General features: G+C 40.7%; 46 protein-coding genes. 33 read left to right on the top strand and 13 right to left on the bottom strand.

Annotation, left to right across the window (positions count from 1 at the left end):
• The coding region (locus LV85_RS20265; protein ID WP_111322870.1) for a transposase at window positions 1–330 on the top strand (330 nt) is incomplete at its 5' end.
• 539 nt (window positions 331–869) lie between these two features.
• Here the strand turns inward: LV85_RS20265 and gndA are convergent.
• Window positions 870–2,282 carry an NADP-dependent phosphogluconate dehydrogenase gene (gene gndA / locus LV85_RS20275; RefSeq protein ID WP_111322872.1) on the bottom strand — a complete coding sequence of 471 codons (1,413 nt, stop codon included), beginning with the start codon at window positions 2,280–2,282 and terminating at the stop codon, window positions 870–872.
• Window positions 2,283–2,477: 195 nt separating this feature from the next.
• Here gndA and zwf point away from each other — a divergent pair, with 195 nt between their 5' ends.
• The 12 genes from zwf (at window position 2,478) to LV85_RS20335 (ending at window position 15,334) form a co-directional block, all read left to right on the top strand.
• On the top strand, window positions 2,478–4,004 hold the full coding sequence (gene zwf / locus LV85_RS20280; protein WP_111322874.1) for a glucose-6-phosphate dehydrogenase: 1,527 nt from the start codon (window positions 2,478–2,480) through the stop codon (window positions 4,002–4,004).
• A gap of 244 nt (window positions 4,005–4,248) precedes the next feature.
• A complete protein-coding gene (pgl, locus tag LV85_RS20285) occupies window positions 4,249–4,962 on the top strand; it encodes a 6-phosphogluconolactonase (RefSeq protein WP_111322876.1) in 714 nt (237 codons plus the stop codon).
• A 135-nt stretch (window positions 4,963–5,097) separates the two neighbouring features.
• Entirely contained in the window at window positions 5,098–5,892 is a 795-nt protein-coding gene (locus LV85_RS20290; protein ID WP_111322878.1) for an alpha/beta fold hydrolase, read from the top strand.
• Between the two features lie 99 nt (window positions 5,893–5,991).
• A complete protein-coding gene (locus LV85_RS20295; protein WP_111322880.1) occupies window positions 5,992–7,974 on the top strand; it encodes an Ig-like domain-containing protein in 1,983 nt (660 codons plus the stop codon).
• Window positions 7,975–8,008: 34 nt separating this feature from the next.
• Entirely contained in the window at window positions 8,009–9,118 is a 1,110-nt protein-coding gene (locus LV85_RS20300) for a YncE family protein (RefSeq protein ID WP_245942390.1), read from the top strand.
• Window positions 9,119–9,180: 62 nt separating this feature from the next.
• Window positions 9,181–9,600 (top strand): DoxX family protein, encoded by a 420-nt coding sequence (locus LV85_RS20305; protein ID WP_111322884.1) that lies wholly within the window; start codon window positions 9,181–9,183, stop codon window positions 9,598–9,600.
• A gap of 154 nt (window positions 9,601–9,754) precedes the next feature.
• A complete protein-coding gene (locus tag LV85_RS20310; protein WP_111322886.1) occupies window positions 9,755–10,480 on the top strand; it encodes a TMEM175 family protein in 726 nt (241 codons plus the stop codon).
• A gap of 29 nt (window positions 10,481–10,509) precedes the next feature.
• Window positions 10,510–10,812 carry a DUF1330 domain-containing protein gene (locus LV85_RS20315; protein ID WP_111322888.1) on the top strand — a complete coding sequence of 101 codons (303 nt, stop codon included), beginning with the start codon at window positions 10,510–10,512 and terminating at the stop codon, window positions 10,810–10,812.
• A 131-nt stretch (window positions 10,813–10,943) separates the two neighbouring features.
• Window positions 10,944–12,272, top strand: a complete 1,329-nt coding sequence (locus LV85_RS20320; protein ID WP_111322890.1) for a rhamnogalacturonidase — start codon at window positions 10,944–10,946, stop codon at window positions 12,270–12,272.
• Between the two features lie 257 nt (window positions 12,273–12,529).
• Window positions 12,530–13,615 carry a lipid II:glycine glycyltransferase FemX gene (locus tag LV85_RS20325; protein ID WP_158531217.1) on the top strand — a complete coding sequence of 362 codons (1,086 nt, stop codon included), beginning with the start codon at window positions 12,530–12,532 and terminating at the stop codon, window positions 13,613–13,615.
• 220 nt (window positions 13,616–13,835) lie between these two features.
• Window positions 13,836–14,519, top strand: a complete 684-nt coding sequence (gene aqpZ / locus LV85_RS20330; protein WP_111322894.1) for an aquaporin Z — start codon at window positions 13,836–13,838, stop codon at window positions 14,517–14,519.
• Window positions 14,520–14,875: 356 nt separating this feature from the next.
• Entirely contained in the window at window positions 14,876–15,334 is a 459-nt protein-coding gene (locus LV85_RS20335; protein WP_111322896.1) for a DUF1905 domain-containing protein, read from the top strand.
• Here the strand turns inward: LV85_RS20335 and LV85_RS20340 are convergent.
• The 10 genes from LV85_RS20340 to LV85_RS20385 form a co-directional block, all read right to left on the bottom strand.
• Window positions 15,331–17,730 carry a TonB-dependent receptor gene (locus tag LV85_RS20340; RefSeq protein ID WP_111322898.1) on the bottom strand — a complete coding sequence of 800 codons (2,400 nt, stop codon included), beginning with the start codon at window positions 17,728–17,730 and terminating at the stop codon, window positions 15,331–15,333. The genes LV85_RS20335 and LV85_RS20340 overlap by 4 nt on opposite strands.
• Window positions 17,731–17,779: 49 nt before the next feature.
• Entirely contained in the window at window positions 17,780–18,472 is a 693-nt protein-coding gene (locus LV85_RS20345) for a fatty acid desaturase (RefSeq protein ID WP_111322900.1), read from the bottom strand.
• A gap of 23 nt (window positions 18,473–18,495) precedes the next feature.
• Window positions 18,496–19,341 (bottom strand): 4-hydroxy-3-methylbut-2-enyl diphosphate reductase, encoded by an 846-nt coding sequence (locus LV85_RS20350; RefSeq protein WP_111322902.1) that lies wholly within the window; start codon window positions 19,339–19,341, stop codon window positions 18,496–18,498.
• A 12-nt stretch (window positions 19,342–19,353) separates the two neighbouring features.
• Window positions 19,354–20,055, bottom strand: coding sequence for a lycopene cyclase domain-containing protein (locus tag LV85_RS20355; RefSeq protein WP_111322904.1), 702 nt, complete (start codon window positions 20,053–20,055; stop codon window positions 19,354–19,356).
• 1 nt (window position 20,056) lies between these two features.
• Entirely contained in the window at window positions 20,057–20,899 is an 843-nt protein-coding gene (locus LV85_RS20360; RefSeq protein ID WP_111322906.1) for a phytoene/squalene synthase family protein, read from the bottom strand.
• Between the two features lie 21 nt (window positions 20,900–20,920).
• Entirely contained in the window at window positions 20,921–22,399 is a 1,479-nt protein-coding gene (locus LV85_RS20365; RefSeq protein ID WP_111322908.1) for a phytoene desaturase family protein, read from the bottom strand.
• 4 nt (window positions 22,400–22,403) lie between these two features.
• Window positions 22,404–22,916 carry an RNA polymerase sigma factor gene (locus LV85_RS20370; RefSeq protein WP_111322910.1) on the bottom strand — a complete coding sequence of 171 codons (513 nt, stop codon included), beginning with the start codon at window positions 22,914–22,916 and terminating at the stop codon, window positions 22,404–22,406.
• A gap of 199 nt (window positions 22,917–23,115) precedes the next feature.
• On the bottom strand, window positions 23,116–24,006 hold the full coding sequence (locus LV85_RS20375; protein WP_111322912.1) for a MerR family transcriptional regulator: 891 nt from the start codon (window positions 24,004–24,006) through the stop codon (window positions 23,116–23,118).
• On the bottom strand, window positions 24,003–24,449 hold the full coding sequence (locus LV85_RS20380) for a sterol desaturase family protein (RefSeq protein WP_111322914.1): 447 nt from the start codon (window positions 24,447–24,449) through the stop codon (window positions 24,003–24,005). Before LV85_RS20380 ends, LV85_RS20375 begins: the two co-directional genes overlap by 4 nt.
• 158 nt (window positions 24,450–24,607) lie before the next feature.
• A complete protein-coding gene (locus LV85_RS20385) occupies window positions 24,608–25,276 on the bottom strand; it encodes a carotenoid biosynthesis protein (RefSeq protein WP_111322916.1) in 669 nt (222 codons plus the stop codon).
• 111 nt (window positions 25,277–25,387) lie between these two features.
• Here LV85_RS20385 and LV85_RS20390 point away from each other — a divergent pair, with 111 nt between their 5' ends.
• The 16 genes from LV85_RS20390 (at window position 25,388) to LV85_RS20465 (ending at window position 43,746) form a co-directional block, all read left to right on the top strand.
• Complete coding sequence (locus LV85_RS20390) at window positions 25,388–25,693, top strand: DUF4286 family protein (RefSeq protein ID WP_111322918.1); 306 nt, start codon at window positions 25,388–25,390, stop codon at window positions 25,691–25,693.
• A gap of 755 nt (window positions 25,694–26,448) precedes the next feature.
• Entirely contained in the window at window positions 26,449–27,588 is a 1,140-nt protein-coding gene (locus LV85_RS20395) for a DUF4221 family protein (RefSeq protein WP_111322920.1), read from the top strand.
• Between the two features lie 6 nt (window positions 27,589–27,594).
• Complete coding sequence (locus LV85_RS20400; protein ID WP_111322922.1) at window positions 27,595–28,755, top strand: DUF4221 family protein; 1,161 nt, start codon at window positions 27,595–27,597, stop codon at window positions 28,753–28,755.
• Between the two features lie 6 nt (window positions 28,756–28,761).
• Window positions 28,762–29,880, top strand: a complete 1,119-nt coding sequence (locus tag LV85_RS20405; protein ID WP_111322924.1) for a DUF4221 family protein — start codon at window positions 28,762–28,764, stop codon at window positions 29,878–29,880.
• A gap of 6 nt (window positions 29,881–29,886) precedes the next feature.
• A complete protein-coding gene (locus LV85_RS20410) occupies window positions 29,887–31,029 on the top strand; it encodes a DUF4221 family protein (RefSeq protein WP_111322926.1) in 1,143 nt (380 codons plus the stop codon).
• A gap of 6 nt (window positions 31,030–31,035) precedes the next feature.
• Window positions 31,036–32,163 (top strand): DUF4221 family protein, encoded by a 1,128-nt coding sequence (locus tag LV85_RS20415; protein WP_111322928.1) that lies wholly within the window; start codon window positions 31,036–31,038, stop codon window positions 32,161–32,163.
• Between the two features lie 6 nt (window positions 32,164–32,169).
• Window positions 32,170–33,309: a DUF4221 family protein gene (locus tag LV85_RS20420; RefSeq protein WP_111322930.1), complete on the top strand. Its 1,140-nt coding sequence runs from the start codon at window positions 32,170–32,172 to the stop codon at window positions 33,307–33,309.
• A 6-nt stretch (window positions 33,310–33,315) separates the two neighbouring features.
• Window positions 33,316–34,464, top strand: coding sequence for a DUF4221 family protein (locus LV85_RS20425; protein WP_111322932.1), 1,149 nt, complete (start codon window positions 33,316–33,318; stop codon window positions 34,462–34,464).
• 4 nt (window positions 34,465–34,468) lie between these two features.
• Window positions 34,469–35,563, top strand: a complete 1,095-nt coding sequence (locus tag LV85_RS20430; protein WP_158531218.1) for a DUF4221 family protein — start codon at window positions 34,469–34,471, stop codon at window positions 35,561–35,563.
• Window positions 35,564–35,569: 6 nt separating this feature from the next.
• Window positions 35,570–36,712, top strand: a complete 1,143-nt coding sequence (locus LV85_RS20435; protein WP_111322936.1) for a DUF4221 family protein — start codon at window positions 35,570–35,572, stop codon at window positions 36,710–36,712.
• A gap of 15 nt (window positions 36,713–36,727) precedes the next feature.
• Window positions 36,728–37,888, top strand: a complete 1,161-nt coding sequence (locus tag LV85_RS20440; protein WP_111322938.1) for a DUF4221 family protein — start codon at window positions 36,728–36,730, stop codon at window positions 37,886–37,888.
• Complete coding sequence (locus LV85_RS20445) at window positions 37,881–39,023, top strand: DUF4221 family protein (RefSeq protein ID WP_111322940.1); 1,143 nt, start codon at window positions 37,881–37,883, stop codon at window positions 39,021–39,023. Before LV85_RS20440 ends, LV85_RS20445 begins: the two co-directional genes overlap by 8 nt.
• Window positions 39,016–40,173 carry a DUF4221 family protein gene (locus LV85_RS20450; protein WP_111322942.1) on the top strand — a complete coding sequence of 386 codons (1,158 nt, stop codon included), beginning with the start codon at window positions 39,016–39,018 and terminating at the stop codon, window positions 40,171–40,173. Before LV85_RS20445 ends, LV85_RS20450 begins: the two co-directional genes overlap by 8 nt.
• On the top strand, window positions 40,166–41,305 hold the full coding sequence (locus LV85_RS20455; protein ID WP_111322944.1) for a DUF4221 family protein: 1,140 nt from the start codon (window positions 40,166–40,168) through the stop codon (window positions 41,303–41,305). The genes LV85_RS20450 and LV85_RS20455 overlap by 8 nt, the downstream gene beginning before the upstream one ends.
• On the top strand, window positions 41,298–42,428 hold the full coding sequence (locus LV85_RS20460; RefSeq protein ID WP_111322946.1) for a DUF4221 family protein: 1,131 nt from the start codon (window positions 41,298–41,300) through the stop codon (window positions 42,426–42,428). Before LV85_RS20455 ends, LV85_RS20460 begins: the two co-directional genes overlap by 8 nt.
• A 145-nt stretch (window positions 42,429–42,573) precedes the next feature.
• Window positions 42,574–43,746 (top strand): DUF4221 family protein, encoded by a 1,173-nt coding sequence (locus tag LV85_RS20465; RefSeq protein WP_111322948.1) that lies wholly within the window; start codon window positions 42,574–42,576, stop codon window positions 43,744–43,746.
• Between the two features lie 246 nt (window positions 43,747–43,992).
• Here the strand turns inward: LV85_RS20465 and LV85_RS20470 are convergent, their stop codons facing one another.
• Window positions 43,993–44,463, bottom strand: coding sequence for a Fur family transcriptional regulator (locus LV85_RS20470; RefSeq protein WP_111322950.1), 471 nt, complete (start codon window positions 44,461–44,463; stop codon window positions 43,993–43,995).
• Between the two features lie 269 nt (window positions 44,464–44,732).
• Here LV85_RS20470 and LV85_RS20475 point away from each other — a divergent pair, with 269 nt between their 5' ends.
• From LV85_RS20475 to LV85_RS20490, 4 genes are all read left to right on the top strand, one after another.
• Window positions 44,733–45,929 carry an aspartyl protease family protein gene (locus tag LV85_RS20475; RefSeq protein ID WP_245942391.1) on the top strand — a complete coding sequence of 399 codons (1,197 nt, stop codon included), beginning with the start codon at window positions 44,733–44,735 and terminating at the stop codon, window positions 45,927–45,929.
• Between the two features lie 117 nt (window positions 45,930–46,046).
• The gene (locus LV85_RS20480; RefSeq protein WP_111322954.1) at window positions 46,047–46,637 is read left to right on the top strand and encodes a LemA family protein; all 591 of its coding nucleotides are present in this window, start codon (window positions 46,047–46,049) and stop codon (window positions 46,635–46,637) included.
• Window positions 46,638–46,648: 11 nt separating this feature from the next.
• Complete coding sequence (locus LV85_RS20485) at window positions 46,649–47,086, top strand: TPM domain-containing protein (protein WP_111322956.1); 438 nt, start codon at window positions 46,649–46,651, stop codon at window positions 47,084–47,086.
• Entirely contained in the window at window positions 47,064–47,876 is an 813-nt protein-coding gene (locus tag LV85_RS20490) for a TPM domain-containing protein (protein WP_111322958.1), read from the top strand. Before LV85_RS20485 ends, LV85_RS20490 begins: the two co-directional genes overlap by 23 nt.
• A 203-nt stretch (window positions 47,877–48,079) precedes the next feature.
• Here the strand turns inward: LV85_RS20490 and LV85_RS20495 are convergent.
• On the bottom strand, window positions 48,080–48,410 hold a 331-nt coding region (locus LV85_RS20495; protein ID WP_111322960.1), incomplete at its 5' end, for a transposase.

Raw genomic sequence — 48,410 nt, forward strand, 5'->3', positions numbered from 1 at the left:
TGTGAAAACAGAATCAAAGAACTCAAGGATGATTTTGGCCTGGAAAGTTTTTGCTTACAGGATTTCTGGGCAACAGAAGCCTCGTTCAGATTCATCATGGTAGCTTATAACCTAATGAGTTTATTCCGTCATTTTGCGCTGAATCATCATAATCGGGCCACCTTAAAAACACTGAAATCCTATTGCTTTGCATTAGGAGCATGGAAGGTAAATCATGCCAATAAGCAGGTATTGAAAATCTCATTACCTGCTAAAAAGAGGCCTTGGATGGATGGGATATTTGCCCAAATTCAAAACATAAGCCCTCCATTCAATTATTCTAATGCATAATGCGGGTTTAACCGCAGATAGCACAGAGTCCCGATGGCTATCGGGATCGCAGAGTGCGCAAGAAGTAATTTTGTTGTTGTTGTTGTCCTGCTTCTCCAGAAGCTGGACTATTTCCTATAAGATACCTAAAATTCATTTTTCAATTCTCTCATCCATATATCTGCTGCTTATTGCGCTCGATTGACCTTATTAGTACAGGGTTTTTTAGTATCTGTTCTTCAACTAAATCAACTTTTCGATTTAGCAGTTTCTCCAATTTATTTTTCTCCAGAAGCTGTATTCACGGACTTTGATTACACAAAAGCTCGCCAATTTTCTTAGCGAGATTTTGCCTTATTGATACTAGTAATTTTTGAGACTGCGACTGAAAACTGATCACTAGCTTCTAAAACTACCTACAAATTTTTTCCCCACTTCTGTTGTTGTCCTGCTTCTCCAGAAGCTGGATTCACAGACATTGATAAGACAAAAGCTCGTCGGATTCACCAACGAGCTTTTGCATACTGAGACTGTGACTGAAAACTGACCACTGCCAACTCTTATTTCCCCCATTCCGTATGGAAGATCCCGTCACGATCAGTTCGCTCGTAGGTATGCGAACCGAAGTGATCACGCTGAGCTTGGATCAGGTTTAATGGTAATTTAGTCGAAGTGTAAGCATCGAAGTAACTCAATGCCGAGGAAAGTCCTGGAACAGGAATGCCATTTTTCGCAGCGAAGGCAACTACCTGACGAACTGCAGGCAAAGTGCCTTGAACTTTTGGTACAAAGGAAGGCGAAAGCAGCAAGTTCGGGATGGAATTATCCGCGGTATAAGCTTCCGCGATATCCGCCAACAATCCCGCACGGATAATACAACCTGCTCTCCAGATCTTAGCAATGGTGGACATATCCAGGTCATAGCCGTAATCCTTGGAAGCATACATGAGCTGATGCAAACCTTGAGAGTAAGCGATAATGAAAGAGAAATATAATGCTTGCTCTGCTTGAGCGATCAATTCTTCTTTGGCGATATGTGCTACTTCTGGTCGGGAGTATAGCTCGTCCGCTTGAACTCTCTCGTCTTTCAAAGCAGAAATCTCACGCATACTTACCGCCATATCGATGGTCGGAACAGGAATACCCAAATCCATAGCATTCTGAGAAGTCCATTTGCCTGTGCCTTTTTGCTTGGCTTTGTCCAGAATCATATCCACCAAATCAGCGCTGCTCAACTCATCCTTTTGAGTAAAGATCTCAGCAGTAATTTCTACCAGAAATGATTGCAAACGGCCTTTGTTCCAAGTATCGTAAACTTGGTGAAGTTCTTCATTGGATAGTTCACAGGACTTTTTCAGCAGGTCATAAATCTCAGAAGTCAACTGCATCATGGCGTACTCAATGCCGTTGTGCACCATCTTCACATAATTCCCAGCTGATTTTGGTCCTAGGTAAGCCACGCATGGTTCGCCTTTATATTTAGCAGAAACTGCTTCGAAAATTGGTTTCACATGAGCATAGGCTTCCTTGTCTCCACCAGGCATGATACTCGGTCCTTTTCTCGCTCCCTCTGCTCCACCAGAAACCCCAGAACCAAAAAAGTGAATTCCTTTTTCTTTCAAATATGCCTCTCTTCTATCCGTATCGGTGAAAAATGAATTCCCACCATCTATAATGATATCACCTTTGTCTAATAATGGAAGTAGGCTTTCAATCGCCTGATCTACGATTTTTCCCGCTGGAACTAGAAGCATGATTTTCCTTGGCGAAGTCAATGCCTCCACAAAAGTCTTGATATCAGTTGAAGCACTCACTTTTTCCAGATTTCCTCCTTCTTCTTTCAATGCATCCACTTTCTCCGGATCCAGATCGTAGCCAAAAGCTTTGAAATTATTGTCGGCGACATTCAAAATAAAATTTCGCCCCATCACGCCAAGGCCAACTAATCCAAAATCATAATTTGTGTTCTCCATCTTTTCTATTTGTTATTTTTCAAATTTGCTCCTATGCCTTAGCGCTTGCAAGGTTAGAAATAAATATGGGTTATTTTTGCGTCTCTTGATTCCAAAATTAATGGATTGAAGGTTGGCTTTCTAGTAAGATTGATAAATTTGTGACCGCCTAAAGCTAGGTTTTAATACAAAAAACATAAAAATACGCCCGTACTGATGAAGAAAACACAAAACCAGATGCTTATAATTTTTGGTGCGTCAGGTGATTTGACTGCACGAAAACTGGTTCCGGCAATATATAACCTGTACAAGGGTAAGCATCTTCCCGAAAATTTTGTGGTTTTGGGGGCGAGCAGAAGTGCAATGACTGATGAAGAATTCCGCCAGAAAGTTGTTCAGGAAAGTGAGTTTTTGAAGGATAGAATCAGTAAGGAAGAGAAAGCCTATATCGCTGATTTTGCTGAGAAGATGTTTTATGAAGATTTGGGCGATAATTATGATAGCAAGTATGATGGCTTGGCGAAGAGAATTCAAAAGCTAAATAAGGAAAAAGGTTGTGATGAGAACTATATTTTCTACCTATCCACTCCTCCAAGTTTGTATGAGGTAATTGCTAAGAACCTTTGCGAAGCTGGTTTGACCACCGAAGAAAATGGCTGGAAACGAATCATTGTGGAAAAGCCATTTGGTTACAGTTTGGCTACCGCAAAAGAGCTGAATGCAGGTTTGCACAAGTATTTCAAAGAGCCTCAGGTCTATAGAATTGATCATTATTTGGGGAAAGAAACCGTTCAAAACTTATTGGTAACACGTTTTTCCAATTCTATTTTTGAGCCGACTTGGAATCGCCGATACATTCATCATGTGGAAATCACCAATGCTGAGACTGTAGGCGTGGAAAAGCGTGGTGGATATTATGACAAGTCGGGTGCACTTCGGGATATGTTCCAAAGTCACTTACTTCAGGTTGTTTCGCTGATCGTAATGGAGCCACCGATTAATTCCAGCGCGGAGGAAATTCGTGATGAGAAGGTTAAAGCCTTGAAATCACTTCGTGTAATGACAAGCGATGAAGAACTTGCTACTCATACAATGAAAGGCCAATATGTAGCCTCAACAATAAATGGCAAAAAAGTAAAAGGATATCGGGAGGAAGATGGTGTAGATCCTAACTCTAAGACAGAAACCTTTGCTGCGGTTAAGTTTTTTGTGGACAACTGGCGCTGGAAAGGCGTTCCTTTCTATGTCCGCACTGCCAAATATATGCCTACTAAAGTGACGGAAGTGGTGATCCACTTTAAATCCCCAGCTCATGAGGTGTTCAAAAGTCAGGATGTTTACAAAAAAGATAATAAGATCATCATCCGGATTCAGCCTGATGAAGGAATCTTGATGAAGTTCGGAGTGAAAGTCCCTGGTCTAGGATTCCATGTAGAGCAGGCTAATATGGATTTCTACTACTCCGACTTAGACTCAGCGGAGATTATGGATGCCTACGAAAGATTACTGTTGGATGCGATGCAAGGTGATGCCACGCTTTATGCCAGAGCTGATGAGGTGGAGGCTGCTTGGAGATTTGTAGATCCGATCTTGAAATACTGGGAAAATGAGGATGTCCCAACGTATGGGTATGCAGCAGGAACTTGGGGGCCAAGAAATTCTGATGATATGTTTGAAGGTCACTTCGGCTGGAGAAATCCAGGAAATCGCCTAACTGACGAAACAGGCTTCTGTATTTTATAGATTAAAAATCAGCACAGAGGTCAATGAGTTCCGATAACTACCGTGATCTCAGAGAGTGCAGTTGATAAACATTTAGCTGAAATCCCTAGATAACATAGCCCCGCCTGAAAGGCTGGATAATTTATCTATCTCAAAGCTCTGAAGCCTGCCAGGCAGGTAGGCAGAGAGTGAAATAGAAATTCAAACCATTATAATAAAGTCCCAAATGCTGCATAAGTAGGGATTTCATAAATCTACTAGACTAATGACGATTAAGATATACGATACCAAAGATCAAGTTGCCAAGGAGTTTTCTGAATACTTCAGAGACTTGGCAGCCAGCGATCAGACCCTCCACATCGCACTTTCCGGAGGCAGCACGCCAAAGATTATTTTTGATTATTTGGCAGAGCACTTTGGTACTGAAATCGACTGGTCAAAGATCAACTTCTACTGGGGAGATGAGCGCTGTGTCTCTCCTACTGATTCAGAAAGCAATTACAAAATGACAGTGGATCATTTGCTATCGAAGATCGAGATTCCTGCTACTAATATCCATCGAGTTCTGGGAGAAAATGAGCCAGAAGGAGAAGCTGTTCGCTATAGCAAGGTATTGGATGCTGAGCTTCCAAAGTTGAATGATATACCTCAATTTGATTTGGTCATGCTCGGCATGGGCGATGATGGACATACCGTTTCCATTTTCCCAAATTCCATTTCACTTTGGGATTCTCCAGAGAACTGTGTGGTAGCTACGCACCCCGACTCAGGCCAAAAGCGAGTGACTATCACAGGGAAAATCGTAAATAATGCCAAAGCAGTTGCCTTCTTAGTAACTGGTGCCGGGAAAGCGGAGAAAGTGCAGGAAATCATCAAAAAAGAAAAGGATTTCGCGAGCTATCCAGCAAATTTGGTACAGCCATCGCATGGAGATCTGATCTGGTTTATGGATCAGGATGCTGCCAAAGGGATTCAATAGAATCTTTAAAGAAGTCCGCGTGTCGAACTTCTTACAAATTCAAATAGCGATTGGGATTAGATTCTCAGTCGCTTTTTTATTTCTATTCGCCTTGAAAACCCTTACCTTTTTGATCTAAACGATCTTAATCAAAAGATGAAACTTGAGAAGCCTTTACTTTTTACCCTCCTAGCCATTTTGATCAGCTTGAGCTCTTATGCGCAAGACCCTACTTTCCCTGAATATAAATCCGAGCAGTTTTCCTTTGAAGGACACGATGCCAAGGTAATTTTTCCAAATAAGCCCAATGCTGAGAAGCTGTGGATCTGGAGAGCTAGATTTTGGGGGCATGAACCACAATTAGACAAGGCATTGCTAGATCGAGGATTTCATGTAGTCTATGTAGATGTGGCAAACCTCTATGGAAATGATGAGGCTGTGGAGATTTGGGATAACTTTTACAAGTTCTGCCGAAAGAACTATGGCCTAAACAAAAAAGTGGTGCTAGAAGGAATGAGTCGAGGTGGATTGATTATTTATAATTGGGCGGCTCAAAACACCAAGAAAGTATTTAGCATTTACGCAGATGCCCCCGTTTGCGATATCAAGAGTTGGCCGGGCGGACTGTATGCCGGTAAAGGCAGCCCTGTAGATTGGGAAAGGTGTCTAGCTGCTTATGGATTAGATGCCAATACAGTGTTGGAATTCAAAGGAATTCCTATTTATAATAGTATCAAAGTTGCCAAAGCTGGTATTCCCGTCATCCACGTATATGGCGATTCGGATGAAGTAGTTCCTTATGAAGAAAACACAGCTTTGCTTGCTGAGCAGTTCCGAATGGCTGGCGGAACAATCGTACTAATACCTAAAGAGGGTATTGGACATCATCCACATTCATTGAAAGATCCTACCCCACTCGTTGAGTTTATTATGAAAAGTATTCAGCAATAGCCGGATAGCAAAACAGCTGTACACTTAACATTTTGCCAAACTTTACAAGGTTTGGCATGCAGGATTCGCTAAATTCAAAATCCATCTAAAACCCCAGCCATGAAAAAGTTTTTAATCTTCGCTTTTCTACTATTGCTATCTGTAGGTTTTCTACAAGCACAAGACTTATCTATTGAAGTAAGTTCTAAGGATGTTTCCATGAACATCGGCCAAACTATGCAGCTTGGCGCTGCTGTGGTAGATGCATCTGGAAAGAAAGTAGCTGATAGAGAGTTTATCTTTTATTCTACAAATTCACGTGCCTTAACGGTAGTGGATAGCACCGGCATGGCTACGGCCGTCAAACACGGAGAGTATGATGTAATTGTAATCAGCCCAGGTGATCCTCAATTGAGATCCAATATCAAAGTAACGGTAGCGCCTGCAGCAATCTCCAAAGTAGAAATTGCCCCCCTCCCTGAGCATGTGTATGCCGGAGTTACTGTTCCATTGGAAATCAAAGTGACTGACAAGGCAGGGTTTGAAAGACCGGAAAAAGTAGTCAAATTAACTTCCTCAGATGAGCGTAAAGTGGGCATAGCCCCTTTCGACAAATTGATTGCCAAGGAAAAAGGAAAAGTGATGATCACTGCATCCGTGGATGGAGTGGAGCAAAAGCTAGAGGTAGATGTACTAGAAAACCCTATTGCTGAGATTCATTTAAAATCCGATATGGTAGAAGGTAGGTCAGGTGATGTCTTTACACTGACTGCTGTGGCATTAGACAAACATGGAAATGAGATTGCAGATGCGCCGATCAATTTCTCCTTTACTGGAGAGTCTTTCGATGTATCGGCGGCTCCCTCGGGATTGATTACCCAGGAAGGAAAATTCGTGGCCGATGAGCCAGGACTCTACGTCTTGAATGCAACCTGTGGTCCAGCAGCAGCATCGGTGACAATACAGGCAAACAATCGAAACATCACTCGTCAAATTGATCTCATAGGCCAAGGATCGGTCAACGATAAGCACACTTCTGATCTTTGGGTATGGGAAGGAGTAGATGGTAGAGATTATGCTGTCACTGGAACCTGGGGTTCGGATGGTTCTGCATATTTCTGGGACGTGACTGATCCAGCAGGAATCGAATTGATAGATTCGGTGAAGGTGGATGCGCGGACAGTGAATGATGTAAAAGTATCCGAGGACGGAAAAGTAGCAGTGATTTCAAGAGAAGGAGCCTCTAATAGAAAAAATGGCTTAGTGATCGTCGATGTAAGTAATCCTAGAGATGCCAAAATCATCTCCGAATTCTCTGAAAATCTCACTGGAGGAGTACACAATGTATTTATCTATCAAAATCACGTCTATGCCTTGAGTGCTGGGAGAAAGTATTACTCCATTAATATTGAAGATCCTGCTAACCCAAAAATCGTCGGAGAGTTTGAATTGGATACACCAGGACATGCCATTCACGATGTGTGGGTTGAAGATGGAATCGCTTATTCCTCCAATTGGTCTGACGGAGTACAGCTAGTGGATGTGGGAAATGGCATAGCAGGTGGCACACCAGCCAATCCTGTACAATTTGCTAGTTATGCCTACCCAAGTGGTTCAAACCATGCTGCTTTCCCTTACAGGGATAAAAAGACAGGTAAATTCTATGTGATCCTAGGTGATGAAGAATTCCCTTATGGTCTAGACCCAGATGGACGCAAGCCTGGTAGAGCAGCTGGATTCTTACACGTCATAGATTTCACTGATCTCAAAAACCCAAAAGAAGTTGCCTGGTTTAAGGTGCCTCTTGCAGGCTCACACAATTTCTGGATTGAAGATGATATTCTTTATGCTGCCTTCTACAATGGAGGAGTACGCGTAGTGGATATCAGTGGAGAACTTTTGGGAGATCTCAATCGCCAAGGCCGTGAAATCGCCTGGATTGTACCAGCAGACCCTGATGGCTATGTATCAAATGCTCCATTCACCTGGGGCGCGCAACCGCACAAGGGGCATATTTTCTATTCAGATTGGAACAGTGGACTCTGGTCTGCCAAGTTGCAACCTGTAATACCAGAAAACTCCAAGATAGAAGAAGCTAAGTAGAATCTGTATGTGTCAACTCACTCTAAAAATAAGCATGATTAAGTCACTCCTTCTGATCGCAGCTCTTACGTTTAGTTTTGCGGCAAATGCGCAGAATTACTACGTATATGTCACTGCAGAGTCGGAAGATGAAGTTGCACTTATCAAATTTGATGGGAAAAATGCGACTATAGAAGAAACTATTCAAGTAGGAATATGGCCAGCTGAGATAGAAGGACCACATGGGATAAATATAAGTCCTGATGGCAAATATTGGTACCTCTCTCTTGCCCATGGCAATCCTTATGGAACCCTATACAAGTATTCCACCGAGACAAATGAAGTGGTGAATACGGTGAAATTGGGGCTTTTCCCCGCTTCACTTCAGATTTCGAAGGCAACAGGACTATTATACTGCGTGAACTTTGACCTTCATGGTGACATGCTGCCGAGTACAGTGTCCGTCGTGGACCCAGAAGAAATGATCGAAATAGATCGCATAGAAACAGGAGTAATGCCTCATGGATCCAGAATTTCATCTGATGGCATGTTTCATTATTCAGTGGGTATGATGTCTGGAGAGTTATTTGAAATTTCCACCACCAAATTGAAAGTGACCCGTAAGCTGAGTTTAGATGGAATGGAGGAAGATGGAGCAGCCATGGGGGGAATGGATCATTCTAAAATGGGACATGGCATGATGACAGAAGCTGCTCCAATGTATCATAGCGAAGTAAAACCCACCTGGGCTATGCCGCATCCTACCAATGGAAAAGTCTATGTGGCTGGCAATGGCACTGATGAGGTTTTGGAAGTGGATTTGGAAAAGTGGGAGATCACTAACCGATTTAAAACAGGCAAAGCACCTTACAATTGTGATGTATCTCCAGATGGTCGCTATTTGGTAGTCACCTATAAAGGAAGCGGAGAAACTGGCATTTGGGATCTGGAAAGCAACTCGGAACTCCCAAGAGTGAAAAATACCCGAAAGGTGGCGCATGGAGTTTCGATCTCTTCAGATAGCAAATATGCTTTCATTTCTGTAGAAGGTATAGGTGGTGAACCAGGTACCTTAGATGTAATTGATATCCAAAAGGCAGAAAAAGTGGCCTCTGTAGATATGGGTAAGCAAGCGGGAGGAATCATCTTCTGGAAAATGGAGTAATCAGGAATTTTTTCCTTGAACAATATCAGGAATATTTATAACAGCCTTTTAGCTACTGAACTATGCTCAATCCTAAAACGTCGACAGTTCAAAATGTACTGAGAATTATCCTAGGAGCATTTATGATCTGGGCGGCTATTGGGCATCTAACTTTGCAAAGACAGGAATTCCAATCGCAAGTACCTGAATGGGTTCCTATGAGCAAAGATTTAGTGGTTATACTCTCTGGTCTAGTAGAATTAGTCTTAGGTTTTGGGATGATTTTCTTGTCAACACATAAGGTGAAATTTGGGATAGCACTCGCCATTTTTTATGTGCTTATTTTCCCAGGAAATATTGCGCAATATGTGGATGGAAAAGATGCCTTTGGATTAGATACAGATCAAAAGCGCTTAATAAGATTGTTTTTCCAGCCAGTCTTGGTCCTTTGGGCGCTCTGGTCCACAGGCGCTTTGAAGGCGCTCTACTCAAAAAGCAAATAAATCCGAAAGCCTTTTCAAATCAGGCTGTAAGCTAATTTGATAGTAATTCCACGGCTGGCTGAGCTATATTCTGTTTCCATGCATCTTCAGATCACTTTTCCGAATTTTTCTACCAGTCCAAATCGATTATATTAAGGAATTAAAACAAGTTACTATGCGCAATAAGCTTTTTAAATCTAGCGATAGAGATCCAAACATAACCTATCGAGGAGAAAGCCCTTCAAGATTAGATAACCTGACGGATGCTGTTTTTGGGATTGCAGTGACTCTCTTAATTTTTAATTTGGCCAGCCCAAATTCACTAGAGGACTTAATAGTTTTTACAAAGACACTTCCAGCATTTTTGATCAGTATTGGGTTTCTTATAGTCATTTGGCAGGAGCATGTACGCTTTTCGGAGATCTATACCATGAGAGGATCATGGCTAATTTTTCTCAACTCCCTATTTATAGCCCTGATCATATTTTATGTTTATCCTTTGCGTTTTTTGACGCTCTTTCTCACCAATTTGATTTTTGGAACTGATCTTTCCTTGCAGATCTCGCCTATTGAAATCCCAGATTTGATGATTTATTACGGTTCTATAGCCTTTGCCTTATACTTCGTCCTCTTTTGGTTTTACAATATTGCAATTATCAAAAAGGATAGTTTGGCTCTAAATCCCTATGAGCTGCTACATGCTAGATTTCAGCGAACCAGAATAATTATAATGTTTACCGTTCCCCTTCTTTCGATCGGATTAGTCTGGATGATTCGCCCATATTCCATTGGCTGGGCCTCATTTTTAGGAGGGATGCTTTACGCCTTTTACAGTCCAGCAATAATGATTTGGGCAAAATATTATAAAAAGGCTGCCAATCAGCTACAAAGTATAAAGTGATTTTCAGTCTCTTTACTTCAAAAAATCCAATGCTATTTATCACACAATTAATATATATCATCAAGGGTCAAGAGAGCATCTTTCATGAGTTTGAGGAGATCGCCATCCCCACCATCGCCAAGTACAATGGAAAACTTCTATTGAGACTCCGACCAACTGCTGAGAGTTGCATAGAAAGCTCCATGGAGCGTCCTTATGAAGTTCATTTGGTTGAGTTTGAGACTATGCAGGATTTTGAAGACTTTAAACTTGATGAGAACCGCAAAAAATTCCTACATCTCAAAGAGCAATCTATCAAAGCTTCCATCCTAATTCAGGGAAGTAAATTATAGGAACACCGGACTTTTAGCAGGTTGAGACAGGACAGCAACTGATACCAATCTCCATAGCTTTTTATATCTTGTATGCGATCTTAAGGTAATAGTATTTACGGATGAAGTAGTCCAATAATTCCCAAAAATTGATGAAAAACCTATTGACGGCACTCATAGCTGCTATTATAATCCTCCAGCCAGCTTTTTCTCAAGAAAAATCAGAGGATCTATGGCCTGATGGTACTCCCATTTCACCATGGTTTCATGACTATTCCAAAGTGAAACTGGAAGATCTTGGAAAGCAATATCTGCTTACCGATTTTGGCGTGAAGAACGACAGTAGCCTATTGCAAACCCAGCAAATACAAGCTGTAATTGACCAAGCTGCTAAAACTGGCGGAGTTGTGATCGTCCCAAAAGGCACTTTCCTTAGTGGTGCCTTATTTTTCAAGCCAAATACACATCTTCATGTAGCCGAAGGTGCCGTATTAAAAGGTTCTGATGATATCGCCCATTATCCTTTGATTCCTTCCCGAATGGAGGGTCAAAACCTGGACTACTATGCCGCTTTGGTCAATGCCTATGGAGTAGATGGATTCACGATTTCTGGTACAGGCACTATCAATGGAAATGGTCTGAAGTTCTGGGAGGCATTTTGGCAGCGTAGAAAAGAAGACCCCAACTGTACCAATCTGGAAGTCTCCAGACCTCGATTGCTCTTCGTCTGGAAAAGCAACGATGTACAGGTACAGGATGTGAAATTGATCAATGCTGGCTTCTGGTCTAGTCATTACTATCAGTGCAATAATATCAAACTACTTGATCTCACCATCACTTCCCCCCACGAACCTGTAAAAGCTCCTAGTACAGATGCTATTGACTTGGATGTGGTGTCAAACGTATTGATCAAAGGTTGCTACCTCGCGGTGAATGATGATGCCATAGCGCTCAAAGGCGGCAAAGGACCATGGGCTGACGAAGACCCAAATAACGGTGAGAACACCAATATCATCATTGAGGACAGCGAATTTGGCTTTTGTCATTCAGCATTGACCAATGGCAGCGAATCGATTCACAATAAAAATGTGATCATGCGAAACATCAAAGTTCAAGATGCCGTGCGCTTACTTTGGCTAAAAATGCGACCAGATACTCCGCAGCATTACGAGTATATTACCGTGGAAAATATCAAAGGGCAGGCGCGTAGTTTTCTCTATGTAAAGCCCTGGACTCAGTTTTTCGATCTCAAAGGAAAAGAAGAAGTACCACTCTCCTATTCGGATCATATCACCATGAAAAATATTGATCTGGACTGTGATATTTTTTTCGACGTAGCTATTACTGAGCATGATCGGCTCTCGGATTTCACCTTCGAAAACTTGAACATCCGCGCTACCAAAGCTGATTTTGAACCTTCCTTCGTAAATGGCTTTGAAGTGAAAAATGTAATCGTAAATGGAAAGCTGATTGACAAATAGAGCTCATTTTTGTTAGGGTAATTAGGCTCATAAATAACGTTCAATCTTGTCCAATACTATGGAAATAAAGACATTATAAGATGCATTCTTAATTCCTTTGGAGTAAATGAATAGGACTGCTGAAACATCCTAATTGATGAAAGAAAGGTGAAAGCTTAACCTTACCGATTAAGAGATAACTAAAGGTTTTCTCTCGATCATTTGAATCTTTACGGACTTAGGAGCAACTTTGAACTTAAATCACAAAATTTTTGACAGTGACAAAACTCTACTGGACTCAAGCACAGGAAGACTGGAGACTTTGGGATGAATTTCTCCAAGAAAACCCTAGAGGAATATACCTTCAGACACAGGCTTGGCTAGAAAGTTACCGGGCTTATGGCTTTAGTCCTGAACTGCTTCTTGCCAAAGATTCCGATGGAATTATCCTTGGTGGATTGGGCCTTGTGCTGGCTGGAATGGGCCCATTGAAAATTCTTGTGGCTCCCTATGGACCGATTATTAACGAGGGCCATGATAATCTTGCTGAAGAAATAATTGCTGAATTCAAAACAAAAGCTAAGGCAAAAGGAGCATTTATGGCACAGCTTTCTCTGCCCGCAGCATATTCCAAAGATCAGGCAGAATCCCAGCATTTACTTAGCTACAAGCTTACTGAGGCTCTTTTTTCGAAAGTAAAAAAAGGTTTAATATTCAAATACGTCGCCGGAATCATCGGATTTAGAGCGGTACATCTTTTCCCTGGAGAGGCTGATGCTTACGAAAAGGTAAGAGCAAACTACAAGGCTGCTACTCGGCGGGATGTAAACAAATCCGGTAGAATGGGCAATGAATTATATCTCCCAAGCTCCGAGGCAGAAATCAAGGAAGCCTATGAATTGATCGAGCTAAATGCCGTAAACCAAGGCTATTCGGTCCGTACCTGGAATGATTTTGGACCCACACTCATTTCGTTAATAAATAAAAAACAGTGTTTTATCGCCTGTTGCAAAAATGAAGAGAGCCTTAAAGGAGCACTGATCATTTTTGATGTTGGCAAGAAACTCCATTACATCATGGGAGCGACTTTAAGAGAAAAAAAGGATTTGATGGTAGGACATTACCTTCAAGATCAGGTGATTCAAATGGCTGTGCAGAAAGGCTATGATTTCTATGATATTTCTATCGGCGGAAGTGAAGGAGTGGTTCGCTTCAAAGAAGGTTTTGGAGGTGAACTCATTAAAATTACTGAACCTAGATATTGGGTGTTGAAGCCCTTGCAATTTGCAATTTTCCAGAAACTACTGCCCTGGGCGAAAAAGAATAAATCCAAAGTAGCCAAACTTCTCAGTAAGTTTAAGTAAAAAGCTAGGAGTTCCAAGTCGTTTTAAATTGCTGTTTCCGTAGCAGCATTTTTTATTCTTTTCCTCCCCTTCTAGAAAAAAATAAGCCAAATTGTGGCAATTTCATCTAGAAACCCATTGTTAATCATTCAGACACAAAATCTTCATCATGAATGTTTACATTTTTTGAAATAAAATTTTTACATTCAATTGTAACATATATTACTAACCCATAATTTTTATGAAAAAACTTATAGCAGAATTTATTGGAACCCTCTGGCTAGTGCTTGGAGGTTGCGGAAGTGCGGTACTAGCTGCAGCTTTTCCAGAACTAGGGATTGGATTCGTGGGCGTTGCCTTAGCATTTGGTCTTACTGTTTTGACCATGGCTTATGCAATTGGCCATATCTCTGGATGCCACCTCAATCCAGCCGTGACGATAGGCCTTTGGGTAGGCGGGCGATTTGAAAGCAAGGATGTCATTGGGTACGTTATCGCTCAGGTATTGGGCGGATTGGCTGGTGCAGCTATTTTATATGTGATTGCCACAGGCAAGGCTGGAGTAGATTTGGGTGGATTCGCTTCCAACGGCTATGGTGAGGCTTCTCCTGGAGGGTACAACATGGTTTCGGCACTCGTGACTGAGGTGGTGATGACCTTTATGTTTCTGACCATTATTTTAGGTTCTACCTATCCTAAATCTCCTGCTGGATTTGCTGGGATTGCGATTGGACTTTGTCTAGTGCTCATCCACTTAATTAGTATTCCAGTGACCAATACCTCTGTAAACCCTGCAAGAAGTACATCTCAGGCTATTTTTGCTGGAGGAATTTACCTGCAGCAGCTTTGGTTATTTTGGCTAGCGCCTATTGTAGGAGCGGTATTAGCAGGAGTTGTTTACAAATACCTTTCTCCAAATGAATAATATCTTAAGAAATATATAAGGATTGTATAAGCCTTATTTATAAAGTATGATTATCCGCAATGATGCCAGTCACCTTAGATTCTTTGCTTATCAGGCTGGAAGACCGATGACCGATGACCGAAGTGGCCTCAATTTTTAAGTTTAACATATCTTACATTGCTTTTGCCACCTAACTGGTAGAAAAGCGGATATACATATTATATAAAATATTTGGCTTATACCTTCGATATGTTTTCTAAAGAATAAGAGGCCATTTGGCTAAATTATAATTACTAGCAAAGTAGCATATTATCATTTTAAGCAATACTTTCCTATACACTAATTAATGAGAGCAGGTTTTTATCTGCTCTTCTTTTATGCAACTTTTAGTCGAAGGCAATTATCTTTTAGAGCGTTTCCAAGGGAAAGGAGGATGGACTTTTGTCAAATTCCCCAAGGAAATCATGCCCTCTTCCAAGGCTTTTGGTATGATGAAAGTCTCTGGAACCCTCGATAATCATTCCTTTGAGGGAAAACACCTGATGCCCATGGGAAATGGCTTCATTTTTCTTCCTGTAGCTAAACCAATTCGTACAAAAATCGGCAAAGAGGAAGGGGATGTTGTGCATGTCAATCTGTATCAAGAAGAAATCCCAGATCAAGTCCCTCAGGAGCTTATAGATTGCCTCAAAGATGATCCTGGTAAGTTTGAGCTTTTTGAACAGCTTTCCGAACCGGAAAAAAAGCAGTGGGTAGAATACATCTATAGTTCTGATAAAATCGAAGACAAGTCCGATCGCATTATCAAATTACTTGAGGCACTTGGCAAAAATTAAAACTCTACGATCAAGCCAACAGTAGGTAAAACTGATCCTGCCGGATTGCTAAGGTATTTCAATTGATATCGGGTGGGATCGTTAGGATCCACCAAAATATCTCCTTGACTATCACGCACTGGAACTAAAATAGGTGGCTGTTCAGCTTTATAATTATAGGCATTTTGGATATCTACATACCAATTCAAATTCCATTTTTTGAAGTAATACTTTTTATCCAACCTCAGATCCAATTGGTGAAAACCAGCAAGGCTATTCGCATTAATATTAGTATAATCTAAAATACCTTGATTGCGCAAATCCCAATTGGAAATCAAACTTGACTCCGCATAATCATATGGCGTATATGGAGTGCCTCCTACATATCGCCACCTAGCACCGATCTCCCAATTTTTCCCAAATCTCTTTCCTGCTGTAAGACTGATGATGATGCGATTGTCCCAAGAACTACGCGCATATCCAATAGTATTTGGATTGGTAAATTCACTTCGAACTAGTGTAAAAGAAGCTATTCCATAGAAATTATTGTATAAACGTTGCTGTGCCAATAACTCCAAACCATATGCTCTCCCTTTAGAGTTGGACTCAACCGGTTCATTTCCAATTACACCGAAATCAGCTCCTAGATTTGCTAGAGAGATACCATTTCTGATAGAAGAGGGATAATTGCTGTAATGCTTGTAAAATGCTTCTGCTGTAAACCTCCTGTTTTTCATCGGAGATTGAAGCTCTATTCCTGCTATTACTTGAGAGTTCCGTATATACCTGACATCATTTTCCTGATTTACCAATTCCCCCTTTTCTCTATAGCCAAGAACCGTATATGGAGGTTTTTGGTAATAAATACCAGCATTAGCAGTAAGGAACAAATTTGGCTTCAATTGGTAAGAGGCAGATATTCTAGGGCTAATCTGATTCAATGGATTTTGCGCTTTCTCCCCAAAATCTGCCCCATCTACTCTAATACCACCGGTCAGCAAAAGACGTTCCCCATAGAGGTTTTTACTTCCGGAGATAAATGCCCCATAAGAATTGAAATGAGTGACGGATTTTTCCACGACGATTTCTCCTTCAGCTGCCAGGGTAGATCGATCAAAATTCTCTATAGAATACCGGGAATATTCATAGTTACCTCCATACTTTAAAGTATAGTTTTTGCCGAAAAAACTGTTTTCAGCACGGAATTTATTCTCAGATTCTTGGGACAAATAATCAAAAAGTAAGTTTTCCTTAGAACTTTCATCATTGCCAGCATACTTCACAGAATGATTGTTTAACATATTTCTACTGAGCACAAAAGTCCAAAAGCCATTCTCCCTAAACCGCTTCAATTTCAGTCCTGTCGCATAATTCCATTGATTTTGCACCGGAAGCACATCCAACAAATAGAGTCTATTCTCTTGCTCCTTTTCCGTCTCATTATCGGGCACAGCCTCATTTAGCACAAACTTATCTATCGCTCCAACACCTATAAAGGTCAGCTCAGTTTTGTCATTGAGCTTGGTAGTAGTCTTCAGCTGAAAGTCATTGAATGTAGGAAGGAAAGGTAGGCCAAGCAACTTGAAAAGACCCTGCAAATAGGAGCGCCTAGCCGAAAGCAAATAGGTGGTTTTCTCCCCAATTGGACCCTCATTAGATAAGGTCAGCTCTGATGCCCCAACGGTCAGCTGAGTTGCCATTTTGTCTCGACGTCCTTCCTTAAGTTGAAATTCGAAGAAGGAACTCAGCGCTCCCATACGATTGGCTGGAAATCCCCCTGCGATGAGGTCCACATTTTTAATCAAATTCACATTCAAAATCCCTACTGGCCCACCCGAGGAACCTTGGGTAGAAAAATGATTGATCACTGGAACTTCAATCTCATCGATGAAAAACTTGTTTTCATTGGGTGCCCCACCACGAATCAAAATATCATTTCGAAAGCTTGGGGTACTCGCTACTCCTGGAAATGACTGTATCACGCGCGAGATATCCCGATTACCACCTGGGTAACGCTCGATCTCATTGGCGTTTAGTTTTCGCACGGAAAGTGGCGTCTCCTCCGAACGAGAAAACTCTGAACTAACCACCACTTCAGAAAGCTCCGATGCATCCTCTAGCAATTCAAAATCCAACTGCACAGGACGAGCTAAGGTCACCTGAACTTCGAAGGCAGTTTTATTCTTGAAACCCACAAAACTTACACGCACATTATACAATCCTGGGGGGATGTCTGTGATTTCATACTCCCCATTTTCATCAGAAATTGCTCCCAACTCAGTTTCCAATACCAGCACATTAGCAAATGCAACAGGCTCATTATTGACTGGATTGATGATTTTCCCACGGATTATTCCCTGTGAAAATGCCAAAGTTGAAATAAATAAAAAGTTGAAAAGAAGTGAAATTGACCTCATTGGTAATAGTTGGTGACTGGTATGTAAAGTAATGTTGATGTGATGGATGCTATTCTTTCTCTCTCCAAAGCCTCCACCAAGGAGTGCCAGGTGAGTCATGATGCTCATAGTGATAGCCGAAAAAATAACAGCTGACAAAAGCCCAGAAGTGGTTTTTTGCTTGAGTAGAGGAATGATGCTTGTTATTATTTTCTCCTTTGTGAGGAAGGTAAGTCCCAAAGTAAAAGAGCTGAAATGTGGATAAGACAGCAGGCAACATCCAGAATACAATTAAGTTATCCACAGGGAGAAAGAGCTTTAAAATATTAAATGTCACTGCCATCAGAACTAGCTGCCAGATGCTGATGTATTGTTTGACAAAACTATAATACCAAGCGAAGAAATTATCTGAATCATGGTAATCTGGATCTTGATCTGTGGCTACAAAACGATGGTGCTCGTGGTGCTTGGGGAAGAGTCTGCTGTAAAAATTATAGGAGAAGAGTAGTGCTGTGAACCAGCCAATCGCCTTATTGAGTTTTTTGTTGGTAGAAACTAAGCCATGCATAGCATCGTGAGCAGTAATAAAAAGGCCAGTATAAAGATGCATTTGGATTAAGACTCCTAGGTAAATCAGGGGATCAGTCCAAGAAATCTGATAGTTCAGTAAAGCAATCAAGCTCAAAAACCACAGGCCTATAATAGCCAAGGCGATTAAAATCCCTTTGGGGTCAACAGACGCATGTGTGAACTCAGACTTCATACTAGCAATTTGGGAATGTTTTCTCAAAAAGTCAGGATCCTTTCCTTCACTTGTTCCATCAGCCACATAGGAGTGGAAGTCGCTCCACAGATTCCTACGCGATCATTCTCCCCAAACCAAGAAGTTTCAATTTGAGCTGAATTTGACACAAAATAGGTATTTGGATTGGTCTCCTTACAGACGTTGAACAAGACTTTTCCATTGGAAGACTTGGTGCCACTGACAAAGACAATATGATCGAATTTTCCGGCAAAATCACGTAGTTCTCGATCGCGATTGGACACTTGCCTGCATATCGTATCATTGGTATTTACGGTGATTCCAGCATTTTTTAAGATCTCGTTGATCTCATAGAATTTGTCTGTGCTTTTGGTAGTCTGACTATAGAGTGTGATGTTATTTGGTAGGGTATCCAGATCCAACTCGGAAATGTCCTGAAACACCACCGCTTTGTTATTGGTCTGACCCAGCAAGCCGATCACTTCTGCATGCGCATGCTTCCCATAGATGTAAATCGAATCTCCTTTGTCAAAAGAATTCTTGATTCTATGTTGAAGTTTGAGCACCACAGGACAGCTGGCATCTATTAGTTCTAGATTATTTTCAATCGCCAGTTGGTAAGTAGAAGGCGGCTCTCCATGTGCCCGAATCAAGACTTTTTCATCACGAAGATCTTTCAATACCTCATGATCTATGATTTTCAGTCCTTTTCGTTTTAGTCGATTTACCTCCTCGTCATTATGTACGATATCGCCAAGACAGTATAAAACTCCAGCCTCATCCAAGATATCTTCTGCCATTTCTATGGCATACACCACACCAAAGCAAAAGCCAGAATGCGCATCGATTTGTACTTGAAGATTCTTCATACTTTAATAACCTTAGGTAGATTGAATTGTTTTTCGAGATCTGAAAAATTCAAATAAAGAAACATTCATCAGCAGCAATGTCATGGAGTAAATCGTGTCTTCTATAGGAACAGTCCAGATCCGAATGCCGAGATTTTCTGCATTATTATAGATCACGACTGGCTCAGGAGTAAGACCACCAGTGAGAATACCATTGCAAATAATAAAGGGAATCAGGTGAACTAAGTATGCAAATAGAAACCTGCCAAGGAACTTATCCTTGAAAATCACCCAGTGAAGGCCAAGTGCAAAAGCCCCCACAAAGAAATTCACAGAGGTGTACATTTTGTCAAGATTCAGAAATCCCATAATCAACAAAATCGGTATCATCAGTATTACAAAAGGCTGCCCTAGCGGCTTGAAATAGTCTTTTGGGAAGAAGTAGATGAGTACTTCGTAGATAAAGACGCAGGCAAAAGGCACGGTAATGAAAAAGAGCCATTCCTCAATGGGAAGTTGGAAAATGAATATTCCTAGTAAATATCTTGGGTTGAATTCCCAAATTCCAATAGCTGTAAACCAGTGATCCCAGATCAAAAAGAAGGTAGCCGTGATCAATAGCGCTGGAAATAAGGATGACCATTTGCTGGCGTACCTGATTTTTGGCTCAAAAGATCGAATAAGGGGAAATGAAATGGCAAATAAATTTACGCCTAGATACAGATACTTTTCCATATCAACTGAGGCCGAGTTTACTACCAAAATAAGTCCCAATCAGTAAGGAGAACTTCTGTGAATTTGGGATCCTGATACGCTTGTGCGTGATGGTGTCTGCAGAGAGGCCTTTGATTTTATCAAACAACTTTTGATAATAGAAATAGGCTACTTTCACGCCTAATTTTGCGCCATCTGGTAAATTTGAAATACCAATAAGCGCTTCATCAAAATCCTGTTGAATATCTACTTCAATCTTCCCTTTGGCCACCTTGTCGAATAGCTCGAATGAAACACCAGGAAAATACACTCTTCCCCGCTCCTCAAAATCACTCTTGATATCGCGTAGAAAATTCACTTTTTGAAATGCTGAACCAAGTTTTCTGGCTGGGATTTTCAACGCTTCATACATATTGGAATCTCCTTCTACGAAGACCTTCAGGCACATCAAACCCACTACTTCAGCAGAACCATAGATGTAATCCAAGTATTTGCTGTCGTTGTACGTTTGGAAATCTAGATCCATCGCCATGCTTTGGAAGAATGACTCAATCAGATCTAAATCAATCTCGTATTTATTCACGATCAACTGAAAACCATGCAAAACAGGATTTAAGGAAAGTCCAGAATCTATCGCTCTGTATGTTGACTCTCTGAACTCAGCAAGCAATTTGGCTTTGTCATGCTCATGAAAAGTGTCAACAATCTCATCCGCAAATCGCACAAAACCATAAATAGCATAAACTGGAGCATGGAATTTTTTATCCAAGGTTTGAATACCAAGAGTGAAACTGGTGCTATACCGCTGAGTGATCAGCTTACCGCATTCTAAGCTCGATTGATTGAATAACTCCTTTGCATCCATGATACTAAATATATCTTTTAATTATGAATTTTCCCGAATTGCCTCTTTTGCAACCACATAGCCTGAAATCAGCGATGGTGGAACACCCGGTCCAGGGACGGTAAGCTGACCTGTGTAAAACAGATTACTCACCTTGTTGTTTTTCAGGGAAGGCTTGAGCAAGGCTGTTTGTTTCAAGGTATTCGCCAAGCCATAGGCATTCCCTTTATAGGCATGGTAATCAGCTTTGAAATCTGCATGTGCATAAGAGCGTTTGAAAATCACATGAGATCGAATATCCTGACCCGTGATTTTCTCCAGTCTATCCATAATCATCCCATAATACTTCTCCCTAGTCTCCTCCGAATCTTCCAAATCTGGCGCCAGTGGTACAAGTAAAAACAGATTTTCCATGCCTTCTGGAGCTACCGTTTGGTCAGTGACTGAAGGTGCGCAGGCATAGAATAAGGGGGCTTCAGGCCATCTTGGATTGGTATAGATCGCATCTGCGTGTGGGCCGAGAGGTTCATCGAAGAACAAATTATGATGATGTAGATTTTTTAGCTTCTTATCTACTCCCAGATAAAATAGCAAACTGGAAGGCGCCAATACACGCTTATCCCAATACTCCTCGCTGTAATTGCTATATTTTGGATTGACCAGATGTCTGTCCACATGATGGTAATCTGCTCCTGCGATGACCAGATCCGCTTTGATTCTTTCTCCTGAGATCAGTCTTAGACTTCTAGCTTCACCACGTTCAATTTCGATTTCTTCTACCTCAGCATTGTAGCGGATTTTTACACCTTTTTCTTCTGCCAAAGTCACCATTCCTTTGATAATCTCATGCATTCCACCTTTGGGATACCAGGTTCCCAAAGCTATATCTGCATAGTTCATCAGGCTATACAGAGCAGGAATATTCTCGGCTGTTTCCCCAAGGAAAAGCACCGGAAACTCCATCAAACGAATGATTTTTTCAGATTTGAAAAACTTCCTGACATGCGTCGCCATGGACTGGAAAACATCCATTCGCATTACATCTTTCAGTAAGGTCAAGGAAGTAAATTCCAGTAATGATCGGCTGGGCTTCTTCACTAGATCGTGAATGCCAACCTGATATTTATACTTGGCTTGCGCCAAAAACTTATCCAATTGCTCAGCAGCTCCGGGCTCTATTTGCTCCAACATGGATTTGAATTCATCCAAATTCGCAGGAATATTCAAGATATCATCCTGCCCATAAATCACCGAATAGGAAGGGTCTAAGCGGATTAAATCGTAATAGTCTGCGGGTTTTTTGTCAAAATGAGAGAAGTACTCTTCAAATACATCAGGCATCCAATACCAGCTTGGTCCCATATCGAAGGTGAATCCCTCAGTTTCAAACTTCCTCGATCTTCCGCCAGGAGAATCATTTTTCTCCAAAAGCGTGACCGAAAAATTATTGGCAGCAAGGTGCGTGGCGGCAGAAAGGCCAGCAAATCCAGAACCTATTACCACCGCATGTTTTTGCTTCATCTGATTAATTTACGTGTTTATACACCATCAAATCTTGCTTGAGATGCTTACGAGCAATATGAATTCTATTTTTCACCGTACCAATCGGAATGCTTAGACGCTCAGCGATCTCATGGTATTTGAAACCTCTATAATATAGTAAAAAAGGACTGCTAAATATTTCGTCCAACTTGTCTATCGCTTGGTAGATATCCTCTATGGCAAAATCTCCATATACAGAATTCTCTATTAGGCTACCACTGGAATTGATAAAATGGAGATTGTCTGTGGTATCTACGAAAGTGGCTCTGCGAACCATCTTCTGATAGTTGGTGATGAAGGTGTTCTTCATGATCGTATAGAGCCAGGCTTTTAGATTGGTGCCCTCGGCAAATTTATCCTGATTGGTAAATGCTTTTACCATCGTGTCCTGAAGCAAGTCATTTGCATCGTCAAGGTCTCTGGTCAATTTCAAAGCAAAGGGCTTTAGTACACCTGAGAGCTGATCTAAAGAGTAACTGAATTCGATTGAGGTCATGGCTAAGTGATTTTGTTTAAACAAACTTACAATAGGTTAAACAAAATAACAAGAAACTGTTTAATTATTTATAAAATTGATTAAACAAAATACTGAGATCCATAGGCGAAATATGCAGCAAATATGCTCTACACGCTAAAATTGGGCATAAAAAAAGTATTCACTAGGAATACTTTTGTTTAATCAATAAAAATAATAGCTAAACAGTCTGAGCTTCCATTCTTAGCAAAATCTCCTTTATTTCCTTTGCATAGCTGAGTAAGCGTAGGTTGGATGGGATGGAAAGCGATTGTTCCAATGCCTGCAAGCCAGACACAAAAATCTCGGATTTGGGAAATTCCCTGCCTAGCATGTCCACGTATTCCTGAACTTTATCACCCGCTGGCACGGAGGTAATCACCGTGAGCAGGTAATTAGGTTTTTGCATGTTGTACACAGAGATCAAATCTGCTTGAGGGGTGCTTTGTCCTAGGTAAATGACCTTATGTCCATGCTTTTTGATTAGGTAGGAGCTGAATAGTAGAGAAAGCTCATGAAGTTCACCTTCTGGAAGGAACAGCATAAAAGTTTTGCCTTGGCTATTCCCCATTTGTCCATCAATAGCTACGATCAACTTTTGACGAATCAAATTAGAGATAAAATGCTCCTGAGCTGGATTGATCGCGCCTGTCTGCCAAAGCAGTCCTATTTTAGAAAGAAAGGGGTATATCACTTCCAACACAGTCTCTTCGAAACCCAATTTGAGGATATTGGTAGAGAGCACTTTCTCAAATCTAACTTCATCCAACTCGATCATGCAAATGGTAAGCGCTTGAATCTGATCCTTATGATCAACAGACTGATCGGTAAGCCGGATGATTTCCTGAGAAATATCCACAGAACTCATCGCAGCAATTTTGCTGATTTTTAGTCCATTGGCATTGAGCATGGCCACATTCAGAATCAGCTTCAGATCTGCATCATCGTAATAGCGGATATTTGTCTCCGTCCTTTTGGGATTGAGTAGATTATAGCGCTGCTCCCAGATCCTAAGCGTATGCGCCTTGATGCCCGAAAGTTGCTCCAGATCTTTTATTGAGTAATTGCTCACTTTTCTGTTTGCTTAAAATATTTTTTTGGCACCAAAAACAGTCCAAATGATACCGCTCCCTCCTTTTCTTTGCTCTGATGATGTGCTTGATGTGCTTTGAAAATCCCGTTTAGAAAACCGGTTTTTGGTCGCTCTAGCCACTTCACACGACGATGAATAAGGACATCATGTAGAAAGAAATACAACATTCCATAAGCGCTGATCCCTACTCCCATCCAAAATCTATAGTCCAATTCACCAACACCCAAGAATATCAGTAGCACAGCAATACTCCCAAATAACAGAGAAAACAGGTCATTTAACTCGAAGAAGGCATCTGAATGCTCGTGATGTGTTTTATGAATCGCCCACAAAGGCCCATGCATAAGATACTTGTGAATCGCCCAGCCAGACAACTCCATCAGTACAAATCCCAGTATGCTAAAGGCAATTGCTTCAATCATCTATATAACAACCTCAAAGGGTCTTTTTTGTTTTGTTAATTTATAACCACATAGAACAAGGAGCATACTACTGAGTGTTATCCTGCTTCTCCAGAAGCTGTTCCTAGGTCATTGCTTAGTCCTTGGTCTCTGTCCACCCAGAGCAATTAAAATTGATTTCAAAGTCCAAGCGTAAAATTCAATATAGTAAAGAAGAGAATCATCGCCATTAGCATCCAAATAGCAAGTGGGTTTTCTCTATCGAAATTGGCCTTTCTGTAAATCAGGTGAATCAAAAAGGCTACTCCAAACCAAGAAAAGTAATTCCCTGCAGGGATAATATCAAACTTCCAGTACCAAAAATCCAAGGCCACGGCCACTGGCTCCATGATGTAATCGATCACTGTCATGGCGGTGGCTCCCAGCAAGGCGGCATAATAATCATTGTCCGTCACTTTGTAGAAAACCGTCCCAGTCAGATAGACTAGAAGGAACCAGTTCACCCCGATCACTATCGGCACCTCCCAGAGTTTCGGTCCCAAAGTCGCACCATAGACGTAGTCACCAAATAAATACCCAGTGTGAATTCCCAATACCTCAGCACCAAATCCAATCCAAAATGCCGCTGTGGCGAAGATCGGAAAGGCATCCGACCAGCCTTTGTGAAAACCCAGTAAAATGACCAAGCTAAGCAAAAGCTGAGCAGGCGTAAGTTGCAGAAATAAGTCTCGGTACTCAGGTAAACTCAGGCCTATGACACCCACAACATACAAGGCTACCACCACGATTTTCGAAATCGTCAATCGCTTATTCTGTGCCTCTGGAGGAGCCTGGGCTATTTTATGCATAGTTTGAGGAGCTTTGGTTCGAGTAAATTCTATTATTAGCCTTGGGATTCCTAACTTTGGAATCGCAAATCTGTTTGCAAAAAAACGAAATTCCAGCCAAAATCCCCCGATATGATACTTTACAACATCACTTTCACCGTTTCCAATGAGATCGAAGAGGATTTTGTCCAGTGGATGAAAGGCACTCACATTCCTGATATTTTCGCTACGGGCTTATTTATTGAGCACAAATTCTTTCGATTACTCAATAGCCCAGATGACAACGTGACGAACTACGCGATACAGTTTTATGCGGAAAACACTAAAAAGCTGATCGAGTACGAAAGCAGATTTGCACACCAATTACGTTTTGAGACTCAGGCTCGATATGGCGAAAAAGCAATGCCATTCCGCACGCTTATGGAGTCGGTGGATTAAGGAAAAGTAACTGTTTATTTTTTTGACAGCTCCGAAGGTGTGGTACTAGTTAGTCTTAGTTTCGCCCCATTCGGGGCTTCCATATCACACTATCTCGTACCCCCGGCTCTGCCGAGGGTTCCGCCACAGCGGACAAGTATTAATTGTTGCAATCCTTCGGATCTTTTTTACAGAACTTATGAGGTAAATTATTGGACTATAGGAATGCATTTCCAGAGTAGCAATTTTTTAAAAGAGTCGGTTGCATTCATAAGCCAGCTCCGAAGGATCTTTTCTAGGGAAATTAGGTTTGCAAAGCCAACAATAGGTACACGTAATTACAAGTGCCTTTTAGTGAAAAATCGCTTTAATTTTATTTCTGAGCCAGCTCCGAAGGAGCCTAACTATTCATACTTGTCCGCCTCGGCGGAACCCTGTACGAAGTGCAGGGTTAAAGAACGATATAATTTTAGGAGCCCTGAATGGGGCGAAACCCTTTAAGCTGATTTACCATGGCTCTACCGAGACTCTTGTATCATTTTTTCAGGCGATAGGATCTAGGAAGCACCTTCCCCATTGCTATCAACTATATTTTGTAGGATTACAAATCCAACAACAGGTACTCGGGATTACAAATCCCAAGTAGCGGTGTGGTAGGCTGTAGCATACCTGCAAAAAAATTATTGCATTTGCCCTCCCTATTTTTGGATTTATTAACATTCTGGGATCGCTTTTATAATACAGTTTCTTTAGTTTTATAGCTAACCCTACTGTTTATGAAGAGATTATTTTTTTACACAACACTTTTTGTTTCCCTGTATTCCTGCGATAATAAAACCTCGTCAGACTCATCCATCTCCAGTTCTAATACGCTAGAAAACTTTTCCTTCTCCGTAGACACCCTTGTAGTCGATGTAGGCGAGGAGATTTTTATGCCGGGAGCCTATTCCATTTTTGCATTGAGTGATGATGCAGATCGAGTATTTACCTTTTACGAACCTGAAACGGAAGTTCATGAGATCGATCTCAAGAATTTAAAACTGCTACAGCGTCACAGATTTGAGAAAGACGGTCCCAACATGATACCTCAATTTACCAGCTACATGCAGCAGGTGAATGACGATGAATTGTTCCTGGCAAACTTCTATAAGTCGGGGATTTTCAAAACAAGCGGAGAAAAAACCCAAACTATTCCTCTTCAATCAGAAAAATATACGGGCTTTGATCCTGACTATTCCTTTACGATGGGTAATTCCATCCGCATCAGCGCAGACAAAAAGGCCGTGCTATTTTTCCCTAACGCGGGAATAGGCGCTCCTGATGGCCTAGCAGTGCTCAACACGGAAAAAATGAGCGGTAAATTACTGCCTCTCCCAGCACTCGAAATGTCTAATAAGTACCGTGTATCTCTCAAAGACGGCTCAGTGTCTCTTGGTCAGTTGCAGCAGACGAGTTGGGTCAATGGGCAATTCCTCATCTACAGCGGAGCCACTTCAGATATATATGTATATGAGCATTTGAGCGATTCTTTGCGCTTGGTGACTTTTCCTCATGAGATCGTACCCAAAGCAAAAACCGGTGAATTCCCAACTGAATTTGACTCCTATGAAAAGATGCGGGAAGTGAGCAATGAGATCAATAAACAAATCACATTTTCAGAATTCCTGTGGGATGAAAGTCGCCAGATGTATTTCAGAATGGCACAGCAGAACTGGCAATTGAATGAGGTAGCGATGGCTTACACCGCCGATACCTACCTTTTTGCCTATGACCAAGAGTTTAATCTAATCGGTGAAACGGAGATGGATGGATTAGATTTTATGTTCTCTGGCGGTTTTATGAGAGAGGGAAAACTCTACATGCGATGGGTAGTCGGTGAAAACCCGGCATTTTTCGTTTACACCTTTGATTTTTAATATGCTATGAAAAGATTGATCCAGATTCTAGCATTAACAATTTTAGCTGCATGTGCTGAAAAGCCAAATTCTGAGGATATCACAAAAGGCAAAGAATCTACCAATGTTCTCGAGAAGTTGACTTACTCAGTGGATACTGTAGTGGTAGATACTGGTGATGAAATCATTAACCTGAAGCATTTAAACTCAATTTATGTTTCTCTTTCACCAAGTAAAAACCAGTTTTACTTCTTTGATCGCTCAAGGTTCATCCTTCATGAGATAGACCTGAACACCTTAAAATTGGTCAACAATTATCCATTTGAAGAAGAGGGACCTGATGGAACAGGAAGGTTCATTTATCATTTTAAAAATCTTCCAAATGGAAATTTTTGGGTTCAGGATTTATTAGGTTCTACTTCGGTTTTTTCCAAGACCGGAAAGAGAATTCGGAATATTGAGTTTAATAAAGAGGACCTTCTAAAAGACTTCCCTCTCGGTCTAAATCTATTATATGAGCTTCAAGTGGATTTCGAGCGAAATAAGTTCTATTCATTGCCACTTATGTTTAAAATGGAGAGGAAACATTTTGCTGTGATAGATTCCTCCGGTCATACAGAAAAAATAGTTGAACTCCCAGAGTTTGATGTATTAGAAGAATATAAAGTCGAATATAATAGCGGTAGAGACGGAGGTGATGGAAGGGGTGAGCTAGTAAGTCTTGAACAACCAAACGACCTGGTTTTAATTTCCTCTACCGTAGGAAATGGTATTTATATCTACAATCCAGAGCTCGACAGCTTATGGTTTCAGGAGTTTCCCCATGAATTAACTCCCTTGGAGAAAGACATAACAGTCAAAAATGTAGTGCACAGCCCCAAGGAGCTGGAAGCAGAAAGAGAAAAGTTTCATACCCAAATAGACTATTGGGGTTTCTTCTGGGATGAAAAGACAGAACTTTACTTTCGGTTTGCCAGCATAGGAATTCCTCGCGCCAACGTTGATTCCCCAAAAAAATATGAATACTTCATGATTGTCTATGACAAGGAGCTAACCCTCAAAGGGGAAGCAAAACTAGATAATCTTGAAACTATCCCCAGAGCTGGTTTCTTCAAAGAAGGCAAGCTCTATTCCTATGTCAATGTAGAAGACGAGCTCGGATTCGCAGTATTCACTTTTGATTTTTAAGAACCTATGAAAAAACTACTTCCACTCTTATTGTTTGCAGTTCTTGCTTCTTGCGGTGGAAAAGAAGCGGGAACCATTGAAACAGATAATGTTCTGCAGAATCTCACATTTTCTGTGGATACGATGCTAATTGACTCTGGGGAAGGTCTCTTTAATCTATCGGGAACACTTCACCTGAGCTATCAAAGCCCGAATTTGCTATACCTTTTTGATGAAAAACTAACGAGAATACAAAAGGTAGATCTTGACAAAAGAGCCCTCGTGTCCACCTTTCATTTTGAAAAAGAAGGACCAAATGGCACAGGAACAAACCTTTCCAATCTACAATCCTTAGCTCAGGATCGTTTTCTCATCGTCTCCAATGAAGCTCAAGGAATTTATAAAGCAGATGGGACCAAGGAATTGAATCTGGGACTAGCTAACTTTTCTGATCCAGAGAATGATTCTGAACCAGAGATTCAGTTGCCTTTTGAAATGCAAATTTCTGCCGATGGCAATTTTGCCTATGCTATTGTGGGCGATTTCTTTGAGGGAAATTGGAGTTTCGTACGAATCAATCTGGAAGGCAAATCTTTAAAAACATGGGATATGCCGGAATTTCTAAATTCAAGAAAATTCACCATTATGCTCAATGGAAGTGATTCTTTTGACCTTCATGCTGAAGACATCCACCTCAATAAGCTTAACGAAAAAGTAGCCGTCACAGCAGGCAATACGAGCTCGATCTATCTTTATGATCCATCATCTGACAGTTTGAGTTTAGTGACTTTTCCACACGAAATCACGGCTACAGAAAAGACCGGCACCTACCCGCTGGAAGTGACCTCCACAAAGGAATATGATAATATAATAACGGAGATTAAATCTGAGATAACCTACGGCACATTCATCTGGGATAGCAGTAGAGAAAAATATTTCCGGATTGGATATAAATCTATTAACGACTACAAAAAGTATGAAGTCTTCCTATATGCTTACGACAAGAAGTTAAATCTAATCGGAGAACAAAAAGTAGAGGGCTTGAATAAAATCCCTAGTCATTATTTCTTCAAAGACGGGAAGCTCTACTCCTATGTCAATGTAGAAGACGAGCTCGGTTTCGCAGTATTCACTTTTGATTTTTAAGAACCTATGAAAAAACTAAGCCCACTTCTATTACTTGTTGCTCTTTTCGCTTGTGGAAAAACAGGGAATCCCGAAAAAGCTAAATCAGAAAATATTCTGGAGAATCTGACATACACCATAGACACCGTTATTGTGGATCCTGGAGAGGATATTATCAATTTATCCGCTGGTTTAAGACTTTCATCCATAAATCCAGAGGTTACCAAACTTTACCTCTTTAATCGAAATCCGAGCAAACTTCAGGTGATAGATCTGGAGAATATGCAACTTTCGTCCACTTTAACTTTTGATAGGGAAGGGCCAAATGGGATTGGAACCTATACTTCTGCAATCAAATCAATATCAGAAGATCGATTCATTTTTGTGGGCGTACCCAAGTTGGGTGTTTATTCAGTCACTGGAACTTTAAGCCCATCTCTGGATTTTAGTTTTTCAAAATTGGAAATCGAAGAATTACGTCAACCTTTCCTTGCACGTCAGGGGTTTGCCTTTAATGAAGTACGCAAGATTGGTTATTTCCTCAGCAGTGACATTGAAAACCCCTCCTACAGATTAGCAATTATTGATTTTCAACTCAATAAAGCCAGAATGATTGATTTACCAGAACTTGAGCAGATGGCTAATTACAGGGTGTTATTTGATGATAATGGTATGCGAAGATTTTATTCAGAGCAGGCTCACATCACAGAATTTAATTCCAAAGTATATATTGGTTCAACAGTCACTAGCGGACTTTACGAATACGACCCAAAAGCGGATAGCTTAGTATTCATCACCTTTCCGCATCAGCTTACTCCTGTAGGGAAAACGGTGAAAATACAAACAGAAGTTTTTAATGAAATGGAAAGGGATGAGCAGTTAAAGCTGTCTCGAGCTGATATCAAGTTCAAAGAAATGATTTGGGACAAGACAAACAATCGCTATTATCGCTTTGCTTCGCGTCAACCTCCAGAGGAGTTTACTAAGGAAAACCCTAGACATGAAGTGTACTTTTATGCCTTTGATTCGGATTTTAAATTGATCGGGGAAACTCAACTCAATGAGTTAACTCATGTTCCGGAATATCCCTTCTTCAAAGACGGAAAGCTCTATTCCTACGTCAATGTAGAAGATGAGCTTGGCTTCGCAGTTTTCACATTTAACTTTTAAGCAACGATGAGAAAACTACTTACGATTTCAGCTCTTGCGCTACTTTCAGCTTGTACGGAAAAGCCTAAAGCAGAGGTAGTTTCTAATATCGAGGAGCCCAAGAATATTCTTGAAAATATGACCTATACGGTCGATACAGTGCTGGTGGATAGTGGAAATGAAATTTTAGATTTTTCCTTCGGTTATAATACCTCTTCATCGCCAGACGGCCGCTTTTTCTACTTCTACAAAAACCTAAAAATCCAGAAAATAGATTTGGATCAATTGACCTTAACAAATTCCTTTTCTCTAGAGAAAGATGGCCCAAACAGTCCCGGTCATACCTTTAGTTTTTATGCACTCTCCGATGGTAGCTTCTTTTTCCCAACCCTTCATCGTCCTTCTATTATTTCTGACCAAGGCTTGAAAATCAAATCTTGGAACCTTGATAAAGAAGCATTATCTGAAGGCTTCCCCATTGAGCCTTTCTCACTTGGAAATAGAGTAATTCTGGACCCCAAGCGTCTGAATTTGTATTCTTTACCGATGAACATTGAAGCAAGAGATTTTTATTTTGCTGTAATAGATTCATTAGAAAAGAGGAAAAAGTTGGTAGAGCTTACTGAATTTAAACGGGCCAACAAATACCTGGTTAGAAGCGATTCTGAGCAGAAAGGTGAATTTGTTCACCTTAAACAATTTAAAGATCTCGTAATTATTTCCTGTACTGTAGGGAATGGCACCTACATCTACAATCCTAGTCTAGACAGTCTTTATTATAGGGAATTTCCACATGAGCTTGTTCCCTTAGAAAAAACAGGAGAGGTAAAAAATAAGGTGGGGAGCAGAGCTGAATTTGAGGAAGAATTAAAAAAGCTAAACCACAAAATCAGCTACTGGAGCTTCATCTGGGATGAACAGTCTCAGCGCTATTTCAGGTTTGCAAGTAGAGCTATTCGGTTTGATGAAGAAGGTTGGGCTAAGGAATATGAAATATTCTTAATGGCTTATTCCAAAGACTTGGAGCTAATCGGTGAGAGTCGATTGGAAGGATTATCCAAAACCCCTTTTGGCTTTTTCAAAGATGGAAAGCTCTGGTCCCAAGTAAATGTCGAAGACGAGCTCGGCTTCGCAGAATTCACCTTTAATTTTTAAGCAACTATGAAAAAGCTACTACCTATTTTATTGCTAATTGCTGCTACTTCCTGTGGAGGTAAAGAATCTAAGTCTTCTGAACAGGAAAATATCCTGGAAAATCTGACATACTCTGTTGATACAATAGTAATGGATCCTGGGGAGGATCTATTCAATCTATCCATGGGGATCCGAGATCTTGATTTGACTGAAGATAAAAGGCAACTATTTTACTTCGAGAATATGCCCCCAAAACTTCTCCAAGTAGACCTTGATAATCTTAGTTTACTTAGTAAAACGGAATTTGAGCAAGAAGGACCAGATGCCGTGGGAAGATTTGTAGCTAATATTCAGGTTGGTCCCAATAATCAAATTTATGCTGTAGGACTATCTGAATTAGGTATCTATAATTTATCAGGAGAGAAAATTCAAAACCTGAAAATACAACCTGAAGGGATTGATCCGGAATTGGCAAAAAATTCCAATGCTTTATTTCTTAATTCTATCTATGACTTTGTAAATCAGCAGATTTATACCTGGGTAAATCACGAAACATCAAGTACAAATTCCCTTTTTCAAATAGATGTAGCTTCTGAATCAGCTGTGCTAATCGAAGCTCCTGAAATGGATATCGTCCAGCAGTATTCCCTGTTAGCTGAAGACAATGGCAGCTATATGGCATCTCCACAAAATGTCCATTTACTCAAGCATAAGGGGAAGATCCTTATTCACTGTTCTGCGATGGCAAACTTATATGAATTTGATCCTAAGGATGGATCCATAAAGTACATCGAAATCAATCATCAGCTTGTTCCCAATAGGCTCACAGGAGAAGTAAATAGAGAGTTGAAGTCCGAAGCAGATTTCAGGAAAGAGATGAAAAAAATCAATGAACAAATCAATTATTTAAAAATAGAATGGGACCCTAGCCGACAAATGTACTTGAGACTAGCGATGAAGTCATTTTTAGGAGAAACCCGGTCTGATCCTATTTCCTACGAGTACTACATTTTCGCCTACGATCAAGATTTCAACTTACTTGGTGAATCAAAATTGGACTTAGAAGAGAGGCTAGATTATTCATTTTTCTTCAAAGACGGCAAACTCTACTCCTATGTCAATGTCGATGACGAGCTCGGCTTCGCAGTTTTCACCTTTGATTTTTAACTAACTATGAAAAAGCTACTACCCTTACTATCCCTCGTCCTTCTCGCAGCTTGTGGCGAAAAAAGCAGTACTGAATCCAGTGAAACTGGAAACATCCTCGAAAATCTCACTTACACTGTGGATACCGTAGTGGTGGATCCTGGAAATGAAATCATAGATCTTTCGCATGGTTCAAGGTTTTCTTCCATTTCGTTAGATGAACAGAAATTCTACCATTATGACTATAGTAAAACTGCCATTAACGAGATTGATCTACAAAAATTAGAATTGACAGATAAGTATCAATTCTCAAAAGAAGGCCCAAATTCTATCGGTTTCAATCCTCCCACTATCCAACCTTTGAAGGATAACAGATTTCTATTTGTTTCTTCTGGAATCAATGTCGGAATCTACAACATGAAAGGAGAAAAGGAGAAAAGTCTAAAATTCAATTTTAAAGAAATAGAAGGTCTTGACATTGATGAAGAAAGCCTGATTACATATAAAGCCCATATCTCCCATGATGAAAAGCACCTCTTTGCCTTGACAAATCCTTACAAAACAAGTTCGGATGTAAGACTAATTATTGTAAACCCTGAAACAAAGACCGGGAAATCAATTTCATTACCCAATATGATTTCAACGCTAAAGTTTAGAGTAAGCCTCAACACAGGGAAGCTATTTATGGGAAGGGGTGAAGGTGTTTCTTTGAATATTTTGAACAACAAACTTTTTATTACAAGCAGTGCCAATTCAGACAGCTATGTGTATGATTATCAAACTGACTCTCTTCGATTATTTGAATTTCCTCACCAGCTAGTTGCTCCTAGCAAATCAGCAGAAATAAAACAAGAGGTGTCCGATGAAAATGAGTTCAAGGCTGAAACGGCCAAATTCATTTATCAAACAAGCTTTGATAAATTCTTATGGGATAAGAAGCGACAACAATATTTCCGATTGGGATATAATTTAATACCACAGGAAACGCCTGAATTGGAAAAAGAATCTGACGTTTTCCTCTTCACCTATGACAAAGACTTAAATCTCCTCGGAGAGAAACAACTAGATCAAATTGATTATAGACTTGAATCCCCATTCTTCAAAGACGGCAAGCTCTACTCTTATGTCAACGTCGAGGACGAGCTCGGCTTCGCAGTATTCACTTTTGATTTTTAAACACATGAAAAAATTAACTATCATCATTTTAGCAATAGTCTGTTTATCCTGTAATGGATCTACAGAGGTAGACAATGATAAGAGGGCTGATTTTAGCTTTAAGATAGACACTGTCTTCATTGATGCAGGGGACGAACTTATCTTCCACCAAGTAGGATTGAGCCATTCAGATCTTTCTAAGGATCAAAAACGATTATTCAATTTTACTCCCAAAAGTGAGCTGGAAGTAATTGACTTGGATAGTATGAAATTGCTTGAAAAGATTGCCTTAGATAAAGAAGGACCCCTTGGTACAGGCTGGCCGTACGCCATCCAAGTCGATCAAACTGGAAATTTAGTTTTTTATGGAGTTGAGGAAGTAAGATTTTTTAGTTCTGACCTAAGCTCCATGAAGCGTTATCAACTTACTACTGATGCTTTATCCGGGCTAGAACTTGAAAGGTTATCAATGTTTAACCCAAAGATTACTGATGGAGATTTTCTTTTTTCCATTTACCAGGATTATGAGCAAGTTCCCCACGGTCTGGCGATTGTTTCACTGGAAGATATGAATGTAAAAAAAATTCCGCTAGATCTGGAGGGTAGAATAGCGCCATATACCTATACACTAGGTTCAGACAGAAAAGTATTCGAAATGATCAACTTGGCGCTATTTGATAAGACGCTTATCATCTCCACGGCATATGCCAATGAAGCGTTGATACTGGATTTGGCAACTGACTCAGTCACAGTAAAAACCTTTCACTCTGAATTGACATCTGACAAAAAGAAGGTTCCGAACAAAACAGCAGCTGGGACAATCAATGAACTTGATGACCTCATGAAAGAAGCGAAGAAAGATGTAACATTTGGCCAATTCTATTTCGACAAAACTCACAGAATACTTGCTAGATTTTCCCAGGAGATGGATAGGAAGATTGGGGATTCTTTGGTCTTCAAGAATGTTTTGACAGTCTTTGATGAAAACCTAAATCAGCTAGCAGAAACACTGGTTCCTATCGATCCATTCTCAAAGAAATTCTTCAAAGACGGCAAACTCTACTCCTATGTCAATGTGGAGGACGAGCTCGGCTTCGCAGTATTCACTTTTGATTTTTAACTAACTATGAAAAAGCTACTACCCTTACTATCCCTCGTCCTTCTCGCAGCTTGTGGCAAAAAAAGCAGTACTGAATCCAGCGAATCTGGAAATATCCTCAAAAATCTTACTTACACTGTGGATACCGTAGTGGTGGATCCAGGCGAGGAACTGATCAATCTTTCGATGGGACTCTTTGTTTCAGACGTATCTAAGGATGCTAAAACTTTGTATCAGTTCTCCCAATCTGATCTCTCGCTGACGGTAATCGATTTAGATCAATTGAAATTGGACAGGAAGATATTCTTCGAAAAGGAAGGTCCCCATGGCATTGGGTCTTTCGTCTCTGAGATGAAGGTTCTGCCTGGTGAACAGTTCTTGTTTTCGACTTTCAATTCTGCAGGTATCTTCGATTCCCAATCCAACAAGGTGAAGGATATTGCCCTGAAGGCAAATGAGTATCCGGAAATTGAGGTAGAGAATGCTCAGGATTTGAATTTTCAACTAACACGCTCTGCCGATGAGAAATATCTCTATTCCCTTCCGGGCGGATTTACCGAAGCCAATAGAGACCTAGCCCTAATCGATCGCACTAATCATGCTGCTAAAATGATTGATATCCCTGCCTTAGACAATACAGGGAAATTCAGCATCATGTTTTTCAGTAATGGAATGGGGGAAATCAGCCTGGAGAATTACTACTTGGACGAATACCAAGGCAAATTGTATCTGTCCTCTTCGGTGACAAGTGACCTATATCGCTATGACTTTCAGCAAGATTCTCTGCAACTCTTCTCCTTTCCCATCACCGTAAGTCCAAAAGAAAAGACCGAATTCCCAAAAACAGAGGTCTCATCCAAAGAAGAACAACGGGAAGAATCTCAAAAAGTCCGCTCCCAAATAACCTTTAAGCATCTGATCTGGGACGAATCCAGACAACTTTTTTTTAGGATTGCGAGCATCACTATACCCAATGAAAATCCAGATTCTCCAGCAAAAATTTCTGTGTTCTTGTATGCATTTGACAGCGCTATGAAACTGGTCGGAGAGACTTTAATGGATGACCTTAAAAGCATTCCCTCTTCAGCCTTCTTCAAAGACGGCAAGCTCTACTCCTATGTCAATGTAGAAGATGAGCTCGGCTTCGCAGTATTCACTTTTGATTTTTAAAACCAACAATTTCCTATGAATAGATACTCTTATTTAGTACTCGTATTAGGCTTAGCTGCCTGCTCTTCAGAGAAAGATTCTCAGGAAGGCAATGAAAGAGCCATTGATTTCTCCTATGAGCTAGACACTATCATGGTGGATGCAGGAGATGAGTTTATCCATGTCAACTGGCAACTGACCACCTCGGATCTTTCTGCTGACGAAAAGTATTTCTACAATTTCAAAACCGGAGCTAAAGAACCCGGACTTGAAGTGATAGATCTGGAAAACTTAAAGCTTGACCATGTCATTCCGATGGAACTAGACGGGCCAAATGGACTTCGATCTCCTTATGTGTCCCATGTGTACACACTCCCAGATGGCACTTTTTACTTATCGGACAATTACGAAGTTTACCATTTTGATCAAAAGGGAAACAAGCTGTCAACCCTAGTCTATGCTAAAGAGGAATTTGACGGTGAAAAACTTCCTGCGGAAAAGCGGATTCAATTAAATGAAACCATGTCTGCGGACGGAAAAACTCTCTTGGCTCTATATGGGGGCCAGAAAATGCAGGATTCACCGGAAGGACTAGCGATTTTTGATATGGACGCCCAGCAGGTTACTTACAAGCCACTGAGTTTGTTTGCAGAATTAGAAAAGCACCAAACTGTTTTCTACTACGAAGGAGAGCATCCTATGCAGATGTTTATGGCTCAGATACATCTTCAACTTAAGCAGGACAGCTTACTCTATTCGAACAGCGCCCAAAACAAAATCTTTTTCTACAACCTCAAAACCGACTCCCTTACTTCCAAAACCTATAGCAGCAGCTACACATCACAGGAAGCTGCAGGAAACTATCCCAACAGATCTGACTCAGAATCAGAATTTCAAGAAATAGCAAAGAATAAAGAGAAAGAAGTCAACTACGGTCAGCTGTTTTTTGATAAGCAAAACGACGTCTATTGGCGCTTTGCCAAGGAAATGGATCGCATGAAAGGGGATACAATTATGTACAAAACTGTATTGACTGCTTTTGATCCTGAGTTTAACCAGCTTCATGAGATGTTGCTTCCTTCCGACTTCACGCTACCTTCCAAGTACTTTGCACGAGAAGGGATGATTTATACCTTTTTGAATATTGATGATGAAGTCGCTTTCGTAAGACTTAAACCAACAATTTCCTATGAATAAATACCTAACTCTTCTACTGCTTGCTGCAGTTATGATTTCTTGTAGCAAGCCTTCTGACATTATTGAGCAGCGGACTTTCACCGTTTCCTTGGACACCGTACAGGTTGACTCTAAGGACGAGATTCTATTTTTGAATTACTTTTTAGGGGTTTCTACCCTAGACCCTTCCCAGAAATTTCTCTACAACCTGAATGTGAGAGAGAATATTCTGGAGAAAATAAATCTGGAAACCTTGAGTCTGGATACACTCATCCAACTCGAAAGGGAAGGGCCAAATGGTATCGGTTCCCCATTCAAAATAATCGCATTGGAAAATGGGGGGTTTGTGTTTTCCAATAACTATACGCTAAGGTACATGGATGCCAACCGGCAAGTAACTAAACAAACAACACTTACAAGAGAACCATATATCACAGATTTACTTCCTTCCGGAAAAAGCCTAAGTGTACAATCCAACGGTATTTCGAATGATGGCAGATACTTAGCAGGGCTTTATGAAACCTCAGAAATGTCCGACAAACCTGAAGGAATCGTTTGGTTTGATCTTGAGAATAATACTGGAAAGTTAATCCAAACTCAAGCACTGGATTTCATCAGGGAAAACAACTTAACTTTGGAACTAGAGGGGCAAATAAGAGGCGGTTTTTCCACCGCAGTATTTTTTGAGCCTAGCCAGGATAAAATCCTATTCTCCCCTACTTCCAGAAACATGCTCATGATCTATGATTTGGCGGCTGACTCCCTGATCACCAAAAAATATGATAGCAAATTAACCAGCAATGAGCAAAAACCTGGTGAAGCAAAAACCATAACTGATCTCAACGAATTCGATAAGTTGCGAGAGGACTTACTTAAAGAGGTAACTTTTGGGGAATGGGAACTAGACTCTAAAACCGGCTACCGCTGGAGGTTCTCTAAAGAACTTGATCGCACAATCGGAGAAGATAGCCTGATCTTCAAAACTGTGGTGACGGCAATAGATGAGAACTTTGAACTGTTGGGTGAGGCGCAACTTCCGCAGGATTTTGTATTCCCATATAGCTTCTGGATTCGGGATGGAATGCCCTATGTATTCTTGAATATCGATGATGAACTGGCTTTTGTACGCTTAAAACCAAACTTTGGAAATGACTAGATATCTATTTCTACTGATGGTTACTGTATTGCTAAGCTGCTCTTCAGATAAGCAATCCACCTCTGAAAAAGCTACTGATTTTGACTTTTCCTATACCATCGATACCCTGATGGTGGATGCGGGAGATGAGTTTCTGTTCCTGAATATGGATTTGTTCTTTTCGGATTACTCGGCCAAAGAGGGACTTTTTTACAATATCAATCCCCAATCAGGCCGGGTGGAGGTCATAGATATGAAGAGCAACTCACTGAAAAAATTGGTACAATACGAGATGGAAGGACCAAATGGCATTCTGGAAATGGCCATTACAGGTTTGAAAAAGACCACTAATGGTGATTTGTTTTTTATGAACTATATGATGATGAATCAGCTGGACTCTACCGATACCAAAATAGCTTCCTACAGACTGAGCAATGAGTTTTTGAATGGGGATACTCTGGCGGAAAATGTGGAAATAGATGGTATGGGCAAAATCGCTGATGACGGCTCTTACTTTGCAAGTTTATATGGTAATTATCAAACTGGAGGAACAATCCAGGGAGTCGCGAAACTTACTTTTGCAGACAGTACCCTTCAACTAATTCCCCTGGATTTTTGGGGTGATATGGACAAGTACAGTATCAAAATGGATGTGGGAAATGGCAGAGCATTTTCTTCTCCTGAGTTCAAATTCCTTACCCTTGATGGTCCAAATTTCATTGTATCCACTACTGCAAAAAATGAGCTTTGGCATTATGATGCTGCTATGGATAGTGTTTTTCATAAGGAGTATTCCAGTGTTTTCACCCAAAACGAAAAAGTAGTCAACTACCCACAAACTGCCAATAGCCAAAAATCCTTTGATCAGGCAAACAAGCAAAAGAATGATCAAGTGGTATTTGGGCCCTTGGTGAAGGATGAGAAGTCTGGCCGATTCTATCGCTACAGCCGCGAGCAGGACGACAGTGAAAATAAGTACGCCTATGTGCTCAGCATTTTTGATCAGCAGCTGGATCAGCTCCATGAGGAAAAGTTAAGTGAAGAAATAACTATTCCCGGGTACTATTTTACGTCGCGGACTTTTGTACATGAGGGTATGCTTTACAGCTTTCTCAATATCGAGGATGAAATGGCTTTTGTGAGACTAAAACCAAACTTTGGAAATGACTAGATACCTATTTCTACTAATCGCAATTACTCTTGTAGGCTGTAACTCTGACAAGAAATCAGACGCTATAGAGGCTAAAAACCTCAGCTTTTCCTACGAATTGGATACCGTTCACATTGATTCAAAAGGGACACTCTTTTTCCTGAATAATGGGCTGATGGGAACAGGTTTAAGCCCTGACTCAAATAAACTCTACCTATTCAATCGGCCTTTTTCCAGGCTGGATATCGTTGATCTAGAAAAACTTGAGTACTATGATTCTTTGCCACTAGAGCCAGAGGGCCCAAATGGAATAGGTCAGATGGGAATAGGAGCCATAAATATTACAAATTCTGGTGACTATTATTTCACGGTCTATCGAGAGATAAAGGCATTTGATCCTTCGGGAAATCTCAAAAGAGAAATCAAATGGACTACGGATGAGGAGATCTTAAGTCAATTGGAAAATGGCGTATTGGAATTTAAAGATGATAGAATTTCGCCCGATGGTTCCACTTATTATGGCATTTACACTACCTCGAATATTCCTGAAAAGCCGCAGGAAGATGGTTTGGCCATCATGGATTTGAATACCAAAAAGCTGAAAATGGTGGACTTACCCTCCTTAAAAAAGCTTTCTGAATTTAAGCTTCTCCTTGAACAGAATGGTGGTACTATCATAGCAGGTGATCAAACCTATCTCATAATAAATGGCTCAAAAATCCTGATTTCTAACGGAGCTATGAACGTTATATCAGCCTATGATTTGGAACTGGATTCTTTAAGGGAGTACTCCTATGAAACTGAATTATTGCCGGCAGAAAAGCCAGGGAATTATCCTCGGAAAGTGGGAACTATGGAAGAATTCAGTGCGGCTATGGAAGAAAAAAATAAGGAACCTCTGTATGGGGAGATTCACTTCGATCCTATATCTGGCTACTATTATCGTGTGAGCTTTTTGAAAGAAGCTAAGCCTGATGGAAATTTAGAGAGAAAGGCTGTCCTGACGATTTTTGATCAGGAACTGAATTTGATTCACGAAGAAATGGGAGATTTCGGGATTTCCTTCATCCGAAATGGAAGTATCTACCGATTTATTAACATCGATGACGAAATGGCTTTTGTACGCCTAAAACCAAACTTTGGAAATGACTAGATACCTATTTATACTAATCGCATTTGCTCTTGTAAGCTGCTCTTCAGAGAAAGAATCAGACTCGGAAAAAGCTACTGATTTTGACTTCTCATATACCGTAGATACCCTGATGGTGGATGCGGGAGAGCATTTCTTTTTCCTCAATCGGGATTTGAGTTTATCTGATGTCACCCAAGACCGGAAATACTTGTATAATCTTAATCCTCAATCGCTGCTACTTGAGATTGTAAACTTGGACGATCTCAAATTAGAGAAGACAGTTCAATTAGAAAAAGAAGGTCCTGATGGAATTGGGCTCCCTTATTATGGAAAAATTCAGGTATTGGAAAATGGTAATATCGCTTTGTTTGGTCAGTTTAAAATCCACATTGTCACTGAGCAGGCTAAGCTTGTTAAAACCATAGAACTTGATCAAATCAATATTCAAAAAGAGGAAGAGAAAATTGGTTGGACCAGCGTACTTTCTGATGACGGCAAACTGCTCGCAAGCACTCTGGCCAACATTGATTACAAAACACCTGCAAAAGGAGTGGTTTTGATAGATTTAGAGACTGACGCTGTCAAGTATATTCCCATGAGCCTGTTTGAAAAACTCAAGCAATTTGAAATTATGTTTCAAGAGGGAAATGCACCTGGCATCGTTACTGGTGAGTTTGCTTACTTGAGTTTCATTGATGACAAGCTGATTATCTCCTCTTCGGCTTATAACGAACTGTATCAGTATAATACCAACTTTGACAGCCTTTCTCACTACAGCTTCGAAGCAAGCCTTACGGACAACGAAAAAATTCGAAATTACCCAAACCAAGTACAGTCGAATAAAGAATGGACTGATGCTGAGAAGGCAAAAAAGGAACAGGTTTCTTTTAACGAGTTTTTGAAATTACCTGAGGAAAATATTTTCTGGAGACTGAGTACGGACAAGGACCGTATGATTGCAGATTCTGTTGTTTTCAAGCAGGTAGTCACTTTTTTTGATGCTGATTTTAAGATGCTCAAAGAGCAAGAACTTGAGAACTTTCACAATTACAACAAGCCTTTCTTCAAAGATGGGATGTTATATAGTTTTTTGAATATTAATGACGAACTAGCCTTTGTGAGGCTCAAACCAAGCTTTGATTAGGCGTAAGTTAGTTTAATGCTCTTGCGGCAAGAGACCTAGATAATCAATAAGAATATTCCGCGGAGAATAGGTTTTCTACCTTCTTGCCTAAGTTTATATTTGGTAAAGATTGGCTTTATGGAAATTTGACCTTATTTTTTAGCTAATGAAGCTATTCTATGTCCTAGGTTTTTTTCTCCTGCTTGCCTCCTGTGAGGAAAAACCAGTAGAAGTACAGCTTCCTGTAGCCAATGTGTCACCTGGATTTAACTATGTTTTGGACACAGTTCATATCAATTCCGGAGATGACAACATCTATTTGGAAATGAATTTGAGCATGTCAGATTATTCCACTAAGGAGGGTTTTCTCTATAATTTAAAACCAGAAAATGCACGTGTAGAGATGATCAATATGGAAAGCCTGAGTCTTGATTCTGTGATCAACTATAAAGTGAACGGACCGAATAGTGTCAAACAATACTTCCCTTTTGGGATCAAGAAAACAAACTTTGGGGACACATTCTTTAAAGAATACAGAGTAATCCACAAGCTTAATTCAGGGGGGCAGAAAATTGATTCTTACGAACTTATCAACAGAGAGCTGAAGGGGGATCGATTGCCTTTTGACACAGAAATAGATGGCCTGGGGGAAATTTCTCCTGACGGATCTTATTTGGCTAGCTTCTATGGCAATTTCAAGGTGGGGGGATCCGTATTGGGCATCGCAAAAGTAAATTTGTCGGACAAGTCGCTGAAGCTTATACCCATTGATTTTTGGGACAAATTGAAAAAATACACCATCACGGTAAATTATGATATAGGAAGGAGAAATAGTTCTCCGGAATTGAAATTTCTGCTGCTAAATGGACCTGACATTATTCTAACAACCTCAGCAAGTAATGAACTCTGGTACTATGACGCTGAAAGCGACTCCGTGATCCATAAGACTTTTCATAGCAATATTACTGCCGATCAAAAATCCGGAAAATACCGACAAGACATTACTGATCAAGGCCGCTATATGTACTGGGTCAAACGCAAAAATGATGAGGTGGTATTCGGCCCACTGGTCAAGGATCATCAGGCTCAGCGATTCTATCGATATAGCCGTGAACTGGATAGCAGCGATCCTCAGAAACTCCACTATGTGTATGTCTTAACAGTATTTGACGAAAAACTGGAGCAAATCCATGAGCAGAAGCTAGACAACAGTATTCCTATAATGGGCAAATATTTCGAAGTAAAGACCTTTGTGCATAATGGTTCGATCTATTCCTATCTACAAAAAGAAAATGAGCTGGCTTTTATCCGCTTGAAACCAAATTTTGACAATGAATAGCACCACTTCGCCGATGTTCGTATTCCTTTGCTTTCCGCCTCTGTTCGTATTCCTTTGCTTTCCGCCTCTGTTCGTGTCCTCACGAACAGCAATTATCGCTATCTGTATAATTAACGGAAGCTGAGTCTCAACTCTCCGCCGAAGTTCGTGTCCCACGAACAGCAACCTAAACCACCCTGCCGATGTTCGTGTCATCACGAAAATCAATTATTTCAATAACACCAGAAACAAAGGCGCAAGCCTTCCTTAAATAACCTCTAAATTCTCACAGTTTTCGATCTGGCAATCTCCATACAGCACAAGTGAATGACTTGTGATTCCAGATCTGAATGAATTACCAATTTCTTCCTTGATCTCGTTGATCTTTGGATCGGAAAATTCCCTGATTTTGCGGCATTGATTGCAGACATGATGATCATGGTGCTTGTAGGTAAGCGCTTGTTCGTAGAGCGCTACCTTATCCTTAAACTGATGTTTTACAGCCAAGCCACTTTCCACCAATAAATCCAAGGTATTGTAGATGGTAGCCCGACTGATGGTATAGCCCTTATTTCTCATACTGAGAAATAGCCCCTCCACATCCATATGCTCATCTTCTGGAAGTGAGTAAAGTTCGTCTATAACTGAAAATCTCTCCGGAGTTTTCCTGCTTCCTTGCTTGGAAAGGAAATTTTCGAAGATTTTTTTAGCCTTTTCTATAAGGGCCTTGTCTGCCATGGGTTCAAGAGAATTAAAAATAAAGATGAGTACTTATCCATTTTTTGGCAAACCTAAGTCCATAAACTCAGTAATTTGGTTTCAATCTAATTAAAACTAAAACAATTAAATCCGTAAATATCGTAGGTGAGTAGCTTAGTTTTTGGCTTACATCCTGCAAATTCTCAAAAAAGAAAGTAACTTATTTGTGACACCCGATATTCCACCCGTTAATGTATAAACGCTTAGGCCTTATTTTAACATTTCTCCTTTCGACGCATATACTATGCATGGCTCAGGTCCCTGGGTTTTTTATGAAAGAGGACAAGCGGAAGGTGACTATCCCCTTCTACGCTACCAATAGCCTAATTATTGTTACAGTTTCGATCAATGGAAGTACCCCACTAAATTTCCTCGTTGATACAGGAGTTCGCTCCAATATATTGTTCAGCAAAAGTCTTGGAGATGCTTTGGGCTTAGAGTATACCCGAAGAATAAAACTGGTAGGTGCAGATGGTAGTGACGATCTGATGGCATCTGTATCTCCGATCAATCATTTTGACCTAGGACCAGTTGAGGGGATATTCCAAAGTTTACTAGTGCTAGAACAGGAATTTTTGGAATTGGAATCCGTCATCGGCGTTCCTATTTATGGGATTTTAGGCCATGAATTCTTTAAATACAATCCAGTAAAAATTAATTATGATGATGGGAAAATAATTTTTTACAAGCAAAATGCCCTGAAGTGGGGGCCACTTATGTACAGAAAACTAGATATGACTCTGTATGAAAACAAGCCCTATATCACTGCTACTGTCAAACAAAAAGATGGCTCCATCCTATATCCAAAACTACTTATCGATACTGGAGCCAATCATGGGCTATTATTCAATAGAGAAACTTCCGACGATATTACCATGCCTCCACTATTTATAGAATCAGCCTTGGGGCAAAGTCTTGGAGGAGTTCTGTACGGGTACATTGGGCGAGTAGAATACATGAAATTCGCAAATTTCAAACTGGATGGAGTTCTTACTTCCTTCCCAGATGAAACGGCTTTCAGCTATGTGATCAAAGAATCCGGGCGTATGGGCAGTTTGGGAGCGGAAGTGCTTGGCAGAACAAGGCTTATTTTTGATTATCCCAGAAATCGATTATTCGTACGAAAAGCCGAAAATTTTTACTCACCCTTTGAATTCGATATGAGTGGAATGGCGCTCAAAAAAATCCCTAATGAGGACAATAGAATCTATGTATCTGATATGAGGCCTGGCACCCCAGCGCAGCGAGCAGGAATAATGATTTCAGACGAAATCTTATCTATAAACAAAGTCCCCACCTTCATCTGGGAGCTAGGTGAAATCAACAAATTGCTAAGATCCGAACCTGGCAAAGTAATCGAATTGGAGATTCGCCGCTACAAAGCAGATGATCTAAGTATATGGGAAGATCTCAAATTCACTTTTACCCTCAAAAAGCAGATTTAGCCTTCATTTAGGTTCTATTCAGATAAAAGCGGTAATTTTGAGGGAAGAAAGGGGGGATTCTAAACCTCCTGACTTTAAATCCGTGAGTAATCAAGTTATAAAATCAATAAAAACCATATGAAAAAATTCCTAATCCCTATTGGTATCCTTCTGGTGCTCGGTATTTTCATTTATACCAAAGCAGTTGGGACTTACAATACATTTGTCCAGACAGAAGAAGTGATCAATGGCCAGTGGGCTCAGGTAGAGACACAATACCAACGTCGTTCTGACCTAATTCCTAATTTGGTAAGCACAGTAAAAGGCTATGCAGAATTTGAGCAATCAACCCTGACTCAGGTGATTGAAGCAAGAGCAAAGGCAACTTCTGTAAATGTGGATGCAGGGGACCTAACTCCTGAGAAATTAGCACAATTCCAAGGCGCGCAGGATAACCTTTCTGGTGCATTGGGAAGATTATTGGTAAGTGTAGAACGCTACCCAGATTTGAAAGCGAATCAAAATTTCCTCGAACTTCAAGCTCAGCTGGAAGGCACAGAAAATAGAATCGCTGTAGCCAGACGTGATTTCAATCAGTCCGTTCAGGCATATAATTCCAATCTTAGAACTTTCCCGAACAATATCTTTGCGGGTTGGTACGGATTTGAGCCAAAAGGCTATTTCGAGGCATCCGAAGGATCCGAAAATGCACCTTCAGTTCAGTTTTAATACAATTCATCATGTCTGAGAAATTATTCTCAACAGCAGACCGGGAAGCTATAGTCAATGCTATTCGGTCTGCTGAAGTTTCCACCTCTGGAGAAATTCAAGTTCATATAGAAAGTCGCTGCAAGGGCGAGGTCCTTGATCGTGCTGTGAAGGTATTTGACACCCTCAAAATGTACCAGACCCAGGATCGTAATGGCGTATTATTCTACCTAGCTGTAGTCGATAAGCGTTTTGCTATTCTCGGTGACAAAGGCATCAACGAAGTAGTCCCAGAAGATTTCTGGGAAAACATTAAAGAACATATGACTGGCTTATTCAAGCAAGGTCAATTTACACAAGGTCTGATCGACGGCATTCACATGGCCGGCGAGCAACTTGGAACGCATTTCCCCTATCAGGGGGATTCAGACATAAACGAACTTCCTGATGAGATTTCTTTTGGGTCATAAGATCCACCCCCTTTTACTAATTTTATTTCTTGTCACGTTTGGGGTTCAGGCACAGGACTTCCCTCCTGCTCCCAATCCTCCAAAGTTGGTGAATGATTTCAGCAACACGCTTTCCGCGGCCGAACAGACACAATTGGAAAACAAGCTGGTTGCCTATGATGACAGCACCTCTACTCAGATTGCTATTGTAATGATGCGCTCAGTAGGTCAATACGATATCTCTGATTATGCTTTTCGCCTAGGTAAAGCTTGGGGAATAGGTGGAGGAGAGAATAACAATGGAATCCTGATCCTTGCTGCTATGGATGATCGAAAAGTCTTTATAGCGACTGGATATGGTATGGAGGGTGTTGTGCCAGATGCTTTGGCAAAACGTATTGTGGAAAGTCTAATCCTGCCAAATTTCCGTAAGGAAGCCTATTATGAAGGGCTCAATGAAGCCACAGATATGATCTTCAAATTAGCCTCTGGCGAATATAAAGCAGAGGATATAGAATCTGAAGGCAATAGTGGAGGAGCTCTTTTCATGATTCTGTTCTTCGTTTTCATCTTTGTGATCCTACCGATGTTGAGAAACAGAAATGATAACAACAACCACATGGGAGGTAAAGGTGGAGGAGTAGATATGTGGACGACGATTATGCTAGCAACAATGCTTGGCGGAGGCGGTCGTGGATCTTCTGGCGGCGGTTTCGGCGGTGGAGGATTTGGTGGCGGCGGAGGCGGAGGTGGCTTTGGCGGTTTCGGAGGCGGTGGCTTCGGAGGCGGTGGAGCTGGCGGAGGCTGGTAAACGAGTTGGGATTAGGACTGAAGACGGGTGTCCGAAGACCGAAGTAGCCTAAATTCTAGCTTTAGACAAATCCTATTTTAGTTTGTCGTGTATAATGAAATGAAGCATTGATTGTATATAAATTTAGAGCACCTTCTTTTTGGAGGTGCTTTTTTTTGGGAATACTTCTGCTAACATAGGAGATCACAAAGGTTAATCCCGCATTATGCATTAGAATAATTGAATGGAGGGCTTATGTTTTGAATTTGGGCAAATATCCCATCCATCCAAGGCCTCTTTTTAGCAGGTAATGAGATTTTCAATACCTGCTTATTGGCATGATTTACCTTCCATGCTCCTAATGCAAAGCAATAGGATTTCAGTGTTTTTAAGGTGGCCCGATTATGATGATTCAGCGCAAAATGACGGAATAAACTCATTAGGTTATAAGCTACCATGATGAATCTGAACGAGGCTTCTGTTGCCCAGAAATCCTGTAAGCAAAAATTTTCCAGGCCAAAATCATCCTTGAGTTCTTTGATTCTGTTTTCACAG

The sequence above is a fragment of the Algoriphagus chordae genome (assembly GCF_003254055.1).
Lineage (GTDB): Bacteria > Bacteroidota > Bacteroidia > Cytophagales > Cyclobacteriaceae > Algoriphagus > Algoriphagus chordae.

Excerpts from the sequence above, each read along its gene's own strand:
- LV85_RS20430 (WP_158531218.1), top strand. The coding sequence starts at position 34,469 with ATGAAAAAATTAACTATCATCATTTTAGCAATAGTCTGTTTATCCTGT.
- gndA (WP_111322872.1), bottom strand. The coding sequence starts at position 2,282 with ATGGAGAACACAAATTATGATTTTGGATTAGTTGGCCTTGGCGTGATG.
- LV85_RS20295 (WP_111322880.1), top strand. The coding sequence starts at position 5,992 with ATGAAAAAGTTTTTAATCTTCGCTTTTCTACTATTGCTATCTGTAGGT.
- LV85_RS20465 (WP_111322948.1), top strand. The coding sequence starts at position 42,574 with ATGAAGCTATTCTATGTCCTAGGTTTTTTTCTCCTGCTTGCCTCCTGT.
- LV85_RS20380 (WP_111322914.1), bottom strand. The coding sequence starts at position 24,449 with ATGATTGAAGCAATTGCCTTTAGCATACTGGGATTTGTACTGATGGAG.
- LV85_RS20470 (WP_111322950.1), bottom strand. The coding sequence starts at position 44,463 with ATGGCAGACAAGGCCCTTATAGAAAAGGCTAAAAAAATCTTCGAAAAT.
- LV85_RS20360 (WP_111322906.1), bottom strand. The coding sequence starts at position 20,899 with ATGGATGCAAAGGAGTTATTCAATCAATCGAGCTTAGAATGCGGTAAG.
- LV85_RS20290 (WP_111322878.1), top strand. The coding sequence starts at position 5,098 with ATGAAACTTGAGAAGCCTTTACTTTTTACCCTCCTAGCCATTTTGATC.
- LV85_RS20460 (WP_111322946.1), top strand. The coding sequence starts at position 41,298 with ATGACTAGATACCTATTTATACTAATCGCATTTGCTCTTGTAAGCTGC.
- LV85_RS20350 (WP_111322902.1), bottom strand. The coding sequence starts at position 19,341 with ATGAAGAATCTTCAAGTACAAATCGATGCGCATTCTGGCTTTTGCTTT.
- LV85_RS20415 (WP_111322928.1), top strand. The coding sequence starts at position 31,036 with ATGAGAAAACTACTTACGATTTCAGCTCTTGCGCTACTTTCAGCTTGT.
- LV85_RS20340 (WP_111322898.1), bottom strand. The coding sequence starts at position 17,730 with ATGAGGTCAATTTCACTTCTTTTCAACTTTTTATTTATTTCAACTTTG.
- LV85_RS20450 (WP_111322942.1), top strand. The coding sequence starts at position 39,016 with ATGACTAGATATCTATTTCTACTGATGGTTACTGTATTGCTAAGCTGC.
- LV85_RS20335 (WP_111322896.1), top strand. The coding sequence starts at position 14,876 with ATGCAACTTTTAGTCGAAGGCAATTATCTTTTAGAGCGTTTCCAAGGG.
- LV85_RS20370 (WP_111322910.1), bottom strand. The coding sequence starts at position 22,916 with ATGACCTCAATCGAATTCAGTTACTCTTTAGATCAGCTCTCAGGTGTA.
- LV85_RS20425 (WP_111322932.1), top strand. The coding sequence starts at position 33,316 with ATGAAAAAGCTACTACCCTTACTATCCCTCGTCCTTCTCGCAGCTTGT.
- LV85_RS20440 (WP_111322938.1), top strand. The coding sequence starts at position 36,728 with ATGAATAGATACTCTTATTTAGTACTCGTATTAGGCTTAGCTGCCTGC.
- LV85_RS20490 (WP_111322958.1), top strand. The coding sequence starts at position 47,064 with ATGAGATTTCTTTTGGGTCATAAGATCCACCCCCTTTTACTAATTTTA.
- aqpZ (WP_111322894.1), top strand. The coding sequence starts at position 13,836 with ATGAAAAAACTTATAGCAGAATTTATTGGAACCCTCTGGCTAGTGCTT.
- zwf (WP_111322874.1), top strand. The coding sequence starts at position 2,478 with ATGAAGAAAACACAAAACCAGATGCTTATAATTTTTGGTGCGTCAGGT.
- LV85_RS20385 (WP_111322916.1), bottom strand. The coding sequence starts at position 25,276 with ATGCATAAAATAGCCCAGGCTCCTCCAGAGGCACAGAATAAGCGATTG.
- LV85_RS20320 (WP_111322890.1), top strand. The coding sequence starts at position 10,944 with ATGAAAAACCTATTGACGGCACTCATAGCTGCTATTATAATCCTCCAG.
- LV85_RS20455 (WP_111322944.1), top strand. The coding sequence starts at position 40,166 with ATGACTAGATACCTATTTCTACTAATCGCAATTACTCTTGTAGGCTGT.
- LV85_RS20390 (WP_111322918.1), top strand. The coding sequence starts at position 25,388 with ATGATACTTTACAACATCACTTTCACCGTTTCCAATGAGATCGAAGAG.
- LV85_RS20405 (WP_111322924.1), top strand. The coding sequence starts at position 28,762 with ATGAAAAAACTACTTCCACTCTTATTGTTTGCAGTTCTTGCTTCTTGC.
- LV85_RS20410 (WP_111322926.1), top strand. The coding sequence starts at position 29,887 with ATGAAAAAACTAAGCCCACTTCTATTACTTGTTGCTCTTTTCGCTTGT.
- LV85_RS20305 (WP_111322884.1), top strand. The coding sequence starts at position 9,181 with ATGCTCAATCCTAAAACGTCGACAGTTCAAAATGTACTGAGAATTATC.
- LV85_RS20395 (WP_111322920.1), top strand. The coding sequence starts at position 26,449 with ATGAAGAGATTATTTTTTTACACAACACTTTTTGTTTCCCTGTATTCC.
- LV85_RS20315 (WP_111322888.1), top strand. The coding sequence starts at position 10,510 with ATGCTATTTATCACACAATTAATATATATCATCAAGGGTCAAGAGAGC.
- LV85_RS20420 (WP_111322930.1), top strand. The coding sequence starts at position 32,170 with ATGAAAAAGCTACTACCTATTTTATTGCTAATTGCTGCTACTTCCTGT.
- LV85_RS20355 (WP_111322904.1), bottom strand. The coding sequence starts at position 20,055 with ATGGAAAAGTATCTGTATCTAGGCGTAAATTTATTTGCCATTTCATTT.
- LV85_RS20365 (WP_111322908.1), bottom strand. The coding sequence starts at position 22,399 with ATGAAGCAAAAACATGCGGTGGTAATAGGTTCTGGATTTGCTGGCCTT.
- LV85_RS20300 (WP_245942390.1), top strand. The coding sequence starts at position 8,009 with ATGATTAAGTCACTCCTTCTGATCGCAGCTCTTACGTTTAGTTTTGCG.
- LV85_RS20435 (WP_111322936.1), top strand. The coding sequence starts at position 35,570 with ATGAAAAAGCTACTACCCTTACTATCCCTCGTCCTTCTCGCAGCTTGT.
- LV85_RS20345 (WP_111322900.1), bottom strand. The coding sequence starts at position 18,472 with ATGAAGTCTGAGTTCACACATGCGTCTGTTGACCCCAAAGGGATTTTA.
- LV85_RS20445 (WP_111322940.1), top strand. The coding sequence starts at position 37,881 with ATGAATAAATACCTAACTCTTCTACTGCTTGCTGCAGTTATGATTTCT.
- LV85_RS20485 (WP_111322956.1), top strand. The coding sequence starts at position 46,649 with ATGTCTGAGAAATTATTCTCAACAGCAGACCGGGAAGCTATAGTCAAT.
- LV85_RS20480 (WP_111322954.1), top strand. The coding sequence starts at position 46,047 with ATGAAAAAATTCCTAATCCCTATTGGTATCCTTCTGGTGCTCGGTATT.
- LV85_RS20400 (WP_111322922.1), top strand. The coding sequence starts at position 27,595 with ATGAAAAGATTGATCCAGATTCTAGCATTAACAATTTTAGCTGCATGT.
- LV85_RS20310 (WP_111322886.1), top strand. The coding sequence starts at position 9,755 with ATGCGCAATAAGCTTTTTAAATCTAGCGATAGAGATCCAAACATAACC.
- LV85_RS20475 (WP_245942391.1), top strand. The coding sequence starts at position 44,733 with ATGGCTCAGGTCCCTGGGTTTTTTATGAAAGAGGACAAGCGGAAGGTG.
- pgl (WP_111322876.1), top strand. The coding sequence starts at position 4,249 with ATGACGATTAAGATATACGATACCAAAGATCAAGTTGCCAAGGAGTTT.